Source organism: Caldicellulosiruptor obsidiansis OB47, assembly GCF_000145215.1.
Lineage (GTDB): Bacteria > Bacillota > Thermoanaerobacteria > Caldicellulosiruptorales > Caldicellulosiruptoraceae > Caldicellulosiruptor > Caldicellulosiruptor obsidiansis.
Genome location: NC_014392.1, coordinates 288,357 through 346,027 on the forward strand (window position 1 = coordinate 288,357; position 57,671 = coordinate 346,027).

Consider the following 57,671-nt stretch of genomic DNA (forward strand, 5'->3'; position numbering starts at 1 on the left):
GCTAATTTGAACTCAAACATAAAACTTTACATAAGATGGGTGCTTGTATTTTTGTGGATGGCAGTAATTTTTTATTTTTCTTCCCAGGAAGGGGTAATCTCTCATCAAAAAAGTTTTTCGGTGGCAGCTTTGTGTGAGAGGATAGTTGAATTTTTTGCAGGAAAAGATATAATCACAGATGCAAACAGAAAAAGTTTTGAATTTTGTGTAAGAAAACTTGCACACGTCACAGAGTACTTTGTGCTTTGCATGCTATTTTACAGAGCTTTTCTTGCAGGAGGAAATGGCCATAAAAAATCTGCTGCAAAGAGCTTTATATTTTCTTTTCTTTATGCTGTAACAGATGAAATTCACCAGATATTTGTTGCAGGAAGAGGTCCAAGCCCGGTTGATGTTGGGGTTGATACAATTGGAATGTTCTTGTATCTGTTCCAGAGGATGCTCAAAGAAAAGATTAAAAAAGGGCTGAGTGATGTATAATACCCAAAAAACTTCCCAGCCCTTTTTACCACTTGTTTTTGAAGACAACCCACATAAGAAAACTTCCTAAGGAAAATATCAGTATTGCAAAAGCTGCCTTTGTCTTATTAATCTGTTCTTGCATTTTATATCCTCTTTTTACTATTTGCACTTGCAGAGCATGTATATCAGTATCACCACCGTGAACTTTACAACTTCTATTAAATATTCCTTTTACCAAAACAATATCGCCCTTTACGAGATACCTGCCCAAATACCTTATTTTTTTCGCATCTTCGTATTTCATAAACACTCCAATTGCATTTTGTCCATCGTGTATATTTACCCATGCATATTTTTCTCTTTTCATTACCTCACCAATTGCTTCGCCTTGAAACTCCACAATTTTACCGTCATATTTGAAACTGTTATTGAGCAAGGTTATGCTGTCTACAGGTTTTGCAAATGCATAGTAGAACAAACATATCAGATTTACAAAAATCAATATTGTCAGTAACAATATTTTCCTTAGTATCATCTTTTTTATCCTTCCTTTGCTTCTTTGAATAGGAATGCAAAAAGTGCAATTACAGACATGAACTCAAGCCTTCCCACCCACATCATAAAGATGTAGATTATTTTAAGGGCATCTGGCATGGAAGGCTGGGTAATTCCAATTGAAAGTCCAACGTTGCCAAGTGCTGAGGCAGATTCAAACATTGCAGCCTTCAAAGGATAACCAAAAAACGTGCCTACCAGTGTCCCGAAAGCAAATGTTGCAATATACAAAAGTGTTATAATAGAAACATTTCGAACGTGCCTGTCCTGCAATGTGACCTCTTTTAGGTGATGAAACTTTTCCACGACAACCGCTGAGTCAGGCTTTATCATCTTTTTTATGTCATTTACAAGAGCATTTGCAAGGATTGCAATTCTGAGCGCTTTTATACCACCTGCTGTTGAGCACACAGACCCACCAGCTAACATTGCAATAACCAAAAGGATTATCGCTGCATCTGACCATTCATAGAAAAATTGCTGTGAGTAAAGGGTTGCAAACCCTGTGCCTGTGTGAGCAGAAATAAAATGGTAAAAAGTTTTTCTAAATGAAATTTCGCTACTTGAATAAACACCTCTCAAAGCAAATGCACCAAGAAGGCTAAGGATGGTGATTGTTGTAAAAAGGCTTTTTATCTCAGCATTTTTAATACCTTCTCTGTAATTTCCAGTGAGGATAAAATAGTGAAGAGCAAAGTTTATTGTTCCTAAAATCATAATGGTCATAGATATAATCTCATATGAAAGACTATGGAAATACATTGCATTTTGAGACTGTGGAGCAAACCCTGCTGTGTCCCAGCCACCAAGAAACATCCACAGCCCTCTGAAAAATGCCATGTCCAAAGGAAGACCTATTAAAACTCCATTTATTGTCAAAGCCAAAGTCCCCAAAACAAGGTATAAAAGGCTCACAGACCAGATTATCCTTGCTGTGTGCATAACGTTTGGGAATATCTGCTCATCTCTTGCCTCGCCCATGTACACCTTTAAAAGTCCACGCATACCCGAGGCAAGAAAGCTCAAGGTCATAAGTACCATGCCCTGTCCGCCGATATAACATATTAAATGCCTCCACATATTAAGTCCCATTGGTGCATGGTCCAAGTCCTGAATGAGAACGAGACCTGTTGTTGTGTATCCGCTCATGACTTCAAAGCACGCATCTAAGTATGAAGCAAAATGGCCCGAAAGATAAGGTGGCACAGCTGAAATTAGTGCGCTAAGTGCCCAGGTTAAAGCCACCATGCTCATTCCAGCGCCCCACGAAAACCTTTCTTCTTTTGTGTCCCTTCCGATAAAGATAAATATAAAACTTACAATAAAAAATAGTCCAATACCTATCATAAGATTAAATAACATGTTCCACTCACGGTATAAAAGCGATGTTATAGCGGCAACTATTTCTACCATACCAATTGCACTTAAAGTTTTTCCTGTCATATAAAGAACATGTCTGAGCTCTATATGACCTTCTTTGAATTTGGTTTTATACATCTTGTTCAGCCCTCTCTGTAGTCTTTTTTATTATTTACCACTCAAGATGTAGGGCAGTAAAGTAACAATAGCGCCTGCTACAATAAAGCTCAAGGCAAGTCCAACTTCTACTACTACACCAATGAAAATGGTTCTAAAACTTTTTTCTTTTTTCTTCAGCATCTGAAACATCACCTTCTATTTATTTTGAGGTTATAAGCCTCTTGAATTCTCTTTTGTCTTTTTCGCTCACAATGACAAGCAAGGTGTCACCCGGCAAAATTATGCTGTCTCCAGACGGCACAAATGTCTCGTTTTCTCTCATGATAGCACCTATTATACTCTCTTTGGGGAACGGGACCTCTGCAATCTTTTTGTTTGCAGCAGGAGAATTTTGCTGAACAACCGCCTGAAAAACTATTATCTCCCCATTTTTCAATGTGGCAAGGACAGAAAGAGGTTCTATTTCAACCTCATGCTCAATTATCTTTGCGATGATGTCTGTTGAGGATATCACATTGTCAACACCAAGTCTTTTCATCACGTTTATGTTTTTTGGATTGTTCGCCCTTGCTATGGTTCTTTTTACCTCAAATACCTTCTTTGCAAGCTGGCAGGATATGAGATTGTCCTCATCCTTTCCAGTTACGGCAATAAAAAAGTCGCACCTGTGAACCTTTGCATCAGAAAGGATGTCCAAAGAGGTTCCATCACCTTCTATCACAGTCACATTCGAAAACTCTTCGGCGACTTTTCTGCACAGTTCTGGCTGCTGTTCAATCACTGTGATGTGATACCTTCCTCTTTCAGCTAAAAGCTTTGTCAAGAAATATCCTACCTTTCCACCGCCTACAATGACAACTCTCATTGATTCACCTTCTTTTCAGCAATCACCAAGATATCATTTTCCTGAAGTCTTATGTTTTTATTCTTGAAATAAAAGTGTTCGTTTCGGATTATTCCAAAAAGATAACAGTTTTCAGGAAGTATTATTTTATCCAGACCCTTTCCAATATCATCTCTTTTTGGTGTAACATATTTAAAAAACACATCGTCCTTGCCAAATCTGTGCTTATGTCTTATCTCACGAGAAAGAAGAATTGATTTTATATACTCAACAGCCAAGGTTGTAGGACAGATTGTTTCAAGTCCAAGAGAGTGGAAGATATCTTCTCTCAGCGGGTCATAAATTCTTGCTATTACCTTTGGCACGTTATAAATTTCTTCAGCTATCTGAGCAGCCATTATGTTTGTACTGTCATCAGGAGTAACTGCTGCCAACGCGTCAGCCTTTTCTATTCCTGCCTGTTTTAAAACATCTTCATCAATCACAACCCCCTGGATTTTCATGCCGTTAAAGTCAGGTCCAAGTCTTTCAAAGTTTTTAGCGTCAGAGTCTATCACAACAACATCATGCCCCTCATCAGAAAGAGACTTTGCAAGTGTTGAACCTACTTTTCCACATCCCACGACTATTATATACAATTTTTCTACACCCCTACTTGATATTACCTTTAAAAATTCATAGATTAAATTATATTCCTTTTGCAATAGACTCACAAGAGGGATTTTGGTAGAATAAAATTAATAAGCACAAAATCATTGCAGCAAAAAGGAGAGAAAAAATGGTTAAAAAACTTTTATGCGGGGCAATAGCAATTGTCTTATTTGTAGTTTTTTCTTCAATTAATATATTACCCGCATTTTCACAAACTCAAATTCCGGAGTGGATAAGAATAGGAGTGTTTTATGCTGATACATACAAAAAATCAAGCCCGGTGGATTCTGTAAAAATTGAGGCAAAAGGAAGCCTTTTTTTGGCTATTTCTGATGACAAAAACTTTATTACAATTGCTGATACACAAAAAAATAGTCTCACAGTTTCAAAGGATGTATACAAAAAGAATGGTCAGGAAGGGTCAAATTATCATGTGGCAGTTGGAAGGTATATTTCATACAAAACAGCAGAGAATAGCTTAAAAAGTTTTTCTTCATTCAAAGATGCCTTTGTGGGGTTTGTAAATGGTGGATATAGCATATTGATTGGCTGTTTTGACAATATAAACGATGCAAAAGAGCTGGTGTCAAAACTTTCTGGCGCAACCATTTATTCTTCAGAGACTATGGTGCTTGTAAAAGATGATAGTGGCAAAATACTTTTTGGATTTGACGGGCAAAATACCAAGTTTTTAATGCTGATTCCACAAAAACAAAACGGTATTGAGAGAATAAAGATAGGTGACAGATGGTTTAGGGGAAGGACTGAGTTTAAGAGAATAAAAGGTAGTGATATGACAGTTATAAATGTCACAAAGCTTGAAGAGTATCTGTATGGCGTTATCAGGATGGAGATTGACCCGCTGTGGCCAATGGAAGCTGTAAAGGCGTTTGCGGTGATTGCCCGAACATATGCTGTGAGAAACCTTGGCAAACACCAATCAATTGGTTTCGACCTGTGCCCGACAGACCACTGTCAGGTATATGGCGGTGCAGTCGATGGCACATATGGCGAAAAACAGGCAATTGCAGCTGTTGACTCAACAAGAGGTGAGATTATAACATACAAAGGCAACCCGATTGATGCTGTGTATTTTTCGTCAACAGGCGGCATTCCCACAGAAGATTCTGAAAATGTTTGGAGGTATCCTGTTGAGTATTTGAGGTCTGTTGACAACTCTAAAGAGGCAAAAAATTCAAAGTCGTCGTGGCTATTTCAGTTTACCAAAGATGAGATAAAAAATATGCTCAAAAAAAGGAACATAGACATTGGTGATATTTTGGACGTTCAGGCGGTTGAGTATACAAAGGCAGGAAGAGTTTTGAGGCTAAAAATTATCGGCACAAAAGGCGAATATGAGTGTCAAAAAGAGGCAACACGGCTTTTATTTGGTCTTTACAGCCAGGCATATACAATTGCGACTGATGCGGATGTTGCTGTGGTAGATAGCAATGGGAAGGTGAAAAAAGTGAGAATAAGCGGTCAAAAGATTTTGTTCGAGGATGGAAGTGTAAAAAAAGCAGTGGTTGCTGGGCAGAAGCAGAATTTTGAGGAAACTGAAAAGCTTTTGCCACAAACTGCTGAAAGTGTGTATCTTTCGATATATGATGAGGTGTATCAGTCTGAAGATGTTGGTGGTTTTGAAACAGAAGGTCAGACATATTCACAGCACTATATAGATGTAGTAAATCCAGAGGGTAGCATTGACAAGGTGCCACTTGTTCCTACCACTTACACATTCAATGGCAAGGGCTGGGGACATGGTGTTGGAATGAGCCAGTGGGGTGCAAAGGGCCTTGCTGAAAGTGGTTATAATTATAAGCAGATTATAAAACACTATTACACAGGAGTTGAGATTGAAAAAGGATGAGAAAATGGAAACTCAGCGACTTTCACTATGACCTACCAGATGAGCTGATTGCACAAAAACCTGTAGAGCCACGGGATAACTCAAGACTTATGGTTATTTTGCCAGACGGTACAATCGAGCACAGAATTTTCCGCGATATAGTTGAATACTTAAATGAAGGTGACTGTCTTGTTCTCAACAACTCAAAGGTCATACCTGCACGCTTGATTGGGCAGAGGGAAGACACTGGCAGTTTTATAGAGTTTTTACTTGTAAAAAGGCTTGACATAAACACATGGGAGGTCATGACACGGCCGGGCAAAAAAGCGCGAAGAGGAAGAAAATTTGTATTTGGCAATGGAGAGCTTAAAGCCGAGGTTTTGCATGTAAATCAAGATGAAGGTACTAGAATTGTAAGGTTCTATTATGAAGGGGTGTTTGAAGAGGTTTTAGAAAAGCTGGGCAAGATTCCTCTTCCACCATATATAAAAGAAGAGCTTGAGGACTTATCAAGGTATCAGACAGTGTATAGCAAAGTGCCTGGTTCTGCTGCAGCACCGACTGCAGGTCTTCACTTTACAGAAGAGCTGCTTGAAAAAATTTCAAAAAAGGGTGTTGAGATTTTGTATGTGACACTGCACGTTGGGCTTGGAACTTTTAAGCCTGTTAAGGTTGAAAATGTGGAAGAGCACAAGATGCATGAGGAGTACTATGAGATTTCTCAGGATGTTGCAGACAGAATAAATAGAGCAAAAGAGCTTGGAAAAAGAGTCATTGCGGTTGGAACGACATCGTGCAGAGTTTTAGAGTCGTGCAGCGATGAAGCAGGAAGAGTAAAAGCACAGAAAGGCTGGACTAATATCTTCATCTATCCCGGGTATAACTTTAAAGTGCTTGACGGGCTTGTGACAAACTTTCATCTTCCAGATACAACCTTGATGATGCTTGTGTGTGCATTTGGTGGGTATGAAAGAATCATGAATGCATACAAGATTGCAGTTGACATGCGATACAGGTTCTTCAGTTTTGGAGATGCAATGCTAATATTGAGAAGATGAATTTGTTTACAGTAGACAAAAAATTTGTTAATTTACAATTAATAGGTGTTAGTATATAATAATTTTAAAGCCCGGTAAGAGGAGTTGTTATAATATGGATGAGATTAAACAAATGTTAACTCTTGTCTTAGAAAAGGTTGACAGCATTGATAAAGGCTTAGAAGAAGTAAAACAAAGACTTGACAGGGTGGAGGAAAGACTTGATAGAGTAGAGGAAAGACTTAACAGGGTAGAAGAAAGGCTTGACATGGTTGAACAAAGACTTGATGCAGTGGAACGAAGGCTTGATGCAGTAGAGCAAAGACTTGATGCGGTAGAACAAAGGCTTGATGCAGTGGAGCAAAGACTTGATACAGTGGAACAAAGGCTTGGCAATCTTGAGAAGAGGGTTGACAGGCTTGAGGTTGAGACAACCAAGAACTCTGTTATGCTCGAAGATCTCAAAAGAAAGCTTGAGCTTATGGCAGAGATACAGCAGTCTCACTTTGAGCAGGACAGGCGTGAACATGAAGAGTTGAGAAAGTATGTTGATGGAAGGTTTGTTGTGCTTGAATTTGCTGTAAGGCAGATCTCAAGTAACCTGGAGGAAATGAAGAAAGATTTAAAAGAGCTCAAAGAAAATAGAGTAAAGGTGGAAGTATTTTACGAGATTTTGGGCAGGCATGAGGTTGAAATCAGCAATCTCAAAAAAGCTGTGTTTTCAACAAATTAGAAGGAGAGGGGCTGTACGTGAAAAATGTTTCAGCCCCTTTTTTGTTTGATAAGATGTGATATAATTTAAGAGAAGATTTTGATGGAAGGTAGAACTTTAAGATGATAAACTTCCAAGCTCCGCTTTTGGGAAAACTCAAATATTTTGAGTACCTCACAGCGCCTAACTCAGAAAGATACAGAACAATCATGAGATACTGTTTTTTGTGCCATTTAGAGTACAAAAACAGACTTACAAAAGAGGAAATTTTCACGTTTTTAAAAAGTTTTCCACAGTTTGCAGACTACACTGAACAGATGTGCGAACAGGATTTGAAAAACCTTGTTGAGTGGGGTAATTTAAATTCAATCCAGGATACGTCAAAGACCAGGACTGTTGAAGAGTTCAGGAACAAAAGATTTTTGTATGAACTTACACCTATAGGACTCAGGATTGAAAGGTTTTTGTTTGAACTTGAAACTCAAGAAGACACAAAAGCAGAGCTAAATCCCAAACACGTTGAAAAGATTTATTTTTTGCTTCAGCATGTGGACAGTATATTGCAAGACCCGCAAAAAAGAGCAGTTGACTGGTGGGACGAGCTAACAAGATCATTTGAAGAGATTGAAAAGAGCTATTCAGAGTATATTTCAATGTTAAAGTCGTACGAAGCTGAAAATCTCATGCTCAAGGAAAAGTTTTTGGACTACAAGTCAAAGCTTGTACAGTACCTGTACAACTTCTATGTCATCTTCCAGAACTATCTTCCACGGATAAGATCTACCTTTTTGTCATTGGAAGAGTCTAAAATAGAAAAGCTCTTGAATTACATAATCGCCCAGGAAAAAGAGCATCCCAAAAACATATTCAGAGATCCAGAGAGCATAGAAAGAAATATAAAAGCAAGATTCGACAACATAAAACTCTGGTTTGTCGCGTCACACGGTCAGGCAGAAAAACTTTCTGACCAGATCCAGGGGCTTATAAGAAGGGTGTCTGACCTTGCAGCAAGGCTTTCGGAGCTGTCAAGTGTCAAAGTAAACAGGCAGGAGGAGTTCAAGCACTTGGCAAAAATCTTCTCAAGCCTTGATTTGGCGACATGTCACAAGCTTTCTGCAGTTGTGTTTGGTGTGCTTTTGCCACGATACATTGCAGCCGAGGAAAAGAGACAGAGCGAGCTTGCAAGCCTTAGCATTCTTGACGTGCCACCGATGAAAAGCTTGCTTAGGTCAAGAGGAAGGCTTGTGAGGGAAAAAAGCAGGGTTTTACCGGCATCTGAATTTTCTGAAGACAAGAAGAAAAGGTTTGAGGAGTATAAAAAGAAGATTGAAGAGGAAGAAAAGCTTGTTGCTGAGCTTATAAAAGATGGAAGGATTGAGTTTGAAAGCCTTCCTGTTTTGACTCCACATGTGAGGAAAAAACTTCTTGTATGGCTCTCACGAGGACTTTCGTCAGGTTTTGGGAATACAGATTCAGGGAAAAGATTTAAAGTTGTAAGACCGAAAGATGATAGGCGCTGTGTTTTAAGGTCAACAGATGGTGAGCTTGAGATGCCGGCGTATGTAATTGAGTTTGTTGAGTAAAGAAAGGCAGGAAAGTAGGAAGATGAAAAGTACTCTTTTGAAGCTACTTAGCAACTTTTGGATTTTGAAAGAAAATGACGTGGAAAGCTATTATGAGTGCAAAAACATTGACAAAGAGTTAAAAGACTTTATAGTTTCCAAGCTGGGACTGAAATTTTATGCCACATCTGACATGGTCAGACTTGAAAAGGTACCGCTTGTCCCAAGAGAGTACATGGGAATTTTGGACTTTGAAGAGCCGAAAGACTATGTATTCTTCTGTCTTGTTCTTGCGTTTTTAGAGGACAAGGGCAAAGACACTCAATTTTTGCTTGAGGATATCACGCAGTATATACGGTCGAATTTTCCTGGTGAGGAAATTGACTGGACTATGTATTCTGACAGAAGGTCACTTATTAGAGTGCTTAAATTTTGCGAAAAGATGGGACTTATCAAGATAGATGATGGCAATCAAGAGTTGTTTGTGGAAAGAGCTGATGTAGATGTACTTTATGAATCAACAGGGCTATCAAAGTACTTTATGAGGATATTTCCCAAAAGCCTTGTTGAGTATTCGTCAGTCGAAGAGATTTTAAATAGCGAGTTTGAGTTTACAAATGGACTTTCTGACCAAATCACTGATATAAAGAGAATAAAAGCCTACAGAGGGCTTTTGATAGATGGCATTGTAGATTTTGAGAGTGAAGCACCACTTTATTACATTAAAAAGCAAAAGACAACTATTTTACAGGACCTTGAAAAGTTTGTACCAGAGCTTGAGCTTCACCTGTTCAAGTCGTTTGCCTACCTTAGCGTTGAAGGTAACTACAAGTATACCTATCCTGACGATTCGAACCTGTGCGATGTGTTGCTTTTGTGCTCAAGAGAACTTCTTGAAAGGGTTGAAAAAGGAGAGCTAAGATTTTTGTCTGCACATGAGATGCTTGAAATTTCGCTTGACCATTTTAAGCTAATTGTGGAGGATGTCAAGAAAAAATACGGACATTTTTGGAACAAGGAGTGGAGGGAAAAATCAACAGAGAAAATATTTGAAGAACTTTTAGAGTTTTTGCAGCTTCACAATTTTGCAAAGACAAATGACGATGGATATCTTGTCATATCTCCTATTTTTTTTAGGATTGTTGGTGAATATCAGGATTATGAGACGAATAGTCAGCTTTCCGAAAAAGATAATAGTAATGAGAAAGTTTTTGAGGATATAAATGTAGATGGAGGTTTTCATTTTGAAGATGAGCAAGGAAAATAGATGGGTGCTCAGCAGAGCCGGAGTTTTCAACTACTGGTACTATGACGAGGAGTATTTTGATTTTTACGATGGCAGGATGCTTATTCGTGGTCCTAATGCTTCAGGCAAGTCTGTCACAATGCAAAGTTTTATTACTCTGCTTTTAGATGGCAACTATCATCCGTCACGACTTGACTCTTTCGGGTCAAATGCGCGAAAACTTGAAGATTATGTCCTTGGCGAGCAGGGACCAGGTCAGAAAAACGAGGCAATAGCCTATCTTTTTCTTGAGTTTAAAAGACAAAATGTATTTGTATCCGTAGGCATGGGAATAAGGGCAAAAAGAGGCACAAGCACTGATACGTGGTATTTTGTTCTAACAGACGGAAGAAGGTTTGGGATTGACATCTTCTTTTATGAAAAAATAGGCGACCAAAAAATTCCACTTACCAAGAAGAAGTTTGAAAACCTCATAGGAGACGGCGGCAAGGTATTTTCAAGCAGAAAGGATTATATGGAAGAAGTCAACAAAATTTTGTTCGGTTTTGAGAACATAGAAGACTTTGAGAATTTGATAGACTTGATTGTTCGAATAAGAACCCCAAAACTTTCGAGGGATATAAAACCTGACACTGTTTGCAGGATGCTGCAAGAGTCGCTTCCTGCCCTGTCTGAGTCAGACTTGCGTAGCCTTTCTGACTCCATAGAAAACATGGACAAGATTCAAACAGAGCTGAAAAATCTTGAAATTATAAAAGATGTGCTGGAAAAGTTAAAAAAGGTTTATGATGAGTACAACCAGCTGTTGCTTGCACAGAGTATATTTAGAGTGGTTGAGAGCAGCAAAGAGTACTATAGCCTCAAAAAAGAGCTTGAAAATACTCAAACTGAACTTGAAAAAAATAGTAAGTTGAAAGCTCAAATAGAAGAAAAAATAGAAGATCTTAAAAAAGAGCAAGAGTCTTTAAGTTTTAGGCTTGAAAACATAAAAGAAAGTGATGTGTTCAAGCTTCAGACAGAGCTTTCAACCATTGAAGAAGAGCTCAAAAACATCGAAAGCCAGAAAACCAAAAAGATTTCGCAGCTAAATGCAGCTTCTCAGAAGCTTGAAAAGGAAAGACAGGAATTAAAAGCTTTAGAAGAGGATTTGGAAAAGTGCAGAAAGAGAATAAAGGATTATATAGATGAAGGGAAGTTACTTGTTGAGTTCATAGGTTTTCAGAGATTCTTGGAAACGCTGGATATGTATCTTCTTCAAAACGGCAGTCTTGATATTTTAAAAGAGGAGCTTTCCTCTTTCTTATCTCAAGTTGAGATTGTTTTAAAAAACTATGAAAAGCTGAGTGAAATTAAGAAAGATTTAGATGATCTTTATAGAAATCTTGACCGCAACAGGACAGAAGCACAAAAAGTAGAAGAAGAAATTCAAAATCTTCTTTTTCAGCTTGAGGATGTAAAAAATAGCTTAAAGAACGCCATTTCCATCTACTTTGAGCAAAATGAGGTGTTTAAGGCTCAGGATGAACAAAAAACAGTGATATTCCAGGCGATAAATAGTTGTGAGAAAAAAGGAGATTATGGCAGAATATACTCAATCTTAGATGATATTTATAACTTTCATTACCTTGCTATCTCAGACACAATAAGAAGGCTTGAATTTGAGATAGAAACGTTAAATAGCCAAATTAAAGCTAAAAAAGAAGAGATTGAAAAAATTAAAAGCCAGAAGGATGACGAGATTATACTCTCGCCTCAGCAGAAGAAGGTAAGAGATAGGCTATTGCAAAAAGGGGTTCCATTTATTCCGTTTTATATGGCTGTGGATTTCAAAGATGGTGTGGATGAGAGAAAGAAAGCCATCATTGAAGATGCGCTGAGTTCCCTTGGGATTTTAAACGCCTTGATTGTCCCAGAAAAATACAAAGATGTTCTTTCAGATCTTATGGATGATGAAAAAGAAATGATTCTAATTTCAAAACCTGCGTATTTTTCGCATCTACTGAACCAGTTTTTAGAAGTTGCCAACTTTGATGGACCTATTGAGCTAAAACAGGAAGTGGCAGCTGTGATTGACAGTATCTTTGCCACCGAAAAAGACGATGGCATTTACATCTGCGAGGATGGAAGGTTTGGCAGCGGAATTTTAAAAGGTAGAACAACCACGTGCGAAAATGCAAGGTTTATTGGTATTGAAAATAGAAGAAGGTACAGGCAGATGCTCATATCACAGCTTGAAGACGAAATACAAAAGATTTCACTTGAATTAGAGGGCAAAAAGCAGGAGAAAAATGTACAGAAAACTTTGCTTGAAAAGCTAAAAGAGGAGAGAAACAGTTTTCCTTCAATGGTTGACCTTGACACTGCATTTGAGATGATTGAGGAGAGAGAAAACCACAAATCAAAACTTCAAAAAGAGATAGAGTTTTTAGAAAAGAAGATAAGAGAACTTTTGGGAAGAGAAAATAGTTTAAAGCATGAGATTTCTGTCATTGCAACAAAGCTTTCTGTCACGGCGACAAGAGACAACTTTTTGAAGCTCAGGCAAGAGGCACAAAAACTTGAAAGGTTGCTCTTTGTTCTGGAAAAAGAGACTGAGATGGAGAAAGTGGTTTCAAACTCTGCAACCACAAAGAAAAAGCTGATTTTACAGATAGAAGAAAGCCTGCAGAGCTTAAGTTTAGACCTTCAAAACTTGAAGGCAAGATGGGAAAACCTAGATGTAAGAAGAACTGAAATTGTAAGAAGACTTTCAAGCGACGATGCACAAAAACTTTTTGAAGAGGAAAAAAGAGCTATACAGCGTCTTAATAGTATTCCGAAAGAGATAGAAGATTTCAACAAAAGTCTGCAGGAAACAATTGCAAAAATATCACAGCTTGAGACTTTGATTGAGATAAAAGGCTTACACCTTGAAAAGGCTAAAGAAGAATATTCAAATAGCCTTGAGATACTAAAGATTGAACTTGGTTTTGGTTTTGTATTCCGAGAAGAAAACCTTGAAGATGAGAAAAGGCTTTTAGAGTTTGCAAAGGAAAAAAGTAGCTTTGCCAGTGAGTTTAAATCTAAGGATTTGAACCAGGTTTTGCAAAGGCTCATATCGGCACACTATGCGGCACAGGTGCAGCTTGCAGAGTTTGGAGCAAATCTTTATCTTAAAGAGGATGATAAAACTGGTTATGCAAGATATTTATGGACAGCAAAGAAGGATGGGCGACTGCTTTCGTTTTATGAGTTTTTGGAGAAAATAGAATCTGAAATAATCGAGAAGAAAAATCTTATCACCCAGCAGGAAAGAGAGCTTTTTGAAGAGGTTTTGATAAAAGACATAGGGCGAAGAATCTCAAGTAAGATAATGCTTGCTCAGGACTGGGTAAAGAGAATGAATGCGCTGATGGACGGCATGGACTTGTCAGGTGCTCTTAAGTTCAGACTTTCGTGGGAGCAGAAAAAGCAGGAACTTGAAGATGAGCTTTCAACTGCGGAGTTGATAGGACTCATGAGCAAAGACTTGTCTATTGCAACTGATGAAGACAAACAAAAGGTTGTGAGACACTTCAGGGCACGTATTGAAAGAGCAAAAAGACTTCAGGACTCACCCGACAGTTTTCGAAGTCTTTATGAGATAATGAAAGAGATTTTGGATTACAGGCAGTGGTTTGAGTTCAGGCTCTATTATCAAAGAGGTATGGAAAACAAAAGAGAGCTTACAAACAACGCATACGACAAGTTTTCTGGTGGCGAAAAAGCACTTTCCATTTATGTTCCACTTTTAGCAGCTCTTTGTGCAAAGTACCAGAGCGCTGCAAGTTTTGCACCGCGCATAATTGCGCTTGATGAGGCGTTTGCTGGCGTTGATGAGAACAACATTGAAAAGATGTTTGAACTTATTGAAAATCTTGAATTTGACTATATTATGAACTCTCAGATTCTGTGGGGAGATTACAAAACAGTGCCAGGTCTTTGCATTTATGAACTTATTTCAGACCGAAGCAAAGGCTGTGTTCTCAAAGTAAAATACATCTGGAACGGGTACAAGAAGGTGTTGGTGGAGATATGAGCGATAAAAAGCTTTTACAAGAGTGCATAGAATACTTTTCGCACAAGGGTTTTTCGCGTGTGCTGGAGCTCATATATGATAAATACAGATCACTTGGCAGGTTTTCAGGCAGGGTTGTGCTTGAAAAGCCAGATCCAGTTGAAAAAGAGATGCTTTCGCGATATCTTGGAAGAATTATAAGCGGTGATAAAGTAGTTATCAATGTAAAAGAGTTTGCGCAAAAGAGATTTGAGCAGACCAAATTTTCTTCGCTTGATTTTAAAGATGTGCTATCACACGTATTGAAAAAAGATGTTTTGACAAAAAAAGAAGAAAAAGAAAGCAGACAAAAGCAACTTTCAAGTTTTCTTGAAAAGTTAGAAAAACAGTTGGCAAACGGCACAGATAGTGAGTGTGTATTTCAAGCTGTAAAAGAAAATTTCAAATGGTTTGAAGGGTATTTTAAGAAATATTCTGAAGAAAAGCTTTTAAGTATTTTAAGCCATAGCATAAAAGCTGCCGCAACAAAGCCAGAAAAAATTGAAAGTCTTGCAGTGTTTGCAACCAGAATAGCACATGACCCCCACTTTTTTGACGAAGACCGCGACAGTGGCAAGATATTTTTGAAGATTTTAAGCCTGCTGAAAAATGTTGAATATCCAAAGTCTTCAGAAGAAAAAGCAGAGCTTTTGTACATGCACAACATTGTCATAGATGAGCTTTCAAACTGGTGTTTAGTGTATGGTATAGGTGCAATTACAGAAAACGAAAAAGAGGACGAAGCGCTCAAAATCTTTGCTTTGCAAAAAAAGCCGGTGATTCTGCCTCTTTATACCATTAAGGATTACAAGCAGTTTTTTGGATATTCAAATAAAATTGTGGTTGTAGAAAACCCTGCTGTGTTTTCAATGCTGATGCAAGCTTGCAGTGATATTTCTCTCATTTGTACAAACGGGCAGCTAAGACTTTCTACAAAGATTTTGCTTGAAAGTCTTTGTAAAGGAGGCTTTACTATATTTTATTCAGGTGACTTTGACCCTGAAGGACTCTTGATAGCGGATAGGATTGTTCAAAACTATGGTGCTATTCCCCTTTGCCTAGATGAAGAAAGTTATCTTTTGTCTTTGTCTAATAATAGAATTTCACAAAAGAGACTTGTGATGCTCCGAAACGTAAAGAGCCCAGAGCTTTTTGATGTATGCAGTAAAATGAAAGAATTAAAGCTTTCGGGGTATCAGGAAAGGATAGTTGATAGAATTGTTGAAAAGTTAAAAAGTTAATATTTTTCGAAAATAGAGCTAAAAGATAATATTAATAGAAGTTGTAAGTAAATTCTTAGGGCTGGTATAGATTTACATCCCAGCCCTTTTTAGCACTTAAATAGTTTAATTAATATTTGAGTTTTACCACAAACTCAGCACCTTCTCCTTTTTTACTAAATACACTAATTTCACCATTATGCATTTGTATTATCTCTTTTGCTATTGCTAAGCCCAGCCCGCCTATTCCTTTTTTTGCACTTTTGCTGTAAAATCTATTGAAAATATAAGGCAAATCTGCTTCATCAATACCTTCCCCATCATCTTTGATTGATACTTTGATAAAGTCATTTTCTTTTTCAGCTTTTATATAAACGTTTCCTGTGTCGTTTGTATGATTGACAGCATTGATAATAATGTTGCTAAAAGCCCTTTTTAGAAGTTTGCTATCAGCTTTTGTTACGATATCATCTTCAAAAAGCCAAAACTTCCTATTTCCTTTTATAATGTTTACTTCGCTGATAATTTCATTAAAAAGGCTTTTTAAGTTTATAGGTTGTATATTCAACTGTATAGTACCAGATTGTAGTTTTGATAGCTCAAGAATTTCATTTATAAGATTATTTAGGTGGTCGGCCTCAACCATGATTGAGTAGGCATATTCTTTAATTTGGTCTTTGTTTAATATGTCATCATATATAGCTTCAGCATAACTTTTTATTATGCTCAGCGGAGTTCTCAATTCATGAGTTGTATTTGCTATAAAGTCCCTCCTTAGCTTTTCGGTTTTAGAAAGATTTTGAGCCATAAATGTGATTGTTTTTGCAAGCTCACCAATTTCGTCTTTGTTTTTAATATCAATTTTAATATTGTAATCTCCACTTGTTATAGCTTTAGCAGCATCAATGATCTTAAGAATGGGTTTTGTAAATAAACTGCTAAGTACATATGCACCAATAATTGATACCAAAATAGCAATAATAAAAAGCATAAAGATTTGATTCTTGACATTCTGAAGGTCATTTTGAATATCATGCAAAGGTGTATGGATAAATATTGCTCCTACAATTTTGTTATTGTTAATTACAGGTATTCCTAATGTAATTAATGTACTTCCTTGAAATGTTTTTTGGTCTGTCCGATAGATAGTTTTTCCTGATAATACATCTAAAATTACTTGTCTTTCAATGTTCCTTGTTCTTCCAAACATAAATCTGCCATGAGATTCTATCAAATTTCCGTTTGCATCATATATTGATACGCTTCCGTTGATGATATTAGCGATATTGTCTGCTTCGCTTGAATAATCAAGGTTGTTCCTGTATTTATCAGAAATGTCTTTTGCATATTGAATTATTCTATTTTTTAGATTAGCTTTAAAACCACTTGTGACAATATTTCCTTGAAGAAAAAAGCTTAAAGCTAACATACAGAAGAGTAAAATAAGTGTATAAATCAATAGTTTAAAACTTATCCTTCTCATTTTTTCACCTCAAATTTATATCCGTATCCTCTTACTGTTTTTATACAATCTCTGAGTTCACCAAGTTTTTCGCGCAAGTTTTTAATATGTGTATCCACAGTTCTGAGGTCACCGTAATATTCGTAGCCCCATACACTGTTTAAAATCTGTTCTCTTGAAAGAGCAATATTTTGTCTTTCGTATAAATACAATAGAAGTTCATATTCTTTTTGGGTAAGATTTAATTTTTGACCTTTTACATATACTTCTCGTGCTGCTTTGTCGATGAACAAAATGTCATTTGAACTGGGCTTTTTGGTTCTCTTTAAAATTGCCTTTACACGTGCAACAATCTCCTTGGGACTGACAGGTTTTACAACATAGTCATCAGCACCAAGTTCAAATCCGAATATCTTATCATCATCCTCTCCACGGGCTGTAAGCATAATAACTGGCGTATCGTCTTTTTTCCTTATTTCTCTCAACACACTCCAGCCATCTTTTTGGGGTAACATCACATCTAAGATTACAACAGAGTACATTGAAGGTTGAAATTTTTCGATTGCTTCGTTTCCGTCCGATGCTTCTTCTACTTCAAATCCTTCTTTTTCAAGATACAATTTCATTATTTTTCTTAGCTTTTCTTCATCTTCAATCAACAATATCTTCAAGATTAAAATTTTCCCTCCTCTCTCAATGTATCTTTGATTTTCTCAAAATATCTCTCGATTTCTTTAAATTTCGCTATCGAAACAAATAATATCATTCTTGATATTGCTATTATTGCTTTATTCTACCATGCGAAGATTAAACTCAACCTACTTTTTGTATTAATTTAGATATTTTACCATATTACGGCGGGTTTTTACCCACAATAACCATGGCGTTTACCCTCTCATGTCTCTCAGGGTCTTTGCTTATTTGCCCTCAATTCCTTCGTCCCATCTACCATGGCGTGGAAGTCGGTTATGCTCGTATGCAGGGTCTTCGCCCTTATGGGGGATGTACTCCGACCACCCGCTCTCATTTTTCAATCTACCTATAAAAAATCATTTAATTCCTTTTTCCTTCACTTCTTACCCTCAACACATTCTCTATGATTTGAACTCCTACCAAAAGGGGCGCTTTGCTTCTTGACATGACTTTATTCCATTCGCAAAGCTAAGAAACTTTTACCCCTTCAGATGTGAATCACTCAAACTATTGCTCCTACTTTAAACTAAGATTTCTCAAGTTATCTTTTTATTCTTTTACGCTGTTCTTGCTAATGTCTCTCTCTTTATATCGCTCAACATCTTATTACCATCATACCTTATCCCTTTTTTCAAAATCGCATAAAATATCCTTATCAACTTACAGCAAAGCGCTATCAGTGATTGCTTCTTCTTCAATGGATTGTTCTGCCGCGTTGTGTAATACATGTGCAGCTGTTTAAATTCTTCATTCTTTGCTACTATTGTAATCATGGCCCTGAACAAACTACTTCGAAGCCGCCCTCGCCCTCTTTTGCTTATACATGTCTGCCCCTTGTACTTGCCAGAACTATTCTCAATTATATTAAGACCAGCTAATTTCTGGATCTGTCTCGCATCCTCATACCTCCTTATATCTCCAACCTCAGAAATAAACCCAACTGCTGTTTTTACACCAACACCTTTTATTTCAAGCAGCCTATCACCATTCGGCACATCTTTCAAAAGCTCTGCCATCTCACCTTCTATCTCTTCTACCTGCTTCTTTAAAAGCTCATATTCTTCAAGCAAATATTTTATCTCTTGTCTTGCCAGCTTTCTACCTTCTTTTTTACCTATACTCCTTTTAGCAGTCTCTACTAAATCCATCGCCCTCCTGCGACTAATCGCACGTTTATCTACTTTGTCACGCCAGTACTCTATAATCCCTTCTACTTCCTTTTCTATTACATCACTTGGCAATGGCATCTCTTTTAGGGTCAATAGCGCTACCTTGCCTTCCCAATCAGAAAATACCTCTAAAAACTCTGGAAAATAGATATCCAGCCAGTTGATTATTTGATTTTTTAAAACGTTCAGCTGTTTTTGTAGCCTTTCATATATGTTCATCGCTACTCTCATCTCAGCATATATACCCTCGGGTATATTTGGTTCTGTGTATCTTCCATCCTTCACAAGCATCGCTATCGTCTTCGGATCCTTTATATCGCTCTTTGTTTGCGTATTATCATCAAGCTCCTTGCTCCTCTTCACGTGAAAAGGATTCACTAAAACCACTTTTATGCCATTCTCTCTTAAGTACTGCTCAAAGCACAGCCAGTAATGCCCTGTAGGTTCTATCCCAACTATCATGTTGTCTTTGCCATTGGCTTTCATTATCTTATTTGCCCAATCCAAAAATTTTTCCATACCTTCTTTTCTATTCTCAAACTCTATTCTCTTGCCAAGCTCCACTCCTCTAAAATCAAATGCTCTTCCAACATGCCTTTCCTTCGCTATGTCTACTCCTACAACTAAAGTTTTTTCTGTTACTTGTAATATCTTTTCATTTTGTGTATACTTCAAAGAGGGTACCTCCTTTGTTGTGTTTTGTCGTAAGTTGTACAACTTACATTCTGTATTTTACCAGGAGGTACCTTATCTTTTCAAATCTCATTTTTCGTCATTTTCACTCATTTTCGTTCATTACAGGAATGCTCTTGTAAATTTATATACAGGCAAAATTAATTCTTAAATAGATTTTATCAAAGATTTGATAAAAAATCTTTATTCCTATACACAATTTAGTAAAAAGATTTTCTTCACAAAAACTCCACAATTTCTTCACATCAGTTTCACAAAACACCTTTATATTTAAACTTGCAAAACAAAATTTTAGTTTTTGGGAGGTTGATTTAAATGAAAAGAAGAATAGGTTTTGTGGTAGCCGTGGCTTTATTAGTGCTTGCCCTGAACTTGGCTGCTTTTGCCGCAACAAGTGTTTCAAACACCAATCCAGCATCAGCAACTAATACCACAGTTTTGCACATGGCAAGAGGATATGGTGCTCAGTTTATGGCATCAATTGTAGCAAAGCTGACAGGCCTTACAGTTGATGAGGTTGTATATTTGAGGTCCCAAGGACAAACTTTCTACCAGATAGCTTTGTCAAAAGGTGTGACAGCTGAGAAGTTTAAGGATGCTATATATCAAGAAAAAGTTGCTTTAGTTGACCAAAAAGTAAAAGATGGCGTTATTACAAAAGAACAGGCTGATGCAATAAAAGCACAGATGAAAGCACGAATTGATAGCTGCAACGGACAGGGTTACGCAAACAGACCACAAACTGGGTATGGACTATTTGGTGGTGGAAATGGGCAAAAGCAGGGTATTTGGCAAGGCAGAGGTATTGGCTACGGCAGAGGTATGAGAGGTTTTGTAAATGGAAATTCTTCGAATCAATCAAAATAAGTAAGTAGAAATTTGGGCTTAGCAGGGTGTTTTTGCTCTGCTAAGCCTATTTTTTATAAACAATTTTAACCAGTTTATAATAATCTTCTTAGGTTGTTAACACTAAAATAAATTGTATTCAAAGATGATTTTGAACATTTAACAATAGCAGGTCCAAAAAATTTTTCTTAACATAATCTCAATTTCCAAAAAAGCCTGAAAATTAACAAGAGCAGGCATCTAAATAATTTGCCTACCCCAACTATTGACATAGAGCCCAAAATAAAAAGAATATTAGCTTTAATTGTTTGTATTAGCTTTATATTAACCTTTTTGCCTATCAATTCTGTCAGCTTTGCAAAGCCAAGATATGATGTTTGGAAAGATAAAATAAAGGTTTATGATGCTGACGAAAAATTCAAAAGAGCAGAAGCTGAGTATGAGGGGTATAAGTATATTGCAACGTTTGATGAAGATACAAATGAAATAAAATTAAAGGTCAAGCCAATTGCTACTAAAAAGTTTGATAAAAGTTTGGATAGCTCAAGCTTGAATGAAGAAAGAAACTTTTCTGTAAAAGTAGAATACTTTGATGGTGAGAATTTAAAAGCAAAGCTAATTGATGAAAAAACAAAAGAAGAGTATAATATTGGTGATTCTGATACTGTTTCGGCTCAGTATGTTATAGCTCTGCCGACAGTATTAGGACTTCTTGAAGAACTTTTATATATCCTGCTTGGTGCTGCTGGGATAGTTTTTGTTGGTGGAGCCACTTATTATTTAGCTGAAAAATTAGCTGATAAAATAAGAAACAGTTCATATGATTATTTCTTAGCTTATATTTCTAACGACAAAAAGCTTTATGTTGGTCCTGCTGTCGATTTTAGCACAGCTAAGGCTATTGTTTTAGACAGAGGGGATATATTTGCAAGAAGGCAAGATTTAGCTTACAAGTTGGCAAAAGCTGTTTCTGAGTATGCACATGCTGGTATACGTCATGATGATAAACCTCACGATAGTGACGATCCAAATTATTTTCCACATTACCATATTATTTTCAATCCCTACAGTAGACAACCACATATATTTTATCCCTATTAATATTAGTAAACCCAAGTTTTAGTTGTAAAATATTACCTGGCTTTATTTTGAGATTTTTAGGCTATAACTTTAAAAATTAATTATGATTAAAAGTAATAATCGCTTATTATAATAAGCTATAGCCTTTTTTGTTATTAAACTATAGTTAATTTATTGATCAGTAAAATTTCTATAAAATAGAAGGAGGTGTTCTAGATGGCATTGAAAGTAATATACCTGCAAGATATTTGCGAGGATTACTACAAGTTTATTAAAAATCTATACAGTTCAAATAACTCTGACAACAGAAAATATCTCTTCGGTAGGGAAAAATATGGAAATATTTTTCTTGTAAAGATAATGGAAAATCCATATATTTCAGAAAGCAACTTTAATAATATTATTGGTATTTCTTTTCTTGATATAGCAACATTAGAAAGCAAACTATACTTTTTTGAAGATAAAATAGAGAAAATTATATTTGTTGATGACGTAAATTATATTCTTTATTGTTATCGATATATAACTGAAAACAAAGAGCTAAAAATAGTTATTTCTGAAGTCAATTTAAGAGAACTTTCTGAAAGGAATATCTTAGAAGTGCCACTCATAAGTATGGATACTTTTAATGACTTTCTTAATATTGAATTGTATGTAGAAATGTTAAATCATCAATACATAGCAATATTCTGTTATAATACTTCTGGCACATCTAAAAACAAAATTAAGATTATTCTTGCCGATATTATAAAAAATACTTACTATACTTATATTCCAAAAAATTGCTGCGGAGATTACTTGCTTTATACTTTTTCCTCTATGAAACAAATACTTTTAGATAATAAGAACAGTTATATATTTATTAAAACGGGAAGAATTTCACCCGATGAGAAAGAAACTTTATGGGATAAGAATAATATTAAACATATCGTAGATTCTTTAGAAACTTTTATACTTTACCCTCAAGATAAATTTATTCAGGATATGATTTCACAAAAACTTTATTTTGATACTTATTTAATTGATTGTTCATTAAGAGATTCATCCTTTAATTTTTACCACTATACAGAAGGTAACTATTATTTTTATACAAAATACCATTTTGATACTAACAAGACAGAACTAATAAGAATAGACTTGCGAGATCTCCTAAAAAAGTCTTTATTTGAGATTAGCGATATTGTTTATTCTATTTTCAGGGATAAAGAGGGCAATTTTGTATTATTTAATTATTCAATTGAAAAATATGATTTTAACCTGAAAAAAATTGTCATATCCAATGATTTTATTTTGAGTGGTGAAAAACAAATAGTAGAAATATACATCTCCGATGACGAAAATTTATTTCTAAATTATGCCATTGACTTGATATTTGAAAATTTTTTAAACAAATATTTGATAACATTTTCACCATTTATTGATTTTGATAATCCTAAATATTACAGGATAAAAATTTATTCTACAACAACTAAAAAACCTATTTATGATTTTCAAACAAAGTATCCAATATATATTGGTTGCGCATATGGACTTATAAATAATCCTTCTAACCGGGAGGAATCTCTTTTAATATTGTGTTAAGACAGCCTACTATGAATAGTATTCCCAATTTATAAGACAATAAAAATATCCCATAAAAAGCAATAGTACTAAAAGTTTTGCAGCAAAAAATTATTATCAAATTAGCTTATTGAATAAAAATTATTACCAATAGAGTAATAAAAAGATAACAATTATTGATTCCATTCATAAGCAAAAGAAAATTTTTTGCCTTCTAATTTTCTGAGAAACTGTTCAAGCAAAAAGTTTTAAGTAATCTAATCGGTATGCCTTTTGTAACTTTTAAATCCTCTTAACCTAATATTCTCAAGGTTATACTCACCTTTCAACTTGCTAAAAAGTTTTTCTATTTTCATTACTTAAGCTTGTGTGTTGGTTTGGTTTTTACAAATTAAAATTATATCACAAGGGGGATTTTTTACCCATTACTGTATTCTTGTTAATATGGATTATCTCTTTTATTCAACAACTTTTTAACTTTTTTTCAAAAATCGAGGATAAATCATAATCGCATTAAGATCATTTGTTTTAGGGTTTACAACAAATAAGTAATTTTCTCCATAGCCTATTTTTGCAATAATCATATCATTATTTACTGAATATATAAGATTTTGTCCTGACTCAATGTTTTTTGTTTCAACAATTGTCTCATTATTAAAAAACTTTACATCATTTAAAATTTCATTTGATGAAATTGGAATTGGTAATTCAATAAAAAAAAGTTGGTTAGATTCGATATAATGTTTTATAAAGTATTTACTCGGTATTCCTCCTATTGCAAAAGGGTAAAAAGGAATATACATGATAAAGTGTTTACCTTTTTCTTTGTATATTGGAGGTATTTTTTCTAACGGGAATGGTAAAGAACCAATATAAGAACTCTTTTTAGTCTCTAAATTGTATGAAATAATATCAGTTTTTTTAGTTATGAAATTTTCTTTATAATATATGATTGAATAGGATTTGCCGTTTAAATAATATGGATTATAAATACGTGCTTTAATTGGGAAATCTAATGTTTCGCAATACTCAGCTTTATCTACTATGTATTTATTAAACTTAAATTTTCCATTGACTAAATTCTGAATTAATTCTTCGCAGGGTATAATTATAATAGCTTCTGTTGAGTTTGCAAAATATTGATTTTTTGCATAGAAAAATTTTCTTTTATCAAATGAACATATTTGTCCAGTTTTGATTAATATATTCTTTTTGCCATTAATGCTTACAAAGGACATGTCTAATAATTCATAAATGTAGTGCTCACCTATAATGTGAGGATCGATAAAAATCTGTTGTTCCCCTATGATGTCGAAAACTAATGCAATTTTATTCCTAAAATAACTAATATTAGGAGTTATTGCAATAATATATCTATTATTTATAGCGCATACATAGATAGGTATATGATTTATTAAATTTATGTTCTCTTCATAATAATCCAAAGTATACCTGTATACTATTTTCTCTTCATTCTTAATTATATCAATTTGGAATATTTTCAATTCAGCTAAATTTGATGAGATAGCTTTTACTGAATAACCAAGCAAGCTTAGTTTTTCTTCATCAAAATAAATTATTTCTGAAATTTCGTTTTTTGTGATATGAGTAAAAGTCGCTTTAATATTGTTATTTTCTAATGCCACAATTATAATTGATTGTATATTATATGTATCATAACAATCGCTAATGGTAAATAACACGTAACTCTTACTCTGATAAATGACACTTACATTATTAATGTTTTTTGCTAATAATGAAGAAACATCAAAATTAGTAGGATTTCCAAAATTATTAAATAATTCATTTAAATTATATATCACAATTTCAGACATATTGCTATGCTCACTCCATTCCTTATTTTGTTTTTAACATAAGACATAGGGTTGTTGCAGTTTTAATTACAACAACCCTACTAAGTTATCCTTATGGGAAGAAAATATGACATGGTAATTTATATACAAAGCTTGATGTTATATATCGATAAACATGATAATGATAAAAATAAATAGAGCTATAACCATCTTTGTCAGGTCCTCTTACAAAACCACCAAAAGAAGATAAATTTGCCACATTTTATGTAAGTGTACAGAGGTTGTTGAATAAAAGAAATAACCATATAAAGTAAACATAGTAACAAATGAAAAAAAAGCCCCTTGTGTTATAATTTAATTTAATAGAAAACCACAACAAAACACAAGGGGGAAAAGATATACTCATGAATATTAAAGCACAAAATAAGAAATTTTTAAAGCTACTTTTTGTAGTGAAAAAGGTTGCTGAAGCTCTGAGAAGGGGAATAAAGCACAATAGAAGAGGACGCCCAAGGAAATTTAATTTGTTTCAAATAATAGCTTGTCTGGTTTACAAAGTTAAGAAGGGGATAAAGAGTTTTAGAGAATTAGAATATCGAATAAATCAAGACACAGAGTTTAAAAGAGCAATAGGTATAGAAGAAAGTCCGGACTATTCATATTTTGCAAAGTTGTCAAGGAAAATAGAAGAAGAATACATGCAAGATATAAGAGAGATACTAATAGCTGAAATAGAACCTGATATTGGTATAGCGATAGTAGATTCTACACCTTTGAGAAGTGCCAAAAATGATTCAGAAGCAAAAATAGGTATACATATTACAATAGGATTTTACAGGGGATACAAATTACATCTTTTGTGTACAGGTAAAGAAGAAGTAATACCACTTTTCTGGATTTTAACAGGGGCAAATGAACATGACTCAAGACAAGAAGAGCTTTTGGCAAGAAGCATGGGGCTTTGGCTGTGAGATTGTATTAGCAGATGCGGGATACGATTGTAACAGATGGTTTAATATAGCAAATGAGCTTAAAGTTAAATTTGTTGCTGGGATAAACAAAAGAAACATGAAAGATAAAAACAATGTTAAGAATGTTTTTAGAAGAAATAACATAAGATTTTTAGAAACTGAAGAGGGTAAAAAGCTATACAAGCATAGAACAAAGATTGAAAGACTATTTAGTAAATTAAAAGGTGAATATAATCTTGAGAATGTGAGGCTCAAGGGATTTAAGAATTATAAAAGGTATATTGATTGGATACTAATTACTTTTCTGTTTGAGCAACTTCTCAGAAAAGTAGAAGGTAAGAAGTTTTCTTTCGCATATGAATGGAATCAATAACTTTTGCTCATTTTATGTATTGTTGGTAATAATTTTTATTCAACAACCTAATCCATATTATTTAAACGGCAAATCCTATTCAATCATATATTATAAAGAAAATTTCATAACTAAAAAAACTGATATTATTTCATACAATTTAGAGACTAAAAAGAGTTCTTATATTGGTTCTTTACCATTCCCGTTAGAAAAAATACCTCCAATATACAAAGAAAAAGGTAAACACTTTATCATGTATATTCCTTTTTACCCTTTTGCAATAGGAGGAATACCGAGTAAATACTTTATAAAACATTATATCGAATCTAACCAACTTTTTTTTATTGAATTACCAATTCCAATTTCATCAAATGAAATTTTAAATGATGTAAAGTTTTTTAATAATGAGACAATTGTTGAAACAAAAAACATTGAGTCAGGACAAAATCTTATATATTCAGTAAATAATGATATGATTATTGCAAAAATAGGCTATGGAGAAAATTACTTATTTGTTGTAAACCCTAAAACAAATGATCTTAATGCGATTATGATTTATCCTCGATTTTTGAAAAAAAGTTAAAAAGTTGTTGAATAAAAGAGATAATCCATATTAACAAGAATACAGTAATGGGTAAAAAATCCCCCTTGTGATATAATTTTAATTTGTAAAAACCAAACCAACACACAAGCTTAAGTAATGAAAATAGAAAAACTTTTTAGCAAGTTGAAAGGTGAGTATAACCTTGAGAATATTAGGTTAAGAGGATTTAAAAGTTACAAAAGGCATACCGATTAGATTACTTAAAACTTTTTGCTTGAACAGTTTCTCAGAAAATTAGAAGGCAAAAAATTTTCTTTTGCTTATGAATGGAATCAATAATTGTTATCTTTTTATTACTCTATTGGTAATAATTTTTATTCAATAAGCTAATTTATTCAACAAGTTAATTTTTTTACAAAATTAGGATAAATTATGAATGCATTTATTTCATTTTTGGCTATATCCAAAACAGGCACAAAACCTTCATCAAATTTTATTGTCAAATAGGATTTTTTATCATCCAGAAAATACACTTTGAATTCTCCTTTTAAAGTGTTTTTTGTTACAATATAACTGACTTTAGATGAATAAGAATATAGCTTTTCGAATATTTCGTCCTTTTCTATCATGAGCTCTTCTTTCATTCTTTGACAATTTTCAAGGTATATTTTTTCAAGAATTAATTTTTGTAGATTTGAATCAGGTAGATTAGAGTAGCTTGCTTCTACAACAAAATACCCCTTGTCATCACAATTTATAAAAGGTGTTTCTCCTTCAAAACTTGCTATTTTACAAGCAACTCTTTTTTCTAAATCAAATTTGAAAATATCTATGCTATTTTTGTTAAAACTTTCTTTTGAATATAAAATGAAAGGTAAATTTTTAGCAATTATAGGCGCGAACATTTTATCAAAATGTAGAAAAGGTTCAAATTCTATAGTTTGGCTTTGATCTGCCATTGCAATAATGTACTTTGAAAAGTCAATTTTTTTCTGGCTTATTGCCTCATCAATTAGTTCTTCAATGGGTGCTACAATTAAAGTTTCAATTTTGTCTGTGTATTGAGCAGAATTTGAATTGTAAAAATCTCTTTTCTCAAATGAACATATTCGACCTGTTTTTATTAAGAGATATTTCTTATTTTCATGCGTTTGAATAACTTTAAAGTCTGCTATTTCAAATATATTGTGATTTTCAAATAAATAAGGATTAATTTGAATTTCTTCTTTGCTTTCTGTATCAATAATTTTTGCAATTTTCGTTGGGTAATTAGGTATAATTGGAGTGATAATTAAAAAATATCTTTGATTTAAAGCGCTAAGATACAGAGGTTCTATAGAGTCACTCTCTGGGCTTTGGTCTAAATAGCCTATTGAAAAATTGAAAATTATTCTTTCCTGGGCATGACAAAGGTCGACTTGTACGATTTTTATTTCTATTAAATCCCTATTTACCTTTTTCATTGTATATCCATATAATATACAATTTTCGTGGTCAAATAACAAAATCTGCTGAACGTTATTTAAAAACCTATAAAAAGTGCAATTCAAATCTTTACCTTTAACAAAGCAAATACTTTCTACACCAACTTTGGGAAAGTACTGAGCTATTTCAAACAGAATATCAGCTTTAGGAGTAATTACAGGCTTTAATACTAAAGCATTAATGGTTGATTGTAAAGAAGGCGGAATTATTATGGTTTCATCAGGTTTGTATTCCAATATTTCTTTACATAGGTTATATATATTAATAATGCTTATTTCTCTCATAAAAACACTCCTCCTTATAATGTTATAAGCAATCATCACTAACAAAGTTTATACTATCTGATTAATTTAATATCATTGGTTATTTAAAATCAAACGGGCTGTCATTTACGGCTGTAAACAGCCCGTTGAATTGTACTATATAGCATACAAGTATCAATATGGGAAAAAAATATGAGAAGCTAACTTATAACCATACGCATCTTTTACATGATAATGTGGATAGTAGTTTGCATAATCTTTGTGTCTTTCTGGTCCAATTATAGTTCCTCGTTTACTATATGCAACGTTTAAAGCAAGAGTTTTTGCTTTGCTTTCAGTTCTGCAGAAAACATCACCTTCGAATAATGAAACTCTATTATAAGCGGTTTCATAATCAATTGCAGGTCCAATATAAACGTTATTATTTCTAATTATTGCCATATAATAATCATAACTACTATTTTTTATCTTTTCTAGAATCCTCGAAGCTGCTATATAAGTTATTCCGACAATTACAATTGCTTCACCAATGGCTAAAAGTGCCGAAATTAGTGCCTCTATTAATCCTACCGCAATAGGCAAAGCAATAACAAACTGTGCCGAAACAGTGTCAGAATCACCAATATTATACTCTTCTTTTGTTTTTTCATCAATTAGCTTTGCTTTTAAATTCTCACCATCAAAGTATTCTACTTTTACAGAAAAGTTTCTCTCTTCATTCAAGCTTGAGCTATCCAAACTTTTATCAAACTTTTTAGTAGCAATTGGCTTGACCTTTAATTTTATTTCATTTGTATCTTTATCAAACGTTGCAATATACTTATACCCCTCATACTCAGCTTCTGCTCTTTTGATTTTTTTGTCGGCATCATAAACCTTTATTTTATCTTTCCAAACATCATATCTTGGCTTTGCAAAGCTGACAGAATTGATAGGCAAAAAGGTTAATATAAAGCTAATACAAACAATTAAAGCTAATATTCTTTTCATTTTGTTTTTCATTTTTAACACCCCTCCGAACTCTTTTTATTTGAATCTCACAAGACCATAGCCAAATATATTATCTTTACCTTTTTCACCCAGATCCTTTGATAGTTTTATCAGCACATTACAAATTTTGTCTTTATTCATGCTGTTTTTAGGGTTTAACCCCCACTTTTCTGGTTTGCTTAAAATAAGAGCAATCATTCCTGTTAAGTGGGCAGCAGCAACTGAGTTTCCACTTGAGAGTTTATAACTCTGGTTTTTTGTTGTGGACAGAATATTTTCTCCATATGAACAAAAATCAATTTTACCTTGAGATGAAAACAGAGATATTTGATTTTTGTAGTTGACAGAAGCAACAGAAATAACTTCGGGGTATGATGCAGGGAAGCCTGCTTTTGAGCCAAATGAATTTCTTGCTGATGCAACAATGATTATTCCATGTTTTGCTGCTTTTGAAACAGCTTTTCTGAGTTTTGGATTATCAGATGATGTAGAAAAACTCATGTTTACAATGTTGATTTTGTTTTTTATACACCAGTCAAGAGCACGTATTACCAAATCAACTTTTCCTTCAAGTTTTTTATTTAAGATTTTTAAGATGAAAATTTCAGCATCAGGTGCGATACCGACAATACCAAAGTTGTTATTTTGAGCTGCGATTATGCCAGCGATAAAAGTACCATGTCCTGTTTCATCAAAAGCGGGTTTGTTTGGGTCAATAAAGTTAATAGTTTTGATAATATTTGCGCCTTTTAAATCAGGATGGTTGAGGTCGATACCGGAATCCAGAATAGCAATTTTTACATTTTTGCCTTTGGTGAATTTCCACATTTTAGTGATACCAAGTTTTTTGTAGCTCCAGGGAACAATTTGCTTTTTATAGGCTTGTTGAAGGTTTTGTGTAGGAGGATTATTACTCATGTAGAGATTGGCAGCAAGTATTGATGATAATATTGCAAAGATAGCACCTGACAGTAAAAAAAGCTTCTTGTGTTTGTGCAACAAATTAGAACCTCCTAACAAAATAAATAGGATTAAAGTATTTAAGAGGTGTTGAGTATAATGATAGTTATCAACTCCTTTCAATGGATAAAATAGCTATAAATACTTATATCAAAAAAAAAAAAAACGCAATAGGCAAATTGAATAAATTTTATTTTCTTCATGTGGAGAGTTTAAACAATAGAGTTGTATTTTTATACTTGTTACAAGATTTTTGTAGAATTTATGGTGGGAAAAGCTGCTATTTTAGCAAACAAAAAAATAATCAAGAATCAGGTGATTTTTATTTTTTACAAGTGGGGCAAAAACTCGCAATTAGATACTAATTTATTTATATATCTCATAGAGAAGAATAGAACTTATTTTCCATTAGTTAAGTCCTTATTTGAAAAAATCCAAAAAGGACAACTATATGGGGTAACTTCTAGCCTTGTATATACTGAATTACTTTCAAAGCCTTTTCAAGAAGAAAATATAGTCCTTGTGAATAAATACAAAGTACTCCTAGCTACATTTCCAAACTTAATAATTAAAGAAGTGGATAAGGATATAGCAACCCTTGCTGCAAAATTATGTGCCAAATATAAAATAAAAACTCCAGATGCAATATTTATTGCAACAGGAATAGCTGAAAAGGCACAAATATTTATAACTAATGACACAAGGTTGAAAATTGTAAATGAGATTAGTATTATAATATTAGATGAATTGCTTAATCAAACTGATAGAGTGATTATAGATTAAAAGCAGAATTAAATGCATCAAGATAGTCGGAATTATTCTTAAATAGCACCACGAAGGTGCTATAAATATTTAGAGTTGGTGGTAAGATAAATTCGAGAAAGGTATAACTAAAGATTTTGAGAACAAAGCCCACGATGGGTGAGAATATCACCTTTTGTGGGCTTTATTATTTTATTTACAAATATACACAGAGGAGGTAAAAAGCTAATGAGGGGCAGAGATTTTTGTTCGTATTACTTTAAGGCAAGAAAAAAGTCAATAAGTATTCTTACAATTTTGGGTCTTTTCTTCTTAATTATATCCAGCACATTTTCTGGCCAAGCAAAACAAGCAAAACAAGAAAAACCCTTGTCTAAACTCATCATTACAGACCTTCTTGGCAGAAAAGTAGAAATTGAAAACAAGAAGAACAAAAGAATTGTTGCAATAGGCCCTGGAGCATTAAGACTTGTTTTGTATGTCAACGGGACAAAGAATATAGTTGGAATTGAAAACGCTGAAAAGATGTGGGAAGAAGGTTCAAGGACATATATCATGGCATACCCTGAACTCAAAAAATTACCTGTGATTGGGCAAGGCGGACCAGATTCTTCTCCTGACCCAGAAAAACTTATTTCAATAAAGCCAGATATCATATTTGCTGCAGGTTTTTTGGACAGGGCAAAGGCAGATAATCTTCAGCAGAAAACTAATGTGCCAGTAGTTGTACTTGACTATGGAAATAAACTTTTGTTTGATGAGAATGTTTACAAGTCTTTAAAAATTATAGGACAAATTGTTGGAAAGAATGAAAGAGCTGAAGAACTTATAAATTACATGCAGAGATTAAAAGGCTTTTTCCAAAGTAGAACAAAAGAGATTCCAAATAATAAAAAACCAAAGGTGTACATTGGAGCGATAAGCTTTAAAGGTGGACACGGTTTTGAAAGCACGTGGGGAAGATATTTTCCTTTTTTAGCTATTAATGCATTAAATGTTGCAGACACAAGTGGAAAAGAAGGATGGTTTATGGTTGATAAAGAAAAATTTTGGAATGGAACCCAGACATTATATTTATTGATGAAGCAAACCTTGAGATTGTAAAGCAGGATTACAAGAAAAATCAGGATTTTTACAAATCTCTTTCAGCTTTCAAAACTGGAAGAGTCTATGGTCAGTTGCCGTACAACTTCTATTCGACTAATATTGATACGGTAATTGCCAATACCTTCTGGATTGCCAAGACTGTATATCCTGAAAGATTCAAAGATGTTGATCCTGTAAAGAGAGCTGATGAGGTTTATAAATTTTTCTTGGGGAAACCTCTTTACAGCAAAATGGCAAAAAAGTTTGGCGGATTTACAAAAATAAAACTTGACTGATGAAAAATTTTAAAAGGAGTTTTGGAGCTTAAAATGAAAAGCAATACAATTCAGAATGAGTACAAAAAGTTGGTTGCACGAAAGATTATTTTTTTAATTATTCTGATAAGTCTAACAGTTATTTTGGCAATTTATGCGATTGTAATTGGTTCATCAAATTTGAGTTTTTCAGATGTTTTTAAGACTCTGATAGGAAAAGGAGATGAAAGAACAAGGTTAATTGTTTTTAATATAAGACTTGTAAGAGTGCTTGCCGCTATTTTAGCTGGTATTGGTCTTGCGATAGGCGGTAGCGCCACACAGACTCTTCTTCACAATCCCTTAGCATCACCATTTACACTTGGAGTGTCGCAGGGTGCTGCATTTGGTGCAGCAATTGGTATAATTTTGCTTGGCGGTGGCACCACTTCATCTTCTGCCTCTGACTCTGTTGTGATTTTGAATCCGTCAATAGTAGTTACCTGTGCGTTTTTGGGCTCGATGATATCAAGTATAGTTGTGATCTTGCTTGCACAGGTTAAAAAATTTTTACCAGAAAGTGTTGTGCTCTCTGGAGTTGCGCTAAGTTCGCTTTTTTCTGCTGCAACAACAATCATTCAGTATTTTGCATCAGATGTTAAGATTGCAGCACTTGTTTTTTGGACCTTTGGCGATATTGGAAGAGCGTCATGGAATGATCTCAAGATACTGTGTGTGTTTGTCCTGCTTTCATGGTTATATTTTTTCAAAAATGCTTGGGACTACAACGCAATTGAAAGTGGTGAAGATGTAGCAAAAAGCCTTGGTGTGAATGTTGAAAAGAAAAGAATTGCTGGGATTTTTATCAGCAGTTTTGTCACATCAGTTATTGTTGCTTTTTTAGGAATTATAGGATTTATATGTCTTTTGGGACCGCATATAGCAAAAAGGTTTGTGGGAAATGACCAGAGATTTTTGGTGGCTGCCTCAGGACTTGTTGGAGGTTTTTTGCTTCTTTTGTCTGACACAGTTGCAAGGCTTATAATATCGCCCATTGTTTTGCCTGTTGGAGCAGTAACTTCATTTTTGGGCGCTCCACTTTTTCTATATCTTCTGATCAGGAGGAAGAAGACATAAAAATGCTTGAAGTTAAAAACCTCAGTTTTGCCTTTAAAGATTTTGAGGTGTTAAAAGAGATAGAGTTAAAAGCTCAAAAAGGGCAGTTTGTATCAATCCTGGGCAACAACGGTGCTGGTAAATCCACTTTTTTAAAGTGCATAGCAAGAATTTTAAAACCACAAAGCGGCGTTATTATGGTTGATGGCAAAGATATAAGTCGTTTTTCATCAAATGATCTTGCCAAGGTTGTAGGATATGTCCCACAAAGGTATGCAAGTACAAGGCTTACGGTGTTCGAATCGATTTTGATTGGAAGAAAACCTCATTTTTCGGGGATAATACCTTCTAAAGAGGATTTGCAAGTGGTAGAAAGTGTTATAGAGAAGTTTGGACTAAAACCTCTTGCTTTCAAGTATTTGGATGAGCTGAGTGGCGGTGAAATGCAGAAAGTTGTGATAGCGCGTGCCGTTGCCCAGCAGCCCAAAATTTTGCTTTTAGATGAGCCAATAAATAATCTTGATTTGAAAAATCAGGTAGAGGTATTGAGTATTTTAAAAAAGCTGTCAAAAGAAAATAGTATTTTGGTAATTAGTGTCCTGCATGATTTAAACTTGGCAATAAGGTTTTCTGACCACTTTGTCTTCATTAAAGACAAAAGCGTATTTGCCTCAGGTGGCAGGGAGATTATCACTCCTGAGATTATATCAAATGTGTATGGAATAGAGGTAAAGGTAGAAACTTCACACGACCAGCTTTTTGTTGTTCCTATAGTTCCGACAATATAAAAATATTAAAGGAGAGAAATTTTATGGAGCTTGTCCCAATTGGTATATTTCACACTTCCTACAAAACAAAAGATGAAGCTCCTCGTCAGGGAAGAGGTTCTGAGGATATTGCGTATATAGAAGTTTTTGAGAAATACATTGATGGATTAAAGGATATAGAAGAAGCCAAGTATCTTATCATACTTTACTGGGCACATGAGGCTAAAAGAGATGTTCTTGTGACAAAAACTCCTTTTTCAGATGTACCTAAAGGTGTATTTGCTTGCAGGTCGCCAAACAGACCAAATCCAATTCTATTGGATGTTGCTGAACTGGTAGATAGAAAAGGAAATGTCCTGGTTGTAAAAGGAATAGATGCTATTGACAGCTCACCTGTTTTGGATATAAAACCTTTTTATGCAGAGATTGATGTGCCTAAAGAAATTTTGTTCAGTAGCGTAGTAAGAAAGGAGAGTGAAACTTAAAATGGACAGCGCGCTTTGGCAAAAATGCATAGAGTTTCATGGGCATATTTGCCCTGGTCTTGCAATAGGATTTAGAGCATGTGAAGTAGCAATAGAAAAGCTTGATCTTACTTTTTCAAAAGACGAAGAGGTTGTGTGTATAACAGAGACAGATGCTTGTGGTGTTGATGCTATTCAGGTTATTTTGGGAACTACTATTGGAAAAGGAAATCTAATTTTGAAGGACAGAGGCAAGCATGCATTTACCTTTTTCAGACGCGACACTAATGAAGGAATAAGGGTTGTTTTTAAAGGTTTTGAAAAAGACGTGCCACGTGAGGAAAGACTCAAAATTATACTTAGTGCGCCACTTTCACAGCTGTTTGAACTAAAACAGCCAAAAGATAATATTCCACCATCTGCACGCATCTTCAAAAGTGTTGAATGTACAGGGTGTGGTGAAAAGACAGCAGAGAATAAAATAAGAGTTTTGGACGGGAAGTTTTACTGTCTTGACTGTTTTGAAGAGTACTCAAGAGGATGGAGCAGATAAACTCCTGTCCTCTTTTTCTATGCTAACTGCTATATCTTCGATTATGTAATTGAATATTTCTTTAATTGAAAGATTTATTGTTCCCGGAATAAATATTCCATGCAGATTAAGAGGGATTATATACTTTTTGCACTCTAAAGAAAATACCATTTGTGCTATCTTTGCAGTGATTTCACCATTTATTCCTCCGCAGGTTAAAATTCCAATTGGGCCAACAATCGCATCTGGCACAAAATTTGATAAAAAATAAACAATTTCGTCCTCACCGCAATATCCCACATCTGCACCGTTTTTGAGCATGTTTTGCATAGCCACTTTGTTAGTTCCAAGCGCAACAACTTTTATTTTATCTTCAAACTCTTTTTTTAATCTTTTTATAAACTCCCTTCCAAGTCCTGCTCCTTGTCCGTCTAAAACCGCAATAGTCATCTTTCTTCAACCCTTTTCATTATGTTTCTAAACCAATCAATTTCAATTATAAAGCTTGTTTATTTTAATTGTCAAAGAAAAGTTATCGATTATAGCCTACAAACTTTAATTATATCTTTTTTGTATTATTTTGCCTCCAAAAAACAACAAAAAATTTTATTGAATACTATAAGAAATTTTGTATATAATTCATTACATATGAGAAGATTATAATTAAATTTTTACGGTGAAAGAGACAATGAAAAGGATTTTAATTGTTGATGATTCTGAGCTTATGTGTGAGGTTATAAGAGGAGCTTTGAGGGGTTTGGAAGAAGATAATGTTATATTTGTAGCAACAAACCCTCTTATTGCAATAAGGAAAGCTAATTTGTTCAAGATTGATCTGGCATTGATTGATTATGAGATGCCTTACATGAATGGTATTTTGCTTATTGACTATTTAAAAGATATAAATCCATTGACAAAGATTTTAATGGTTTCTGCTTATACAGAACCAGGGGCGCAAATTACTCTTGAAGCATTAAACAGGGGGGCTATTGATTATATATTAAAACCTGCGAATAAAGATGAATTTAATGAATTTAAAAAAGATTTATTGGAAAAAGTTAAAGGTATTATATTTCAAAAAGATTATGCTTTTGTTAATATAAAAAGAACAACAACATCAGAAAAATCAGAAAAAAAAGTTTTTCCTGTAACTTGTGGTATTGATAACAATAGAAGTCACTTAATAAACAAGCTTAAAGAGAGTAAGGTAATAGCTATTGGAATTTCAACTGGAGGTCCACCTGTTTTAGAGAAGATTTTTACATCTCTTAATAAGGATTTTTCAATACCCATTTTGGTTGTTCAACACATGCCTCCAACTTTTACAAAAGCTTTAGCAGAAAGACTTAGCAAAGTTGCACAAAGGCAGGTAAAGGAAGCAGAAGATAGAGAAAAAATAGAAAATGGAGTTATTTACATAGCTAAGGGTGGAACACATCTTGCTGTTGAAAAAATTTTAGGGAAGTATTATGTAAGACTGCTTGACAATATTGAAAAAGTAAATAATCACAAGCCATCATGTGATATTTTATTCAGCTCAGTTGCGGAATGGTATGGAGAAAATGCAACTGGAATAATAATGACTGGAATGGGTAGTGATGGTGCAAATGGACTTTTTGAGATGAAAAAGCAGGGGGCTTTGACTATTGCGCAAAGTAAAGAATCTTGTGTGGTTTTTGGCATGCCAAGAGTTGCTATAGAAAAGGGGGCAGCAGAGGTAGTTTTGAGTGTTGAGGAGATAATAGATCTTTTAAATAGGGTTTAGATTTTTGATTTATTAAAATTTGGCTAAACTATTTGCCTTTTTCATCCTTTTCATTCCATAATGTTAAAATGTTAAGTTGTAGATTTTTGTTCTTTGGGCAATATAATTTCGAAACACGAGCCAATGCCAATTTTACTTGTGACATTTATTCTGCCTTTGTGAATTTTTACAATCCAATCGACGATAGAAAGACCAAGACCTATTCCCTCAGTTGTTCGTGCCTTATCCACTCGGTAAAATCTATTAAAAATAAAAGGAAGATCCTCTTCAGGAATTCCAATGCCACTATCTTCAATAGTTATTTTTATTTGATGTTCTAATTCCTCGACTTTTGTTTTTACCCATCCACCTTTTTTGTTATATTTTATAGCATTTTCAATAAGATTTATAAAAAGACGAGTAAGCAGAGTTTGGTCGCCTTCAATAAAGATTTCTTTATTGCAATCATGGTATAATTTTACTTCTTTTTGTAAGGCAAATTCTTTCATTTCCTCTATTACATCTTCTACCATGTTTTTAAGATTTATCTTTTCAAAATCTACAGGCCAGTTACCTTCTTCACATCGGCTTAGCATAAAAAGCTGTGATATTATTTTGTTCATCTTTAATATTTCTCTGTATATATAATGTAACTGTTGATGATACCTATCTTTAGTTAAGTTCCTTTCAAGTGCTTCTTCTACTAAAGCTTTAATTGTTGCAAGTGGAGTTCGAAGTTCATGTGATGCATCTGATAAGAACCGTCTTTCTCTTTTGAATGCATTTTCTAATCTTTCCAGCATTTCATCAAATGTTAAAGCAAGCCTGCCAATTTCATCATTTGTGTTTGGAAAATTCAAACGTTTGCTCAAATCGGTATGTCCTATTGTTCTTGCCATTGTTGTTATATCGTCAATGGGTTTTAATGCTTTTTTAGCAAGGATATACCCACCTGCTACTGCTATTAAAAACGGAATTGGGATAGATAGAAATATTACGTTTTTCAAATTATTCATAATTCTTCTTGTTGAAGATGGTCTTCCAATTCTGAGCCAGCCGATTAGGTTATTTTTCATATCATATATTCGCTGGTCATAAACAAGCCATTCTTTGCCATTTAATTCAAACATTCTTACCTTTGTATCAAGAGGAATGTTTTTTATGCTTTTTGCAAATAAATTACTTGTTGAATATATCATCTTTTTATTTTTGGAATACACTACTATTTGTGCTCCTGAGCTAATTATTCTGTGTGACTCTGAGATAGTAATTTTGCTGTCTTTCGAAATGTTTATTCTCAAAGCAACTTCATATGCAAAGTCCTGCAAAAAACTTCTCTCGCTTATTTCTAAAGTTTGAAACATAAGAAGGTACAAAAAAAGACTAAACAGAGCTACTATGACCATTAACATTATTGAATACCAGATAGTAAGTTTTAATCTTATATTTAAACACTTAAGAAAATTTTTTTTCATTTTTCATCCCTCAACATATATCCTACACCACGGATAGTATAAATAAGTTTTTCAGGGAAACCATCATCAATTTTTCGACGAAGATACCTTATATAAACATCAACTATATTAGAAGTTCCTTCGAAATCATAATTCCATACATGCTCGGCTATCTGAGAGCGTGTAAGGACTCTGCCTTTATTTCTAGCAAGATATTCTAAAATAGAATACTCTTTTGATGTAAGCTCAATTAGCTTTCCTGCTCTTGTGACCTTGTGAGAATTTGTATCTATTACAAGGTCTTTTACTTTGATTATTGGTTCTCTTGTTTGAGCATATCTTCTTAATAATGCTCTTATTCTTGCTAAAAGTTCATCAAATGAAAAAGGCTTTACAAGATAATCATCTGCACCAGCATCAAGTCCAATGACTCTGTCTTCTATTGAATCTTTAGCAGTCAAACAAAGTACTGGTGTTTGGATTCCTTTTAATCTTATAAGTTTCAGCAAGTTGATGCCATCAATCTTAGGAAGCATTATGTCAAGTATAATAAGGTCATAGCTGGTGCTCGTTGCAAAATGAAGACCTTCCTGTCCGTCAAAAGTTATATCTGTACTATAGCCTACTTCTTGAAGTCTTCTTGCAATGGTGTGTGCTAGTGATTCCTGATCTTCTACTATTAGAATTCTCATTTGAGTTTTCACCTACACTTTAGTTTCTATCTCAAAATTATAACTTATGCTGAAAACTTTATAAATTAAAAAAGTTTAATCCTTCTTTAATCTTCTTTTAATGTTAAAGATTTAAAATAAATAACAGATTTGAAAAATCAAAATTTTACAAAAGGGAGGTTTTGATTTCAATGAAAAGAAAATCAAAGCTTATGAAAAGACTTATTGCAATTGGAATTTTGGCAGCTTTTATTTTAACTGGAGTTTTTAGTTTTGCTGCCACAACATCTACTTCTTCGTCAAAAAGCCATGTAAAGAAGGTATCCACAGTTGCAACTAAAACTCCTGTAAAAGCAGGAAAGATTAGTACAAAATTAGCTAAATATTCAAAGAGCAGCAAGTCTTCAAAAACAGAAACTAAAAAGAGTTCTACAAAAACAAACAAAGTTTATTCCTCAAAGAACCAAAAAACTGCGAAAACGTCAACCTCAAAATAAATCAAATTAACTAAAGGTAGCACTGCTACAATCCTAACTTCATAATAAAAAATTTTGGGCTGTGCCATTTAGATGCTTTTAAAGAAGGGCCAGCCCTTTTTTATTATGACCTTACATAAAATGAGAGTTTGCAAAACTGGAATTTTTTATAATTTCTAATTTTCTTTATGTAACTTTTCAGGATAAAAAAGAGAGAATGCAACCAAAAATTTTATAATATGCTATTAAACTGTATAAATTCCAGTAATATTTTGTATTATATTGAGTCCTGATTGATAATTTATTATCACATTTCTATTTTCTTTTACATACAGGTTGTGGTATATATAAAGTTAAGATTTATATTTAGCAAGAAAAACTTTGAAATTTACAGTGTTCAACCTATTTTAACTTTAAAGAAGAAAGAAGGTATAAAAGGTTGAAGATAGTTACATTTTCACACTATAAAGATGTTGATGAAAAAGAGATAAAAGATTCTGTTGCCGTTGTGATAGACCTATTGAGGGCAACTTCTGTTATGATATGGGCAATCTCAAATGGGGCAGAAAAGATTATTCCTGTTGAGTCCATTGAAGAGGCAAGACTTTTTAAAAGTGTTGAAGAAACCTTTATACTTGGAGGGGAAAGAGGAGGTTTAAAGATTGAAGGGTTTGACCTTGACAATTCACCTCTTTCTTATAAAAAAGAGGTTGTTTGTGGTAGAAAAATTATCATGACAACAACAAACGGAACAAGAGCGCTCAAAAGAGCAGTTATGGCGAAAAGAATATTTCTTGGTTCATTTATAAATGCACAAAAAACTGCAGAGTATATATTAAAAGAAGCTTTGAAAAAGGATATACAAAAAATAACAATTGTATGTGCAGGTACAGAAGAGAAGTTTACCCTTGAAGATATTCTGTGTGCTGGATATTTTGTTGATATGTTTAAAAATGGTCTTGGAGATGTTGAAATTGATGATCTATCCTTGGCTTCATTTGAGCTATATAAAAAATTTGAAAATGACCCTCATAAAATATTAAAATATTCATATCACTATAATCGTCTAAAACAGCTTGGGTTTGAAAAAGATCTTGAGTTTTGTCTCAGAAAAGACTTTGTAGATTGTATTTGTGAGTATAAAAACCTTGTTGTAGAGAAGGTGTTTGTTGATGTTTGAGATTTATCTTTCGTCATATTCAAAGAGGATTTATAGGAAAAGAGCCAAAATTACAAGTTTTGTAGGAATGATTTTTATTCTATTAATATCTTCTCTTTTGCATTTTGGGTTTGAGTTTTTCGGGAGGATAAAATGGACAGCAATAGTTTTTGCAGTAAACGAGAGTGTATGGGAACATCTAAAGATAGGATTTTTTGGTGGCTTTATTTTCTACATAATTGAATATATAATCTATGGAAGAAGGTTTGAAAATTTTATTGTAGGAAAGTCTGTAGCACTTTTTTTAATTCCTTTTTTAACAGCTATATTTTATTTTCTGTACACCGCATTTTTGGCTGACAATCTTTTTTTGGATATATTAACGCTTGTTTTGGCAATCATAATTGCTCAGCTTGTCAGTCTTAAAATCACACTTTCACAAAAGAAAATTAAAAAAGCACCTTTTGTGATACTGATAATTTTGCTTTTGATTATTTTTCCGCTGTTTACATACTTTCCACCTAAGATTCCTCAGCTTTTTTACGACTTTGCTCACAAAAGGTATGGAATATAAATTTTTAAGAGGAGGAACAGGAAAAGATGGAAAAACCAAAATTTTATATAACCACACCAATATACTATCCTTCTGACAAGCTTCATGTTGGTCACACTTACTGTACAGTTGCTGCTGATACAATTGCAAGGTACAAGAGATTAAGAGGGTATGACGTGTTTTTCCTGACAGGGACAGATGAGCATGGACAAAAGATAGAAAGAAAAGCGCAGGAAGCCGGTAAAACTCCACAACAATATGTTGATGAGATAGTGGCTTCAATAAAAGAGTTGTGGAAGCTTATGAACATTTCATACGATGATTTTATAAGAACAACCGAAGAGAGACATAAAAAGGTTGTTCAAAAGATTTTTACAAAGCTTTATGAACAGGGCGATATTTATAAAAGCGAGTATGAAGGCTGGTACTGTACACCATGTGAATCTTTCTGGCTTGACAGACAGCTTGTTGATGGGAAATGTCCTGATTGTGGAAGACCTGTTGAGCGTGCAAGGGAAGAGAGTTACTTTTTCAGGTTATCAAAGTATCAGGATGCCTTGATGAAATATATAGAGGAACATCCAGAATTTATAGTTCCCCAGTCACGTGCAAATGAGATGATAAATAACTTTATAAAACCGGGACTTGAGGATGTCTGTGTGTCAAGAACAACAATTAAGTGGGGAATTGAAGTGCCGTTTGACCCCAAACATGTCATATATGTATGGATAGATGCTCTTTCAAACTATATAACAGCACTTGGTTATATGTCAGAAGATGATAGCAGGTTTAAAAAATACTGGCCGGCAGATGTTCACCTTGTTGGAAAAGAAATTGTCAGGTTCCACACCATTATTTGGCCGGCAATGCTTATGGCGCTTGGTCTTCCTCTTCCAAAGACTGTATTTGGTCATGGCTGGCTTCTTTTGGAAGGCGGTAAAATGTCAAAGTCCAAGGGAAATGTTGTTGACCCGGTAATTCTTGCTCAAAAATATGGCGTGGATAGTCTCAGATATTTCTTGCTTCGTGAAATTCCATTTGGTGCAGATGGTTATTTTTCAGAAGATGCTCTTAAAAACAGGCATAATAGTGACCTTGCAAACGATCTTGGAAATTTGCTTTCAAGAACAGTTGCAATGATAGAAAAGTATTTTGATGGTGTGATTTATCATCCAGAGGAAGAAGAAGAGATTGACAATGAACTGAAAAGACTTGCTAAAGAGGTATACGAAAATGTCTGCAAGCTGCTTGATGAGTTCCAGTTTTCAAATGCATTGATTGAAATATGGAAGCTTATCTCAAGGGCGAACAAGTATATTGACCAGACAATGCCCTGGGTGCTTGGCAAAGACAAGTCAAAGTATCCAAGGCTAAAAACAGTGCTTTATAATCTTGCAGAGGTTTTGAGAGTGGTTGCTGTGTTAATAGAGCCATTTATGCCTCAGACAACACCAAAGATCTTGCAACAGCTGGGTATTTCAAAGGATGAAAATTTGGATATAACTACATGGGAGAGTGCATCACAGTATGGCTTGATTCCAGAGGGTACAAAGGTAAAAAGAGGTGAACCTATTTTCCCAAGAATAATAGAAAAGGAGGAAAATGCTGTGGAAGATACAAACAAGCAAGAAGTTAAAAGACCTGAGGGAGCTGTGCCTGCAGATGACAAAAATGAAGAGCAAAAAGAATACATCACAATAAATGATTTTGCAAAATTAGAACTGAGAGTTGCTAAGATATTAGAAGCACATAGAATAGAAGGTGCAGATAAACTTTTGAAACTCATTATTGATTTAGGAGATGAGAAGAGGCAAATTGTTGCAGGTATTGCAAAACACTACTCACCCGAGGAGCTTGTTGGCAAAAAGATTGTGGTTGTTGCAAACTTAAAGCCTGCAAAGTTAAGAGGAGTAGAATCTCAGGGAATGCTTTTGGCAGCCTCAATTGGCGATGAACTTACCTTAATCACCCCTGAAAAGGACATAAAAGAAGGAGCAAAGGTAAAATGATAATAGATGTTCATGCACACTATGATGATGAAGCTTTTGATGCAGATTTAGAGGATGTGATGGCAAAACTGAAAGAAGAAGATATAATTGCCATCTCATCCTCTTCTTCTGTTGAGTCTTCAAAAGAAAACATTGAAATTGCAAAAAAATATGATAACATTTATATAACTGTAGGAATTCATCCTCATGAGGCAAAGGATGCACCAAAGGATTTTGAGCAGGAGCTTTTTGGGCTTGCAAGGTTTGAAAAGAACGTTGCAATTGGTGAGATTGGGCTTGACTATCACTACGATTTTTCTCCAAGGGATGTTCAAAGAGATGTTTTTGTAAGACAGATTGAGGTTGCAAAAGAATTAAATCTTCCAATTGTTGTTCATTCAAGAGAGGCTCACAAGGATACTTTGGATGTTCTTTTTGAAAGAGCTGTAGGCAAAATTCCAGTTTTAATACACTGTTATTCAGGAAGCGTTGAGATGAGCAGGATTTTGAGAAAACATGGGATATATATCTCAGTTGGTGGTGTTATCACTTTTCAGAATGCTAAAAAACTGGTTGAGGTTGTGAAAGAGTATCCGCTTGAACTTTTGATGCTGGAAACGGATAGTCCTTACCTGACACCGCACCCCTACAGAGGAAAAAGAAATGATTCAACTTATTTAAAGTATGTAATACAAAAAATTGCTCAAATAAAAGATGTTTCTGAAGATGAGGTTATTGAAAAGACTACACAGAATGCAAAAAACTTTTTTGGTATAAAATAAAAAGAATGGAGATGAAACAAAGATAAAATGGGAATGATAACATATACAATTGACAACAGGTTATATATAAATGTCACCAATAAATGTACAAACTCATGCATATTCTGTATAAGAAACTCTGAGAAAGGACTTGGCGAAGGATATGACCTCTGGCTTGAAAAGGATCCAACAGCAGAGGAGATTTTGAATGAGATAAAAGACCCTCAAAAATATGATGAGATAGTATTTTGTGGCTATGGTGAGCCTTTAATAAAACTTGATGTTGTCATTGAAGTTGCAAAAAGGTTAAAAGAGAGAACTTCAGTGCCGCTAAGGGTCAATACAAACGGTCATGCATCTTATATTCATAAAAAAAACGTACCACAGCTTTTATCAGGGCTTATTGACAGGATATCAATAAGTCTAAATGCTCCAAATAAAGAGAGGTACAATGAAATCTGCAGACCTTTTGATAAAGACATATATGACCATGTAATTGAGTTTATAAAGGAAAGTAGAAAGTATATAAAAGAGGTTTGGGTTTCGTGTGTTGATATAATTTCAAAAGAGGAGGTAGAAGAGTGCAAAAAAATTGCACAGGAGCTGGGAGTTAATTTTAAGCTGAGAGCTTATGAGCAATAAACCAGAAAAAATAGAGAAGTTCTTAAAAGGCATAAAAAGGGCATTTTTGCGTATAGTTAAAGTATACAAAATAAACACTGATTTTTATCAAAATCGGTCAAGTATTCACATAGCCACATAGCTAAAAAAGCTGAAAGAAATTTGAAAAAGTTTATTTATTTTTGGTATTGATTGGTGTATACAAAAAACATATAATTATAACTGTAAACAGCAGGTGGCAAGAAAAATGCGGACAACCCCCTTGTAACTCTTATTTTTGAAAGCTTACATAAGTTCAAAATCCCCCCGTTCATTTCCTCCTTTTATATAGAAAGCGGGCAGAAGCTCATAAAATGGAAGAGCTTCTGCCCGCTTGCGATTTTAGAAGAATTTTTAATAGAAAATGGGCAGAGGATAGTGTAAAATAAAAAAAGCATATTTGGTTACAGAGGAGAAGGCAAGGTATATGCCACGGTTTAAAGTTAAAAGTGCTGAAGGTTATGTATACAAAAAACCTCAGAGGGAAAGAAGAATAAGGTTTAAGCGCAAATATATTTTATATACGTTTATTATCTGGATTGTTGCAAATGTTTTTTTATTTTTAGCAAGAGAATATATTTCAAACTACTTTTTTTCAGCTCAGCTTCCACTGCTTCGGGTTGAAAATTACAAAAAGATACTTATCTTTGCACCACACTGTGACGATGAAACTTTGTCTTCTGCAGGAGTAATACAAAAAGCACTTTTGTATGGTAGAAAAGTTAAAGTTGTTGTTATGACAAACGGTGATGGGTTTACCCGCGCCGCTGGTCAGAACTTCGGGAAGATCAGGTTAAAGCCTGATGATTACATAAGATTTGGTTATCTTCGACAAAATGAAACAGTTCATGCGCTTGAGGACTTGGGGGTAAAAAGAGAGGATATAATATTCTTAGGATATCCGGATAGGGGTTTGAGGTTTTTATGGGAAAAATATTTTGATTCAAAGGTGAGCTATTTTAATCCCTTAACACGCACATTCAAAAGTCCATATTCAAACTCCTATCAGAGAGGAGTAGAATACAAAGGAATAAACGTTGTAAAGAATATTCAGAGCATAATAAAATCATTTGAGCCTGATTTAATCATATATCCATACTCGCACGACCAACATCCTGACCACTGGGCAACATCAGCGTTTGTAAAGTTTTCAATTCTGACATTAAATTACAGCTGTGAAGAATGGCAGTATCTTGTACACAGAGGAGACTGGCCAACTCCTTTTGGTAAGCACCCTCAGATGTATCTTGTTCCTCCGTTCAAGCTTGCGTTTACAAATACAGAATGGTATCAGGTACCACTTGAGGAGAATATGATAGAAAAAAAATTAAATTCAATCTCAGATTACCATTCTCAGATGAAGGTTATGAGAGGATTTTTGGAGGCGTTTGTTCGTCAAAATGAATTATTTGCAAAATTGAATAATGAATATGCAAAAAAATATGAGGGGGACAACCTGTTTTCAGACAAATATTTAATTAGCAAGGAACCGACACACGACATATGGTCGCTCATTTTTGAAAAAGGCGCTGATATTGAAGCGATATTTGCAGCACACGACAGCAAGAACATCTACATAGGTATCGAAATGGTCGGTTCTGCTAAAAAACTTATTTCGTACTATCTTCACATAAGAGCATTTGAAAATTACAAGTATCTTGGCAGGATGTATGTTCTGATTTCTGGCAGCAAAATGAATGTAATAAAGACCATGACAAGCCCTGCTTTTTCAGCTCAAAATGCCAAAATGCGCAGGAAAAAGAATCAGATTGAGATAGTATTTCCCAAAAAAGATTTACAAAATCCGAACATGCTTTATTTGAGCGTGCGTACAGAATTTCTTGGTCGTCAACTTGACAGAAGCGCATGGAAAGTAATAGAACTGAAATAAGTCTTTTATTGAGGAATCAGCTCTTCGTATTTATAGGTAAACTCTATAAGCTTTGGAGCCATATAAATTGGACAGTTTACTCTCAGAGCAAGCGCAATAGCATCGCTTGGTCTTGAATCTATGACAGAAATCACATTATTATAGTCTCTTAAATGAAGCTGGGCAAAGTACGTACCATCTTTGATGTCAGTAATAACAGCTTTTTGGATTGAGATTGAAAACTTTTGCATAATCTCAACCATCAGGTCGTGTGTCAAAGGGCGTGGAAACTTTTGTTTTTCAAGTGCAAGGGCAATTGACTGAGCCTCAAGCGGTCCTATGAATATGGGGAGAACCATTTTGTTGTTCTTGTCGCACAGCAGAACCGCAAATCCTCCCCCCTCTTCAAAAAATGCAACGTTTTTAACATACATTTCTATCATTTCAAAACACCTCTTTTTTGGCAAACTGAAATAGGAAGCGAAAAACCCCCTCTTAAATATTATACCTCTTTTTTTATTTTTTGAGCACTCTCAAAGAATTTAAAACTGCTAAAAGCATTGCACCAGTGTCTGCCACAACTGCTTCCCACAGATTTGCAACTCCAAAGACTCCCAGGAGCATCACAGCAAATTTTATCCCGAGAGAAAGAACGATATTTTGAATGACAATCCTTCTTGTGAACCTTGAATCTTTTATTAGCTCTACAATCTTTGATAACTTTCCATCAAGAAGAACAATATCTGCTGCAACTGTTGCAAGATAACTTGCACTGCCTGCAAATGAAATTCCAACATCACACACAGAGAGGGCTGGCGAATCATTTGTCCCGTCTCCCACAAACACAACATATCCTAGACCTTTATTTTCAAGTTTTATTTTTTCAGCCACTTTTACCTTTTCTTCTGGAAGAAGCTCTGAGAAAATACCATCTATCGGAAGGTCTTTTGCAATTTTTTCAGCCACTTCTTTTTTGTCGCCTGTCAAGAGATATATCTTTGCGCCAAAGCTTTTGAGGGCATTTAAAACCTTTTTTACATCATCTTTTAAAGAATCTTTCAAGGCAACATACCCGCAAAATTTCATATCACATGACACAAAGATGTACGAAAGTTCAGATGATACTTCAGAGCTGTGGTTTATTTCAACTCCACTTTCCTGCAAAAACTCTTTTGTTCCTATCAAAACCTTTTTGCCATCAACAATCCCTTCTATTCCCCTGCCGGGATGTTCTTTGAGATCTTGTACTGAAGAAAAAGAAATACTATTTTCTCCAATCCCTTTTAATATAGACTTTGCTACTGGATGGTTTGAAAGGCTTTCAATGCTTATGAGAATTTTCAAAAACTCTTGCTCAGAAATCTGTACAGGTACAATCTTTTCAACAGAAAGAACCCCATTTGTGATTGTTCCTGTTTTATCAAAAAGAAAACTTCCTATTTTTGATGCTAGAATATCTATAAATTGAGAACCTTTTACCAGTATTCCCTTCGAAGAAAGCTTTGAAATTGAAGCAAAATACGAAAGTGGCACAGATATAACAAGGCTGCAAGGACATGAGATAATTAAAAAAATAGCTGCCCTGTAAATCCACAGTTTAAAAGGCTGGTCAAATAGCAGTGGTGGCAAAATGGCAAATATTACTGCCAGGGCAACTACCGCCGGAGTGTATACCTTTGCAAACCTTGTTATAAACCTTTCCATTTTGGATTTGTTGGCAGAAGCATTTTCAACAATCTCTATTATTCTGTGCAAAGAAGAATCCTTGTAGAAGCTTTGAGCCTTGACTTCCAGAAACCCGTCAACTACTGCACTGCCAGCAAAAACCTTATCGTTTGGCTGGGCAACAAAAAGCTTTGACTCACCTGTGATAGCAGATGTATCCAAAAACGATTTTCCAGATACTACAGTTCCATCAACTGGCACTCTTTCACCCGGTTTTACCACCACTATATCACCAGGCACAATATCTTTTGGATTTACTTTCCTGATGATATTGCCAATTTTCAAGTTTGCATAGTCTATTTCGAGGTGTTTTAAAGCTTGTATGGTTTTTCTTGATTTGTTTACAGCAACATCTTCAAGTATTTGTCCAATTTTGTAAAGGAGCATAACAGACGCTGCTTCAGGGTATTCTTTTAAGAAAATAGCTGATAATGTTGCCACTGTCATTAAAAAATTTTCATCAAATAATTGAAGTTTTCTGATGTTTTTGAAAAAGCTTAAGATAACATTTTTTCCAGAAAGCAAATAAGAAACAAGAAAAAAGATTAGAGCAAAGCCTTCTTTTCTTGTAAAGAGTCCTACTACAAAAAACATAGCAGAGATTAATACAAGTAAGATTTCACCAATGCTAATCATTGGTTTTTCTTTTGGTGCCTCTAATACACTTACCTCAGGTTCAATTTCGTTTACAATCTTCTTTACTGCTTCAACAAATGCACTGTAGGACTTTTGGTCAACCTTTGCTGAGAGTTTCTTTGTTACAAAATTCAAAGAGACACTTTCTGCAAAAGGCAGCTTTGCCACCTTTTCTTCAATTTTTTGAGCACAATTGGCACATGAAAGATTTTCTAAGATTAATTCTACATTCATCTTTGCCAAGTTTACCTCATCCTCTCATCTACTGGTTTTCGCTAAGATGCGCAAGACCAAGCTCAATTATACTTTTTACATGATCATCCAAAAGAGAATAATACACAACTTTACCAGCTTTTCTACTCTTTACTAACCTGAAGACTTTTAGTAGCCTTAGCTGGTGAGATATTGCCGACTGAGATGTGCCCAACACTGCTGCTAAGTCACATACACACATCTCAGAAACCAAGAGACTGCTTAAGATTTTTATGCGCGTTGAGTCTGAAAAAACCTTAAAAAATTCGGCAAGGTCAAATATTGTCTCTTCGGCAGGAAGGCTTTCTTTAACCTTCTTAACAATGTCATTGTGAATTACATTACAGCTACACAAATCGATTTTTTCAAAACCATCCTGTTTTTCCAAATTAACTCACCTCAATTTCAAGATTGAACATTTGAATAATTGTTCATATGAACATTATAAAATAAGATTTTCAACAGGTCAAGAGAATCTTTTTATTTTATGCTTTTGAAATGTTGTGTTGACGCTGTGGACTTTTGAGTGATAAACTCAAAAAAGAATAAAAAACAATTTTTATAAAGGGGGAAAGCTTAATTTGAACTTAATTCTTCTCACGATAGGTTATCCACATCCTAAAAGAGATGTATTTGTAGGAAATGAGATAGATATTCTCTCCCAGTTTTTTAATAAAATCTACATTGTACCTATTTGGCCGGGAAAGGTGCTACCTAAAAAGCTAAAGAACCTGAAACAGTATATTCAAAATCCAAAGGTTGAGGTGGCTGATATAAGTTTTGGCTTAATAGATATTTTACTTTTAAATCCCAAACTTATTGGACTTATGATAAAAGAAGCAATCAAGGCAGTGTTTTCTCCAAAACCTTTTTCATACAGGCTATTGAATCTGTGGATGGTTTTTAGATGGACTTTTCTTACAAACATCACATTAAGGAATATTAAAAAGCTTATAAAGAAATACAATATACCTGCTGAGGATACAATACTTTACTCATATTGGTTTCATTTTTTGGCACTATCAGTTTCACTTTACAACCAGCCTTTTGCGCTGAAGGTTTCAAGAGCGCACAGGGGCGATTTGTATGAAGAAAGCTATCCTCAGCCGTGCAAAAAGTTTATCATTAAAAACATAGATAAGATTTTTGCCTGTTCAAAAATGGGTGCTGAGTATATAAACAATAGTTATCAAACAAACAAAGCAGAAGTGTCGTACCTCGGGACTTTTAATAAACACAATGTGAACATTGATAAGAAAAAAGATGAGATTTTTAAAATTGTCAGCTGTGCAAGAGTTGTACCTGTTAAGAGGATTGACAGGATTGTTGACAGCCTTGAGAAAATTGACAGTGTTAAAATTTCATGGACTCACATTGGAGATGGGGAACTTTTGGAAAAAATAAAATTGTATGCTCAAGAAAAACTGGGCAGAAAAAGCAATATTGAATTTAAATTTTTAGGTTTTATGAAGAATGAAGACATTTTAAATCTGTATGCTACAGAAAACTTCAATCTGTTTGTAAATGTCAGCCAGTCAGAAGGGCTTCCAGTATCCATTATGGAGGCAATGTCATATGCAATACCTGTTGTAGCAACAGATGTTGGTGGAACCAAAGAGATCGTGAAAAATGGAATAAATGGATTTTTGCTTGATAAAAATTTTTCGGACAATGACCTTGCAAACCTTATAGAAAAATTTGCTACCATGAGCCAAGAGGAATATAAAAAGTTTTGTCTTGCTGCAAGAAGGATATGGGAAGAGAATTTCAATGCTCAAAAATGCTATGAAGATTTTGCAAAAAGGCTTTTAGCTTTGTCAGCATCGAAAAAATGAAAAAGGGGAAGTTGACAAATGAAACATAGCAGTATTCTAAAGAACATAGACCTTTTCCTTCTTGACTTGGACGGCACAGTGTATCTTGGTGAAAGGGTATTTGAAGGTGCAAGAGAGTTTATAAAGCTATTAAAGGAAAACCAAAAAGATTTTCTTTTTTTGACAAATAATTCGTCAAAAAGTTCAGAAGACTACTATTCAAAGCTTTTGAACATGGGCTTTGAGATTACAAAAGAAAACGTATTTACTTCAGGTCAGGCAATGGGAATTTATATCAAAACAATTCACAAAGAAAAAAGATCACCAAAAGTGTATGTTGTTGGGACATCATCTTTAAAAAGAGAGCTAAAGTCGATGGGCATCTTTGTTGTTGACAGTCCAAATTACAACATAGACTATCTTGTTGTGGGGTTTGACACTCAGCTTACCTATAAAAAACTTTTAGATGCATGTGAGCTTATAAGAAGAGGGGTTCCTTTTCTGGCAACAAACCCGGACCTTGTTTGTCCTTTAGATGGTGGAAGATATATTCCAGATTGTGGTTCAATCTGCATCATGCTTGAGAATGCAACAAAGAAAAAACCTGTATTTGTTGGAAAACCTTCTTCCATAATGGTTGATATAATCTCAAATTTTAAGAAGGTTGAAAAAAACAAGATTGCGATGATAGGGGATAGGCTTTATACAGACATAAAAATGGCAAAGGATAGCGGTATGGTTGCTGTTCTGGTGCTGTCTGGTGAGACAAGGATGGAAGATGTTGAGGCTTCATCTTTGAAGCCAGATTTGATATATGGTTCAATAAAGGATATATATGAAGAGCTAAAGCTGGTCTTTGGAGGCTGATTTTTGTGTGCGGTAGATACTTTTTGAATCTTGATGAGAATATTGAAGAGATTAAAAAAATCTTAGATGAGATTTATCAAAAATATGAAAAAAGCCCTATTTTGCAGAAAGTAAAGTCTGGTGAGATATTTCCTACAGAGTTTGTTCCGTCGATTGTGTCAAAGGACTTTCAAAGAGAAGCTGAGATTTTAAGATGGGGATTGCCTCTTCAAAACAAAAAAGAAGTTATAATAAATGCAAGGGCTGAGACCATCCTGGAGAAGCCTTTGTTTTCTAGCATAATTTCAAACAGGTGTCTGATTCCTGCTCAAGGTTTTTTTGAGTGGAAGAAAGATGGCAGCAAAAAACAAAAGTTTTTTATAAAACCAAAAGATTGCAATGTCTTTTACATGGCAGGGCTTTACAAAAGGGTGGAGCTTGAAGGTGGGATACTTGTAGATAGTTTTGTCATCCTTACAACAGAACCAGCTGAAGAAATAAAGCATATTCACAACCGCATGCCTGTGATACTGAAAAAGGAGTATGAAGACTTGTGGCTTTTTGAAAAAGGGAGCACCAAAGCGCTAAAAAGCTTGTTTTCTGTGTTACTTAAGCCATGGGAAGGTGAAATTGAGGCAGTCGAGGTAAAAAATAATTAAATTTTTTGTTTAAATGTAATATAATAAATTTGAAACAGAAGCTTTTAAGGTGATAGAAAAATGGAATTTGAAATGTATTTAAAAAATTTAGGTATTGAATTTCTAAAAGATCATCCATTAAAAGAGTTTACAACATTCAAGATAGGCGGAAAAGCAAGATATATAGTATTTCCCCAAAATACCGAACAGTTTATAGGAATACTAACTTTAATAAAAGAGAAAAAAATAAATTACATTGTTGTTGGGAACTGCTCAAATGTTCTTGTTTCTGACAAAGGCTTTAATGGAGCGGTAATTACGACAGTTAAGATAGATTCTTTTAAAATAGATGGGAATTTAATTGAAGCAGATTGCGGAGCAATGCTGTCTGTGATTGCCAAAAAAGCATGCGAAAAAGGTCTCAAAGGTTTAGAGTTTGCAGTAGGAATTCCTGGCACTGTTGGCGGAGCTGTATATATGAACGCGGGTGCATACGATAGCGAGATAAAAGACGTTTTTGAGTGGGCAGAGGTTTTGGATAAAAACTTAAATATTTTGAAACTTTCTAAGTCAGAAATGAAATTTTCTTACAGACACAGCAGATTAAAAGAAGAAAAAATGGTGCTTCTGAGGGCAGCATTTTCCCTTGAATTTGCTGCCAAAGAAGATATTCTTCCATTGCAAAAAGCAAGTGAGTTTTCCAAAAGACGCAGGGAAAAACAGCCTCTTTCTTATCCAAGTGCAGGTTCTGTGTTTAAAAGACCTCCAAACAACTTTGCAGGAAAACTCATTGAAGATGCGGGCTTGAAAGGGTATAGAATGGGCGGTGCGTGTATATCTGAAAAACATGCAGGGTTTATCGTAAATGTAGAAGATGCTAAAGCTGAAGATGTAAGAAAACTCATTTATCTTGCTCAAAAGACTGTATACGAAAAGTTTGGAATCTTGCTTGAACCTGAGATTCAGTTCATAGGCGATTTTGAAACACCGCTTTTTGCGCCAGAATACCCAAAATAAATACCCAAAATAAAAGATAAAAAAGGGTGATTTTGTTGGAGATAGTAATAATAACTGGCATGTCTGGTGCTGGTAAGAGCTTAGCAATAAGGGCGTTTGAAGACATGGGATTTTTTTGTATAGACAACCTACCACCGCAGTTTTTACCCAAGATTGCTGAGCTTGCAAGTGCAACAAAAGAGAAGATTTCGAGGATTGCTGCGGTTGTAGACATTCGTGGCGGTGAACTTTTTGATGACTTCAAAGATGTTCTACAGGAGCTAAAAAAAGATGACCGCAACTTTAAACTCCTCTTTTTAGATGCACATGATGAGGTTCTTATAAAACGGTACAAAGAGACAAGGCGAAAACATCCTCTCAGTTTTGAAGGTGACGGCAGCATTTTAGAAGCCATTCAAAAGGAAAGAGAAAAGCTTGAGGATATAAAAAGGTATGCTGACTTTGTGATTGATACATCCACGCTTTTGCCACGTGATTTAAAAGAAAAACTCTTTGAGATTTTTGTTCAGCAAAAGTCAAAAGAGGCAATGCTAATCACTATTATGTCATTTGGATTTAAATACGGGCTTCCGCTTGATGCTGACCTTGTTTTTGACGTCAGATTCATCCCTAACCCGTTTTATGTGGATACTCTCAAGTACAAAACAGGTAAGGAACCTGAAGTTAAAGAATATGTTTTAAAATGGGACGTCACAAAAAAATTCTTGCAAAAACTTTTTGACCTGATTTTATTTTTAATACCAAACTATGCAGAAGAAGGAAAAGGGCAGCTTGTGATTGCGATTGGCTGTACCGGTGGTAAGCACCGATCTGTCACAGTGGCTGAAGAGCTTTTCAAGGCTGTTGAAAACCAGGGATATAAAGTTTCAATATTTCATAGAGATATAGAGAAAGATAAAAAAGGGTGACATGCCAATGATATTTGATTTTTTAAAACCAGGTATTTATATAAAAAGATGGATTGTTTTAATGTTATTCAGTATTATTTTGATCTCAGCTTCGTTAACAAAAAGCATTGATATTTTTAATGTTTCAGTGGAACTTCGCACCTCTTTGCGCATAGGATTATTTGCTTTAGGAATTGGAGTTTTTTTGATTTCGCTGATGGGTTTAATAAAGGGTTTTATAAGGCTTTTGAACAAGAGTCTGCCATACAGAATAAGCCAGAAGACCATATTTGATGCTATATATTCAAAAGGGTTTTTGGAAAAAGGACCAAGGGTTGTTGCAATCGGTGGCGGCACTGGACTTTCTACAATGCTCAGGGGTATAAAGAATCTCACAGCAAACATCACAGCAGTTGTAACTGTTGCAGACGATGGAGGTGGGTCTGGAAAGCTCAGAGAAGACCTTGGCATGCTTCCACCGGGTGATATCAGAAACTGCATACTGGCCTTAGCAAATACAGAAGAGATTATGCAAAAGCTTTTGAGTTACAGGTTCAAGGAAGGAAGTCTTAAAGGTCAGAGTTTTGGTAACCTGTTCTTGGCTGCAATGACAGGAATCGCAGGGAGCTTTGAAAAGGCTGTAAAACTCATGAGCGAGGTTTTAGCAGTTCGAGGAAAAGTTCTGCCTGTGACTCTTGACAATATTAATCTTTGTGCTGAGCTTGAAGACGGCAGGGTAGTTGTTGGTGAATCAAAAATTCCTGAAGAGGTAAAAAATTCTAAGACCCCAATAAAAAGAGTTTTTATAACTCCTTCTGATGCAAAACCATATGCTGAGGTTTTGGATGAGATTGAAAAGGCGGACGTGATAATAATTGGACCGGGAAGCCTTTATACAAGCATAATGCCAAATCTTGTGTTCAAGGAGGTTGTTGAGAGTATAAAGAAAAGCAGAGCAAAGAAAATTTACATTGCAAACATCATGACGCAGCCTGGTGAGACAGACGGCTATCAACTGTATGACCATATTGAGGCAATAGAGAGACATTGCGGCGGAAGGATTTTTGACATTGTTATTGTGAACAACCAGCCAATTCCTCCAGAAGTGCTGGAGAGATACAGGGAAGATGGTGCACAGCCTGTCTGGAGTGACAAGAAAACAGTTGAGAAGGGATATACAGTGGTAGAAGAAGGACTTTTGAACATTTCTAACGGGCTTATTCGTCACAATTCAGCAAAGCTTGCAAGGGTTGTGAGTAACATCATCTATGGCAAGGATGTGATCCATGAATACAGGTTAGGGTATCTGAGATTGAAAAATTTTGGTAAGCCCTTTAAGAGCTGAAACACAGCAAAGGAAGCTTTCTTTTTGGGGGTAAACAAAAATGTCTTTTTCATCGACTGCAAAATCAGAAGTGAGCAGAAAGCTTTCTCAAAATTCCTGTTGTGTAAAAGCTGCGGTTGCAGCGTTTTTGAAGTTTGCAGGAAGCATATATGAGCTTGATGGGACGTTTTCATTTAAAACTTCATTTGAAAATGCTCAGACTGCAAGGTCTTTTTTCCTTCTCATGAAAAACGGGTTTTCAAAACACTGTGAGGTAAGTATCAAGAAAAATAGTAAGCTGCAGAAAAACTATGTATATACTATCTTTTTACCTCCAAGCAGCGACAACATAGGCGTTTTGAAAGACCTTCATTTTGTTAGAAAAGGTGCAAAAGAGTATCATCTCAGTTTTTCGTTAAAAGAGGAGCTTGTGAAGAAAAAATGTTGCAGAAAGGCTTTTTTGCAGGCAACATTTTTGTCATGCGGTTCTATTACAAACCCTGAGAAGATGTATCATTTGGAGTTTGATGTGAAGACAAAGGATGATGCGGAGTTTTTGCAGAAGGTTTTAAAGAGTTTTGAGTTTGAGGCAAAAATTGTTGAAAGAAAGTCTCATTATGTAGTATACTTAAAAGAAGGTGAACAGATAGTAGATTTTTTAAACATCATTGGAGCGCATTCTTCACTTTTAGAGCTTGAAAATATTCGCATAGTGAAAGAACTCAGAAACAATGTCAACCGCCTTGTCAACTGTGAAACAGCTAACTTAGAGAAGACTATAAATGCCTCTATGAGGCATATTGAAAATATTGAGTTTATCGAAAGAACAATTGGCATTGACAGCCTTCCACAGAATCTGCAAGAGATAGCACGCCTTAGAATAAAATACAAGGATGCCTCTTTGAAAGAACTTGGAAGTATGCTCAAAAATCCTCTTGGCAAATCTGGTGTCAATCATAGGCTGAGGAAAATAGATAAAATTGCCGAGGAACTTAGAAAAGGAGGAATAGTATATGCAAAGCCTTCACATGAAGATTGAAAATTCTCAGGGGATCTCTTCACGTGCTGCAGCCCTGCTTGTTCAGGTTGCAAGTAAGTTCAAGTCCCTCATTTTAATAGAAAAAGATGAGAAAAGAGCCAACGCAAAGAGTATAATGGGTTTGATGTCGCTTATGGTTGACTGTGGCGATGAAGTGACAATTATTACAGATGGTGAGGATGAGAAAGAAGCACTGGAGGCTGTTTTGAAACTTATTCAGTCAGATTTCAGCGAGCAGGTTGCTGATGAAATTACCCAGCAAGAAACAAAAAAGGAAAATAATAAAGAAAATAGCGAGAATGACAATGAATAAGTATTTTAGAAGAGCTGCTTAATTTTTTTTAAGCAGCTTTTTTTAAAATTTAGAAGAGAGGATGGTAATGGCATTGCTAAAAGATGAGCTTTACAGAAGAGTTTTGATTTTTGATGGGGCAATGGGTACTCAGCTTATTCAAAATGGTCTTAAAGAAGATGAATGTCCTGATTTATGGTCGGTTACACGACAGGATGTAGTTTCGTCTATTCACAGGCAGTACTTTGAAGCCGGGTCTGACTGTGTTGAGACAAATACCTTTGGTGCAAACAGAGAAAAGCTCAAAAAA

52 protein-coding genes and 4 pseudogenes (1 of these 56 only partly in view) are annotated in these 57,671 nt (G+C 34.6%); 37 read left to right on the forward strand and 19 right to left on the reverse strand.

Features of this window, described 5'->3' with window-relative positions:
- Positions 1-6: 6 nt before the first annotated feature.
- Positions 7-480: a VanZ family protein gene (locus COB47_RS01135; protein WP_013289592.1), complete on the forward strand. Its 474-nt coding sequence runs from the start codon at positions 7-9 to the stop codon at positions 478-480.
- Between the two features lie 25 nt (positions 481-505).
- Here the strand turns inward: COB47_RS01135 and COB47_RS01140 are convergent, their stop codons facing one another.
- Genes COB47_RS01140 through COB47_RS01155 form a run of 5 tightly spaced genes read right to left on the reverse strand, consistent with a single transcriptional unit; the run spans position 506 to position 3,978 of the window.
- A complete protein-coding gene (locus COB47_RS01140) occupies positions 506-997 on the reverse strand; it encodes a hypothetical protein (RefSeq protein ID WP_013289593.1) in 492 nt (163 codons plus the stop codon).
- A 5-nt stretch (positions 998-1,002) separates the two neighbouring features.
- The gene (locus COB47_RS01145) at positions 1,003-2,514 is read right to left on the reverse strand and encodes a TrkH family potassium uptake protein (protein WP_013289594.1); all 1,512 of its coding nucleotides are present in this window, start codon (positions 2,512-2,514) and stop codon (positions 1,003-1,005) included.
- Between the two features lie 30 nt (positions 2,515-2,544).
- Positions 2,545-2,676: a hypothetical protein gene (locus COB47_RS12735; RefSeq protein WP_013289595.1), complete on the reverse strand. Its 132-nt coding sequence runs from the start codon at positions 2,674-2,676 to the stop codon at positions 2,545-2,547.
- 19 nt (positions 2,677-2,695) lie between these two features.
- Entirely contained in the window at positions 2,696-3,361 is a 666-nt protein-coding gene (locus COB47_RS01150) for an NAD-binding protein (protein WP_013289596.1), read from the reverse strand.
- Complete coding sequence (locus COB47_RS01155) at positions 3,358-3,978, reverse strand: potassium channel family protein (RefSeq protein WP_013289597.1); 621 nt, start codon at positions 3,976-3,978, stop codon at positions 3,358-3,360. Before COB47_RS01155 ends, COB47_RS01150 begins: the two co-directional genes overlap by 4 nt.
- A 140-nt stretch (positions 3,979-4,118) precedes the next feature.
- Between COB47_RS01155 and COB47_RS01160 the strand changes: the two genes are divergently transcribed.
- From COB47_RS01160 to COB47_RS01190, 7 genes are all read left to right on the forward strand, one after another.
- Positions 4,119-5,861 carry a SpoIID/LytB domain-containing protein gene (locus tag COB47_RS01160; protein ID WP_013289598.1) on the forward strand — a complete coding sequence of 581 codons (1,743 nt, stop codon included), beginning with the start codon at positions 4,119-4,121 and terminating at the stop codon, positions 5,859-5,861.
- A complete protein-coding gene (gene queA, locus COB47_RS01165; RefSeq protein ID WP_013289599.1) occupies positions 5,858-6,898 on the forward strand; it encodes a tRNA preQ1(34) S-adenosylmethionine ribosyltransferase-isomerase QueA in 1,041 nt (346 codons plus the stop codon). The genes COB47_RS01160 and queA overlap by 4 nt, the downstream gene beginning before the upstream one ends.
- Before the next feature lie 94 nt (positions 6,899-6,992).
- Positions 6,993-7,610: a hypothetical protein gene (locus COB47_RS01170; protein ID WP_013289600.1), complete on the forward strand. Its 618-nt coding sequence runs from the start codon at positions 6,993-6,995 to the stop codon at positions 7,608-7,610.
- Between the two features lie 101 nt (positions 7,611-7,711).
- On the forward strand, positions 7,712-9,172 hold the full coding sequence (locus tag COB47_RS01175; RefSeq protein WP_013289601.1) for a TIGR02677 family protein: 1,461 nt from the start codon (positions 7,712-7,714) through the stop codon (positions 9,170-9,172).
- Positions 9,173-9,194: 22 nt separating this feature from the next.
- Positions 9,195-10,418, forward strand: coding sequence for a TIGR02678 family protein (locus tag COB47_RS01180; protein WP_013289602.1), 1,224 nt, complete (start codon positions 9,195-9,197; stop codon positions 10,416-10,418).
- Positions 10,402-14,454, forward strand: coding sequence for a TIGR02680 family protein (locus tag COB47_RS01185; RefSeq protein WP_013289603.1), 4,053 nt, complete (start codon positions 10,402-10,404; stop codon positions 14,452-14,454). Before COB47_RS01180 ends, COB47_RS01185 begins: the two co-directional genes overlap by 17 nt.
- Complete coding sequence (locus tag COB47_RS01190) at positions 14,451-15,713, forward strand: TIGR02679 domain-containing protein (protein ID WP_013289604.1); 1,263 nt, start codon at positions 14,451-14,453, stop codon at positions 15,711-15,713. Before COB47_RS01185 ends, COB47_RS01190 begins: the two co-directional genes overlap by 4 nt.
- Before the next feature lie 109 nt (positions 15,714-15,822).
- On the opposite strand, the gene COB47_RS01195 is transcribed toward COB47_RS01190, so the two are convergent.
- The 3 genes from COB47_RS01195 to COB47_RS01205 form a co-directional block, all read right to left on the reverse strand.
- Positions 15,823-17,175 (reverse strand): sensor histidine kinase, encoded by a 1,353-nt coding sequence (locus tag COB47_RS01195; RefSeq protein ID WP_013289605.1) that lies wholly within the window; start codon positions 17,173-17,175, stop codon positions 15,823-15,825.
- On the reverse strand, positions 17,172-17,825 hold the full coding sequence (locus COB47_RS01200) for a response regulator transcription factor (protein ID WP_013289606.1): 654 nt from the start codon (positions 17,823-17,825) through the stop codon (positions 17,172-17,174). The genes COB47_RS01195 and COB47_RS01200 overlap by 4 nt, the downstream gene beginning before the upstream one ends.
- A gap of 579 nt (positions 17,826-18,404) precedes the next feature.
- Entirely contained in the window at positions 18,405-19,691 is a 1,287-nt protein-coding gene (locus COB47_RS01205; RefSeq protein WP_013289607.1) for an IS110 family RNA-guided transposase, read from the reverse strand.
- A gap of 333 nt (positions 19,692-20,024) precedes the next feature.
- Here COB47_RS01205 and COB47_RS01210 point away from each other — a divergent pair, with 333 nt between their 5' ends.
- The 3 genes from COB47_RS01210 to COB47_RS01220 all read left to right on the forward strand — a co-directional run bounded on the left by COB47_RS01210 (position 20,025) and on the right by COB47_RS01220 (position 23,216).
- Positions 20,025-20,576 carry a DUF2680 domain-containing protein gene (locus COB47_RS01210; RefSeq protein ID WP_013289608.1) on the forward strand — a complete coding sequence of 184 codons (552 nt, stop codon included), beginning with the start codon at positions 20,025-20,027 and terminating at the stop codon, positions 20,574-20,576.
- Between the two features lie 249 nt (positions 20,577-20,825).
- On the forward strand, positions 20,826-21,656 hold the full coding sequence (locus COB47_RS01215) for a hypothetical protein (protein WP_041742628.1): 831 nt from the start codon (positions 20,826-20,828) through the stop codon (positions 21,654-21,656).
- A gap of 195 nt (positions 21,657-21,851) precedes the next feature.
- Positions 21,852-23,216 (forward strand): hypothetical protein, encoded by a 1,365-nt coding sequence (locus COB47_RS01220; RefSeq protein WP_013289610.1) that lies wholly within the window; start codon positions 21,852-21,854, stop codon positions 23,214-23,216.
- A 152-nt stretch (positions 23,217-23,368) separates the two neighbouring features.
- On the opposite strand, the pseudogene COB47_RS12435 reads toward COB47_RS01220, so the two are convergent.
- Positions 23,369-23,548: pseudogene (locus tag COB47_RS12435) on the reverse strand (ISNCY family transposase); the annotation flags it as partial.
- A gap of 120 nt (positions 23,549-23,668) precedes the next feature.
- Complete coding sequence (locus tag COB47_RS01225; protein WP_013289611.1) at positions 23,669-25,030, reverse strand: hypothetical protein; 1,362 nt, start codon at positions 25,028-25,030, stop codon at positions 23,669-23,671.
- Positions 25,031-25,413: 383 nt separating this feature from the next.
- Between COB47_RS01225 and COB47_RS01230 the strand changes: the two are divergent.
- From COB47_RS01230 to COB47_RS12440, 3 genes and pseudogenes are all read left to right on the forward strand, one after another.
- Positions 25,414-26,353: pseudogene (locus COB47_RS01230) on the forward strand (transposase).
- Positions 26,337-26,915 carry a hypothetical protein gene (locus COB47_RS01235; protein WP_237698951.1) on the forward strand — a complete coding sequence of 193 codons (579 nt, stop codon included), beginning with the start codon at positions 26,337-26,339 and terminating at the stop codon, positions 26,913-26,915. The pseudogene COB47_RS01230 and the gene COB47_RS01235 overlap by 17 nt, the downstream one beginning before the upstream one ends.
- Before the next feature lie 120 nt (positions 26,916-27,035).
- Positions 27,036-27,215, forward strand: a pseudogene (locus COB47_RS12440) (ISNCY family transposase); the annotation flags it as partial.
- Between the two features lie 56 nt (positions 27,216-27,271).
- Here the strand turns inward: COB47_RS12440 and COB47_RS01240 are convergent.
- The 3 genes from COB47_RS01240 to COB47_RS01250 form a co-directional block, all read right to left on the reverse strand.
- A complete protein-coding gene (locus tag COB47_RS01240) occupies positions 27,272-28,645 on the reverse strand; it encodes a hypothetical protein (RefSeq protein ID WP_013289612.1) in 1,374 nt (457 codons plus the stop codon).
- A 153-nt stretch (positions 28,646-28,798) separates the two neighbouring features.
- Positions 28,799-29,626 carry a hypothetical protein gene (locus COB47_RS01245; RefSeq protein ID WP_013289613.1) on the reverse strand — a complete coding sequence of 276 codons (828 nt, stop codon included), beginning with the start codon at positions 29,624-29,626 and terminating at the stop codon, positions 28,799-28,801.
- Between the two features lie 24 nt (positions 29,627-29,650).
- Positions 29,651-30,613 (reverse strand): S8 family peptidase, encoded by a 963-nt coding sequence (locus tag COB47_RS01250; RefSeq protein ID WP_013289614.1) that lies wholly within the window; start codon positions 30,611-30,613, stop codon positions 29,651-29,653.
- Between the two features lie 225 nt (positions 30,614-30,838).
- Between COB47_RS01250 and COB47_RS01255 the strand changes: the two genes are divergently transcribed.
- The 6 genes and pseudogenes from COB47_RS01255 (at position 30,839) to COB47_RS01280 (ending at position 35,576) form a co-directional block, all read left to right on the forward strand.
- Positions 30,839-31,357 (forward strand): type II toxin-antitoxin system VapC family toxin, encoded by a 519-nt coding sequence (locus COB47_RS01255; RefSeq protein ID WP_408605199.1) that lies wholly within the window; start codon positions 30,839-30,841, stop codon positions 31,355-31,357.
- 207 nt (positions 31,358-31,564) lie between these two features.
- Positions 31,565-32,718: pseudogene (locus tag COB47_RS01260) on the forward strand (iron ABC transporter substrate-binding protein).
- A 33-nt stretch (positions 32,719-32,751) separates the two neighbouring features.
- Positions 32,752-33,813 (forward strand): FecCD family ABC transporter permease, encoded by a 1,062-nt coding sequence (locus tag COB47_RS01265; RefSeq protein WP_013289616.1) that lies wholly within the window; start codon positions 32,752-32,754, stop codon positions 33,811-33,813.
- Between the two features lie 2 nt (positions 33,814-33,815).
- Complete coding sequence (locus COB47_RS01270) at positions 33,816-34,580, forward strand: ABC transporter ATP-binding protein (RefSeq protein WP_013289617.1); 765 nt, start codon at positions 33,816-33,818, stop codon at positions 34,578-34,580.
- Between the two features lie 23 nt (positions 34,581-34,603).
- A complete protein-coding gene (gene tsaA, locus COB47_RS01275) occupies positions 34,604-35,044 on the forward strand; it encodes a tRNA (N6-threonylcarbamoyladenosine(37)-N6)-methyltransferase TrmO (RefSeq protein ID WP_013289618.1) in 441 nt (146 codons plus the stop codon).
- Between the two features lies 1 nt (position 35,045).
- Positions 35,046-35,576 carry an FmdE family protein gene (locus COB47_RS01280; RefSeq protein WP_013289619.1) on the forward strand — a complete coding sequence of 177 codons (531 nt, stop codon included), beginning with the start codon at positions 35,046-35,048 and terminating at the stop codon, positions 35,574-35,576.
- On the opposite strand, the gene COB47_RS01285 is transcribed toward COB47_RS01280, so the two are convergent.
- On the reverse strand, positions 35,556-36,005 hold the full coding sequence (locus COB47_RS01285) for a DUF3842 family protein (RefSeq protein ID WP_013289620.1): 450 nt from the start codon (positions 36,003-36,005) through the stop codon (positions 35,556-35,558). The two genes, COB47_RS01280 and COB47_RS01285, sit on opposite strands and share 21 nt — an antisense overlap.
- 238 nt (positions 36,006-36,243) lie before the next feature.
- Between COB47_RS01285 and cheB the strand changes: the two genes are divergently transcribed.
- A complete protein-coding gene (gene cheB / locus COB47_RS01290) occupies positions 36,244-37,320 on the forward strand; it encodes a chemotaxis-specific protein-glutamate methyltransferase CheB (protein ID WP_013289621.1) in 1,077 nt (358 codons plus the stop codon).
- 71 nt (positions 37,321-37,391) lie between these two features.
- On the opposite strand, the gene COB47_RS01295 is transcribed toward cheB, so the two are convergent.
- Both COB47_RS01295 and COB47_RS01300 read right to left on the reverse strand, forming a co-directional pair.
- Positions 37,392-38,774: a sensor histidine kinase gene (locus tag COB47_RS01295; RefSeq protein ID WP_013289622.1), complete on the reverse strand. Its 1,383-nt coding sequence runs from the start codon at positions 38,772-38,774 to the stop codon at positions 37,392-37,394.
- A complete protein-coding gene (locus tag COB47_RS01300) occupies positions 38,771-39,445 on the reverse strand; it encodes a winged helix-turn-helix domain-containing protein (protein WP_013289623.1) in 675 nt (224 codons plus the stop codon). The genes COB47_RS01295 and COB47_RS01300 overlap by 4 nt, the downstream gene beginning before the upstream one ends.
- Before the next feature lie 170 nt (positions 39,446-39,615).
- Between COB47_RS01300 and COB47_RS01305 the strand changes: the two genes are divergently transcribed.
- From COB47_RS01305 to COB47_RS01335, 7 genes are all read left to right on the forward strand, one after another.
- A complete protein-coding gene (locus COB47_RS01305) occupies positions 39,616-39,921 on the forward strand; it encodes a hypothetical protein (protein ID WP_013289624.1) in 306 nt (101 codons plus the stop codon).
- Between the two features lie 418 nt (positions 39,922-40,339).
- Positions 40,340-41,080: a 2-phosphosulfolactate phosphatase family protein gene (locus tag COB47_RS01310; protein WP_013289625.1), complete on the forward strand. Its 741-nt coding sequence runs from the start codon at positions 40,340-40,342 to the stop codon at positions 41,078-41,080.
- Positions 41,073-41,633 (forward strand): DUF6512 family protein, encoded by a 561-nt coding sequence (locus COB47_RS01315; protein ID WP_013289626.1) that lies wholly within the window; start codon positions 41,073-41,075, stop codon positions 41,631-41,633. Before COB47_RS01310 ends, COB47_RS01315 begins: the two co-directional genes overlap by 8 nt.
- Positions 41,634-41,659: 26 nt before the next feature.
- A complete protein-coding gene (gene metG, locus COB47_RS01320) occupies positions 41,660-43,621 on the forward strand; it encodes a methionine--tRNA ligase (RefSeq protein ID WP_013289627.1) in 1,962 nt (653 codons plus the stop codon).
- On the forward strand, positions 43,618-44,382 hold the full coding sequence (locus COB47_RS01325) for a TatD family hydrolase (RefSeq protein ID WP_013289628.1): 765 nt from the start codon (positions 43,618-43,620) through the stop codon (positions 44,380-44,382). The genes metG and COB47_RS01325 overlap by 4 nt, the downstream gene beginning before the upstream one ends.
- Before the next feature lie 27 nt (positions 44,383-44,409).
- Complete coding sequence (locus tag COB47_RS01330) at positions 44,410-45,003, forward strand: TatD family nuclease-associated radical SAM protein (RefSeq protein ID WP_013289629.1); 594 nt, start codon at positions 44,410-44,412, stop codon at positions 45,001-45,003.
- A gap of 445 nt (positions 45,004-45,448) precedes the next feature.
- Entirely contained in the window at positions 45,449-46,912 is a 1,464-nt protein-coding gene (locus tag COB47_RS01335; RefSeq protein ID WP_013289630.1) for a PIG-L deacetylase family protein, read from the forward strand.
- 5 nt (positions 46,913-46,917) lie between these two features.
- Here COB47_RS01335 and COB47_RS01340 read toward each other — a convergent pair whose 3' ends face one another.
- From COB47_RS01340 to COB47_RS01350, 3 genes are all read right to left on the reverse strand, one after another.
- Positions 46,918-47,334, reverse strand: coding sequence for a bifunctional nuclease family protein (locus COB47_RS01340; RefSeq protein ID WP_013289631.1), 417 nt, complete (start codon positions 47,332-47,334; stop codon positions 46,918-46,920).
- Between the two features lie 73 nt (positions 47,335-47,407).
- Positions 47,408-49,495 (reverse strand): heavy metal translocating P-type ATPase, encoded by a 2,088-nt coding sequence (locus COB47_RS01345; RefSeq protein ID WP_041742336.1) that lies wholly within the window; start codon positions 49,493-49,495, stop codon positions 47,408-47,410.
- Between the two features lie 19 nt (positions 49,496-49,514).
- The gene (locus COB47_RS01350) at positions 49,515-49,892 is read right to left on the reverse strand and encodes an ArsR/SmtB family transcription factor (RefSeq protein WP_013289633.1); all 378 of its coding nucleotides are present in this window, start codon (positions 49,890-49,892) and stop codon (positions 49,515-49,517) included.
- 193 nt (positions 49,893-50,085) lie between these two features.
- Between COB47_RS01350 and COB47_RS01355 the strand changes: the two genes are divergently transcribed.
- The 9 genes from COB47_RS01355 to COB47_RS01395 all read left to right on the forward strand — a co-directional run.
- Positions 50,086-51,339, forward strand: coding sequence for a glycosyltransferase (locus COB47_RS01355; protein WP_013289634.1), 1,254 nt, complete (start codon positions 50,086-50,088; stop codon positions 51,337-51,339).
- Between the two features lie 18 nt (positions 51,340-51,357).
- Positions 51,358-52,185, forward strand: coding sequence for an HAD-IIA family hydrolase (locus COB47_RS01360; protein WP_013289635.1), 828 nt, complete (start codon positions 51,358-51,360; stop codon positions 52,183-52,185).
- A gap of 5 nt (positions 52,186-52,190) precedes the next feature.
- The gene (locus COB47_RS01365) at positions 52,191-52,823 is read left to right on the forward strand and encodes an SOS response-associated peptidase (RefSeq protein WP_013289636.1); all 633 of its coding nucleotides are present in this window, start codon (positions 52,191-52,193) and stop codon (positions 52,821-52,823) included.
- A 60-nt stretch (positions 52,824-52,883) separates the two neighbouring features.
- On the forward strand, positions 52,884-53,819 hold the full coding sequence (gene murB / locus COB47_RS01370; RefSeq protein WP_013289637.1) for a UDP-N-acetylmuramate dehydrogenase: 936 nt from the start codon (positions 52,884-52,886) through the stop codon (positions 53,817-53,819).
- A gap of 35 nt (positions 53,820-53,854) precedes the next feature.
- Positions 53,855-54,727 (forward strand): RNase adapter RapZ, encoded by an 873-nt coding sequence (rapZ, locus tag COB47_RS01375; protein WP_013289638.1) that lies wholly within the window; start codon positions 53,855-53,857, stop codon positions 54,725-54,727.
- A 1-nt stretch (position 54,728) separates the two neighbouring features.
- Positions 54,729-56,051: a gluconeogenesis factor YvcK family protein gene (locus COB47_RS01380; protein WP_013289639.1), complete on the forward strand. Its 1,323-nt coding sequence runs from the start codon at positions 54,729-54,731 to the stop codon at positions 56,049-56,051.
- Positions 56,052-56,091: 40 nt separating this feature from the next.
- Entirely contained in the window at positions 56,092-57,069 is a 978-nt protein-coding gene (gene whiA / locus COB47_RS01385; RefSeq protein ID WP_013289640.1) for a DNA-binding protein WhiA, read from the forward strand.
- A complete protein-coding gene (locus COB47_RS01390) occupies positions 57,044-57,382 on the forward strand; it encodes an HPr family phosphocarrier protein (RefSeq protein ID WP_013289641.1) in 339 nt (112 codons plus the stop codon). The genes whiA and COB47_RS01390 overlap by 26 nt, the downstream gene beginning before the upstream one ends.
- Before the next feature lie 67 nt (positions 57,383-57,449).
- Positions 57,450-57,671, forward strand: partial view of a homocysteine S-methyltransferase family protein gene (locus COB47_RS01395; RefSeq protein WP_013289642.1) — the 5' portion only. 1,020 nt of this gene lie beyond the right edge of the window; the window shows 222 of its 1,242 coding nt (coding positions 1-222); its start codon is at positions 57,450-57,452; its stop codon lies beyond the right edge, outside the window.

Coding starts and splice junctions, on each gene's coding strand:
- COB47_RS01195 (WP_013289605.1), bottom strand. CDS start 17,175: ATGAGAAGGATAAGTTTTAAACTATTGATTTATACACTTATTTTACTC.
- metG (WP_013289627.1), top strand. CDS start 41,660: ATGGAAAAACCAAAATTTTATATAACCACACCAATATACTATCCTTCT.
- COB47_RS01140 (WP_013289593.1), bottom strand. CDS start 997: ATGATACTAAGGAAAATATTGTTACTGACAATATTGATTTTTGTAAAT.
- COB47_RS01185 (WP_013289603.1), top strand. CDS start 10,402: ATGAGCAAGGAAAATAGATGGGTGCTCAGCAGAGCCGGAGTTTTCAAC.
- COB47_RS01340 (WP_013289631.1), bottom strand. CDS start 47,334: ATGATAGAAATGTATGTTAAAAACGTTGCATTTTTTGAAGAGGGGGGA.
- whiA (WP_013289640.1), top strand. CDS start 56,092: ATGTCTTTTTCATCGACTGCAAAATCAGAAGTGAGCAGAAAGCTTTCT.
- COB47_RS01210 (WP_013289608.1), top strand. CDS start 20,025: ATGAAAAGAAGAATAGGTTTTGTGGTAGCCGTGGCTTTATTAGTGCTT.
- COB47_RS01145 (WP_013289594.1), bottom strand. CDS start 2,514: ATGTATAAAACCAAATTCAAAGAAGGTCATATAGAGCTCAGACATGTT.
- COB47_RS01390 (WP_013289641.1), top strand. CDS start 57,044: ATGCAAAGCCTTCACATGAAGATTGAAAATTCTCAGGGGATCTCTTCA.
- COB47_RS01280 (WP_013289619.1), top strand. CDS start 35,046: ATGGACAGCGCGCTTTGGCAAAAATGCATAGAGTTTCATGGGCATATT.
- COB47_RS01220 (WP_013289610.1), top strand. CDS start 21,852: ATGGCATTGAAAGTAATATACCTGCAAGATATTTGCGAGGATTACTAC.
- COB47_RS01240 (WP_013289612.1), bottom strand. CDS start 28,645: ATGAGAGAAATAAGCATTATTAATATATATAACCTATGTAAAGAAATA.
- COB47_RS01255 (WP_408605199.1), top strand. CDS start 30,839: ATGGTGGGAAAAGCTGCTATTTTAGCAAACAAAAAAATAATCAAGAAT.
- COB47_RS01300 (WP_013289623.1), bottom strand. CDS start 39,445: ATGAGAATTCTAATAGTAGAAGATCAGGAATCACTAGCACACACCATT.
- murB (WP_013289637.1), top strand. CDS start 52,884: ATGGAATTTGAAATGTATTTAAAAAATTTAGGTATTGAATTTCTAAAA.
- COB47_RS01330 (WP_013289629.1), top strand. CDS start 44,410: ATGGGAATGATAACATATACAATTGACAACAGGTTATATATAAATGTC.
- COB47_RS01190 (WP_013289604.1), top strand. CDS start 14,451: ATGAGCGATAAAAAGCTTTTACAAGAGTGCATAGAATACTTTTCGCAC.
- COB47_RS01265 (WP_013289616.1), top strand. CDS start 32,752: ATGAAAAGCAATACAATTCAGAATGAGTACAAAAAGTTGGTTGCACGA.
- COB47_RS01225 (WP_013289611.1), bottom strand. CDS start 25,030: ATGTCTGAAATTGTGATATATAATTTAAATGAATTATTTAATAATTTT.
- COB47_RS01380 (WP_013289639.1), top strand. CDS start 54,729: ATGCCAATGATATTTGATTTTTTAAAACCAGGTATTTATATAAAAAGA.
- COB47_RS01325 (WP_013289628.1), top strand. CDS start 43,618: ATGATAATAGATGTTCATGCACACTATGATGATGAAGCTTTTGATGCA.
- COB47_RS01245 (WP_013289613.1), bottom strand. CDS start 29,626: ATGAAAAACAAAATGAAAAGAATATTAGCTTTAATTGTTTGTATTAGC.
- COB47_RS01175 (WP_013289601.1), top strand. CDS start 7,712: ATGATAAACTTCCAAGCTCCGCTTTTGGGAAAACTCAAATATTTTGAG.
- COB47_RS01170 (WP_013289600.1), top strand. CDS start 6,993: ATGGATGAGATTAAACAAATGTTAACTCTTGTCTTAGAAAAGGTTGAC.
- queA (WP_013289599.1), top strand. CDS start 5,858: ATGAGAAAATGGAAACTCAGCGACTTTCACTATGACCTACCAGATGAG.
- COB47_RS01335 (WP_013289630.1), top strand. CDS start 45,449: ATGCCACGGTTTAAAGTTAAAAGTGCTGAAGGTTATGTATACAAAAAA.
- COB47_RS01285 (WP_013289620.1), bottom strand. CDS start 36,005: ATGACTATTGCGGTTTTAGACGGACAAGGAGCAGGACTTGGAAGGGAG.
- COB47_RS01150 (WP_013289596.1), bottom strand. CDS start 3,361: ATGAGAGTTGTCATTGTAGGCGGTGGAAAGGTAGGATATTTCTTGACA.
- COB47_RS01305 (WP_013289624.1), top strand. CDS start 39,616: ATGAAAAGAAAATCAAAGCTTATGAAAAGACTTATTGCAATTGGAATT.
- COB47_RS01295 (WP_013289622.1), bottom strand. CDS start 38,774: ATGAAAAAAAATTTTCTTAAGTGTTTAAATATAAGATTAAAACTTACT.
- COB47_RS01315 (WP_013289626.1), top strand. CDS start 41,073: ATGTTTGAGATTTATCTTTCGTCATATTCAAAGAGGATTTATAGGAAA.
- COB47_RS01180 (WP_013289602.1), top strand. CDS start 9,195: ATGAAAAGTACTCTTTTGAAGCTACTTAGCAACTTTTGGATTTTGAAA.
- COB47_RS01160 (WP_013289598.1), top strand. CDS start 4,119: ATGGTTAAAAAACTTTTATGCGGGGCAATAGCAATTGTCTTATTTGTA.
- COB47_RS01235 (WP_237698951.1), top strand. CDS start 26,337: ATGAATGGAATCAATAACTTTTGCTCATTTTATGTATTGTTGGTAATA.
- COB47_RS12735 (WP_013289595.1), bottom strand. CDS start 2,676: ATGCTGAAGAAAAAAGAAAAAAGTTTTAGAACCATTTTCATTGGTGTA.
- COB47_RS01270 (WP_013289617.1), top strand. CDS start 33,816: ATGCTTGAAGTTAAAAACCTCAGTTTTGCCTTTAAAGATTTTGAGGTG.
- cheB (WP_013289621.1), top strand. CDS start 36,244: ATGAAAAGGATTTTAATTGTTGATGATTCTGAGCTTATGTGTGAGGTT.
- COB47_RS01360 (WP_013289635.1), top strand. CDS start 51,358: ATGAAACATAGCAGTATTCTAAAGAACATAGACCTTTTCCTTCTTGAC.
- tsaA (WP_013289618.1), top strand. CDS start 34,604: ATGGAGCTTGTCCCAATTGGTATATTTCACACTTCCTACAAAACAAAA.